The 57,671-nt window shown below is 40.4% G+C and carries 53 protein-coding genes (1 of these 53 running past the window's edge); 17 read left to right on the top strand and 36 right to left on the bottom strand.

The features are described 5' to 3' along the window. A protein-coding gene (locus ACEXOE_RS22595) for an FAD-dependent oxidoreductase (protein WP_394751151.1) crosses the window boundary here: on the bottom strand, positions 1-1,134 show its 5' portion. 216 nt of this gene lie to the left of the window's left edge; the window shows 1,134 of its 1,350 coding nt (coding positions 1-1,134); its start codon is at positions 1,132-1,134; its stop codon lies beyond the left edge, outside the window. Between the two features lie 325 nt (positions 1,135-1,459). Further along, positions 1,460-2,008: a ClpP family protease gene (locus ACEXOE_RS22590; RefSeq protein WP_394751150.1), complete on the bottom strand. Its 549-nt coding sequence runs from the start codon at positions 2,006-2,008 to the stop codon at positions 1,460-1,462. A 498-nt stretch (positions 2,009-2,506) separates the two neighbouring features. Between ACEXOE_RS22590 and ACEXOE_RS22585 the strand changes: the two genes are divergently transcribed. From ACEXOE_RS22585 to ACEXOE_RS22575, 3 genes are all read left to right on the top strand, one after another. Next, positions 2,507-10,252: a Calx-beta domain-containing protein gene (locus tag ACEXOE_RS22585; RefSeq protein WP_394751149.1), complete on the top strand. Its 7,746-nt coding sequence runs from the start codon at positions 2,507-2,509 to the stop codon at positions 10,250-10,252. A gap of 459 nt (positions 10,253-10,711) precedes the next feature. Further along, positions 10,712-11,617 (top strand): PorP/SprF family type IX secretion system membrane protein, encoded by a 906-nt coding sequence (locus ACEXOE_RS22580; RefSeq protein WP_394751148.1) that lies wholly within the window; start codon positions 10,712-10,714, stop codon positions 11,615-11,617. A 37-nt stretch (positions 11,618-11,654) separates the two neighbouring features. Further along, positions 11,655-13,616 carry an OmpA family protein gene (locus tag ACEXOE_RS22575; protein ID WP_394751147.1) on the top strand — a complete coding sequence of 654 codons (1,962 nt, stop codon included), beginning with the start codon at positions 11,655-11,657 and terminating at the stop codon, positions 13,614-13,616. Between the two features lie 53 nt (positions 13,617-13,669). Here the strand turns inward: ACEXOE_RS22575 and ACEXOE_RS22570 are convergent, their stop codons facing one another. From ACEXOE_RS22570 to ACEXOE_RS22560, 3 genes are read right to left on the bottom strand one after another with little or no spacing between them, the layout of a single operon-like run. Continuing rightward, on the bottom strand, positions 13,670-14,488 hold the full coding sequence (locus ACEXOE_RS22570; RefSeq protein ID WP_394751146.1) for a mechanosensitive ion channel family protein: 819 nt from the start codon (positions 14,486-14,488) through the stop codon (positions 13,670-13,672). 15 nt (positions 14,489-14,503) lie between these two features. Next, complete coding sequence (locus ACEXOE_RS22565; RefSeq protein WP_394751145.1) at positions 14,504-14,704, bottom strand: hypothetical protein; 201 nt, start codon at positions 14,702-14,704, stop codon at positions 14,504-14,506. After that, positions 14,705-15,274, bottom strand: coding sequence for an RNA polymerase sigma factor (locus ACEXOE_RS22560; protein ID WP_394751239.1), 570 nt, complete (start codon positions 15,272-15,274; stop codon positions 14,705-14,707). It abuts the gene before it with no gap. A gap of 333 nt (positions 15,275-15,607) precedes the next feature. Between ACEXOE_RS22560 and ACEXOE_RS22555 the strand changes: the two genes are divergently transcribed. Continuing rightward, entirely contained in the window at positions 15,608-16,309 is a 702-nt protein-coding gene (locus ACEXOE_RS22555) for a hypothetical protein (RefSeq protein WP_394751144.1), read from the top strand. A gap of 1 nt (position 16,310) precedes the next feature. Here ACEXOE_RS22555 and ACEXOE_RS22550 read toward each other — a convergent pair whose 3' ends face one another. From ACEXOE_RS22550 to ACEXOE_RS22540, 3 genes are read right to left on the bottom strand one after another with little or no spacing between them, the layout of a single operon-like run. Beyond that, positions 16,311-17,456 carry an MFS transporter gene (locus tag ACEXOE_RS22550; protein WP_394751143.1) on the bottom strand — a complete coding sequence of 382 codons (1,146 nt, stop codon included), beginning with the start codon at positions 17,454-17,456 and terminating at the stop codon, positions 16,311-16,313. Between the two features lie 36 nt (positions 17,457-17,492). Next, positions 17,493-18,767, bottom strand: coding sequence for a kynureninase (gene kynU, locus ACEXOE_RS22545; protein ID WP_394751142.1), 1,275 nt, complete (start codon positions 18,765-18,767; stop codon positions 17,493-17,495). A 54-nt stretch (positions 18,768-18,821) separates the two neighbouring features. Then, positions 18,822-19,295, bottom strand: a complete 474-nt coding sequence (locus ACEXOE_RS22540) for a GNAT family N-acetyltransferase (RefSeq protein WP_394751141.1) — start codon at positions 19,293-19,295, stop codon at positions 18,822-18,824. A gap of 102 nt (positions 19,296-19,397) precedes the next feature. Here ACEXOE_RS22540 and ACEXOE_RS22535 point away from each other — a divergent pair, with 102 nt between their 5' ends. Continuing rightward, positions 19,398-20,039, top strand: a complete 642-nt coding sequence (locus ACEXOE_RS22535; RefSeq protein ID WP_394751140.1) for an O-methyltransferase — start codon at positions 19,398-19,400, stop codon at positions 20,037-20,039. Here ACEXOE_RS22535 and ACEXOE_RS22530 read toward each other — a convergent pair. The 6 genes from ACEXOE_RS22530 to ACEXOE_RS22505 form a co-directional block, all read right to left on the bottom strand. Beyond that, a complete protein-coding gene (locus ACEXOE_RS22530) occupies positions 20,017-20,577 on the bottom strand; it encodes a phosphatase PAP2 family protein (protein ID WP_394751139.1) in 561 nt (186 codons plus the stop codon). The two genes, ACEXOE_RS22535 and ACEXOE_RS22530, sit on opposite strands and share 23 nt — an antisense overlap. Before the next feature lies 1 nt (position 20,578). After that, entirely contained in the window at positions 20,579-20,860 is a 282-nt protein-coding gene (locus ACEXOE_RS22525) for a Sec-independent protein translocase subunit TatA/TatB (protein WP_394751138.1), read from the bottom strand. An 87-nt stretch (positions 20,861-20,947) separates the two neighbouring features. After that, positions 20,948-23,257 (bottom strand): M1 family metallopeptidase, encoded by a 2,310-nt coding sequence (locus ACEXOE_RS22520; protein WP_394751137.1) that lies wholly within the window; start codon positions 23,255-23,257, stop codon positions 20,948-20,950. Between the two features lie 63 nt (positions 23,258-23,320). Further along, positions 23,321-23,827 carry a DUF6702 family protein gene (locus ACEXOE_RS22515; RefSeq protein ID WP_394751136.1) on the bottom strand — a complete coding sequence of 169 codons (507 nt, stop codon included), beginning with the start codon at positions 23,825-23,827 and terminating at the stop codon, positions 23,321-23,323. Between the two features lie 113 nt (positions 23,828-23,940). Then, entirely contained in the window at positions 23,941-24,729 is a 789-nt protein-coding gene (locus ACEXOE_RS22510; protein WP_394751135.1) for a carboxypeptidase-like regulatory domain-containing protein, read from the bottom strand. A gap of 132 nt (positions 24,730-24,861) precedes the next feature. Beyond that, positions 24,862-25,611 (bottom strand): carboxypeptidase-like regulatory domain-containing protein, encoded by a 750-nt coding sequence (locus ACEXOE_RS22505; protein WP_394751134.1) that lies wholly within the window; start codon positions 25,609-25,611, stop codon positions 24,862-24,864. Positions 25,612-25,795: 184 nt separating this feature from the next. On the opposite strand from ACEXOE_RS22505, the gene pepE reads away from it, so the two are divergent. The 6 genes from pepE (at position 25,796) to ACEXOE_RS22475 (ending at position 33,564) form a co-directional block, all read left to right on the top strand. Then, a complete protein-coding gene (gene pepE / locus ACEXOE_RS22500; protein ID WP_394751133.1) occupies positions 25,796-26,488 on the top strand; it encodes a dipeptidase PepE in 693 nt (230 codons plus the stop codon). Positions 26,489-26,614: 126 nt separating this feature from the next. Further along, the gene (locus tag ACEXOE_RS22495; RefSeq protein ID WP_394751132.1) at positions 26,615-30,388 is read left to right on the top strand and encodes a beta strand repeat-containing protein; all 3,774 of its coding nucleotides are present in this window, start codon (positions 26,615-26,617) and stop codon (positions 30,386-30,388) included. A 1-nt stretch (position 30,389) separates the two neighbouring features. Further along, positions 30,390-31,538 carry a gliding motility-associated C-terminal domain-containing protein gene (locus tag ACEXOE_RS22490; protein WP_394751131.1) on the top strand — a complete coding sequence of 383 codons (1,149 nt, stop codon included), beginning with the start codon at positions 30,390-30,392 and terminating at the stop codon, positions 31,536-31,538. A 177-nt stretch (positions 31,539-31,715) separates the two neighbouring features. Beyond that, on the top strand, positions 31,716-32,453 hold the full coding sequence (locus ACEXOE_RS22485) for a M15 family metallopeptidase (RefSeq protein WP_394751130.1): 738 nt from the start codon (positions 31,716-31,718) through the stop codon (positions 32,451-32,453). A gap of 43 nt (positions 32,454-32,496) precedes the next feature. After that, positions 32,497-33,264: a M48 family metalloprotease gene (locus tag ACEXOE_RS22480; RefSeq protein WP_394751129.1), complete on the top strand. Its 768-nt coding sequence runs from the start codon at positions 32,497-32,499 to the stop codon at positions 33,262-33,264. 132 nt (positions 33,265-33,396) lie between these two features. Continuing rightward, positions 33,397-33,564, top strand: a complete 168-nt coding sequence (locus ACEXOE_RS22475; RefSeq protein ID WP_394751128.1) for a DUF6747 family protein — start codon at positions 33,397-33,399, stop codon at positions 33,562-33,564. A gap of 118 nt (positions 33,565-33,682) precedes the next feature. On the opposite strand, the gene ACEXOE_RS22470 is transcribed toward ACEXOE_RS22475, so the two are convergent. Next, the gene (locus tag ACEXOE_RS22470) at positions 33,683-34,072 is read right to left on the bottom strand and encodes an ankyrin repeat domain-containing protein (protein WP_394751127.1); all 390 of its coding nucleotides are present in this window, start codon (positions 34,070-34,072) and stop codon (positions 33,683-33,685) included. A gap of 274 nt (positions 34,073-34,346) precedes the next feature. Here ACEXOE_RS22470 and gpmI point away from each other — a divergent pair, with 274 nt between their 5' ends. The 4 genes from gpmI (at position 34,347) to ACEXOE_RS22450 (ending at position 38,203) form a co-directional block, all read left to right on the top strand. Further along, positions 34,347-35,864: a 2,3-bisphosphoglycerate-independent phosphoglycerate mutase gene (gene gpmI / locus ACEXOE_RS22465; protein ID WP_394751126.1), complete on the top strand. Its 1,518-nt coding sequence runs from the start codon at positions 34,347-34,349 to the stop codon at positions 35,862-35,864. 71 nt (positions 35,865-35,935) lie between these two features. Beyond that, entirely contained in the window at positions 35,936-36,478 is a 543-nt protein-coding gene (locus tag ACEXOE_RS22460) for a DUF4287 domain-containing protein (RefSeq protein WP_394751125.1), read from the top strand. Positions 36,479-36,592: 114 nt separating this feature from the next. Then, entirely contained in the window at positions 36,593-37,411 is an 819-nt protein-coding gene (map, locus tag ACEXOE_RS22455; protein ID WP_394751124.1) for a type I methionyl aminopeptidase, read from the top strand. A 27-nt stretch (positions 37,412-37,438) separates the two neighbouring features. Continuing rightward, entirely contained in the window at positions 37,439-38,203 is a 765-nt protein-coding gene (locus ACEXOE_RS22450) for a class I SAM-dependent methyltransferase (RefSeq protein WP_394751123.1), read from the top strand. A 42-nt stretch (positions 38,204-38,245) separates the two neighbouring features. On the opposite strand, the gene ACEXOE_RS22445 is transcribed toward ACEXOE_RS22450, so the two are convergent. The 7 genes from ACEXOE_RS22445 to ACEXOE_RS22415 all read right to left on the bottom strand — a co-directional run bounded on the left by ACEXOE_RS22445 (position 38,246) and on the right by ACEXOE_RS22415 (position 42,845). Further along, the gene (locus ACEXOE_RS22445; RefSeq protein ID WP_394751122.1) at positions 38,246-38,794 is read right to left on the bottom strand and encodes a DUF1697 domain-containing protein; all 549 of its coding nucleotides are present in this window, start codon (positions 38,792-38,794) and stop codon (positions 38,246-38,248) included. Next, entirely contained in the window at positions 38,791-39,477 is a 687-nt protein-coding gene (locus tag ACEXOE_RS22440) for an acetyltransferase (RefSeq protein ID WP_394751121.1), read from the bottom strand. Before ACEXOE_RS22440 ends, ACEXOE_RS22445 begins: the two co-directional genes overlap by 4 nt. After that, complete coding sequence (locus ACEXOE_RS22435) at positions 39,467-40,288, bottom strand: BKACE family enzyme (protein ID WP_394751120.1); 822 nt, start codon at positions 40,286-40,288, stop codon at positions 39,467-39,469. The genes ACEXOE_RS22440 and ACEXOE_RS22435 overlap by 11 nt, the downstream gene beginning before the upstream one ends. 195 nt (positions 40,289-40,483) lie before the next feature. Next, positions 40,484-41,260, bottom strand: a complete 777-nt coding sequence (locus ACEXOE_RS22430; RefSeq protein ID WP_394751119.1) for a DUF6090 family protein — start codon at positions 41,258-41,260, stop codon at positions 40,484-40,486. A gap of 177 nt (positions 41,261-41,437) precedes the next feature. Further along, positions 41,438-41,881 (bottom strand): SRPBCC family protein, encoded by a 444-nt coding sequence (locus tag ACEXOE_RS22425; RefSeq protein WP_394751118.1) that lies wholly within the window; start codon positions 41,879-41,881, stop codon positions 41,438-41,440. A gap of 96 nt (positions 41,882-41,977) precedes the next feature. After that, on the bottom strand, positions 41,978-42,352 hold the full coding sequence (locus ACEXOE_RS22420) for a nuclear transport factor 2 family protein (RefSeq protein ID WP_394751117.1): 375 nt from the start codon (positions 42,350-42,352) through the stop codon (positions 41,978-41,980). 91 nt (positions 42,353-42,443) lie between these two features. Beyond that, entirely contained in the window at positions 42,444-42,845 is a 402-nt protein-coding gene (locus ACEXOE_RS22415; protein ID WP_394751116.1) for an EthD family reductase, read from the bottom strand. 314 nt (positions 42,846-43,159) lie between these two features. Here ACEXOE_RS22415 and ACEXOE_RS22410 point away from each other — a divergent pair, with 314 nt between their 5' ends. Continuing rightward, positions 43,160-43,960, top strand: a complete 801-nt coding sequence (locus tag ACEXOE_RS22410) for a hypothetical protein (protein WP_394751115.1) — start codon at positions 43,160-43,162, stop codon at positions 43,958-43,960. Between the two features lie 23 nt (positions 43,961-43,983). On the opposite strand, the gene ACEXOE_RS22405 is transcribed toward ACEXOE_RS22410, so the two are convergent. From ACEXOE_RS22405 to ACEXOE_RS22360, 10 genes are all read right to left on the bottom strand, one after another. Next, positions 43,984-45,831 carry a PLP-dependent aminotransferase family protein gene (locus ACEXOE_RS22405; RefSeq protein ID WP_394751114.1) on the bottom strand — a complete coding sequence of 616 codons (1,848 nt, stop codon included), beginning with the start codon at positions 45,829-45,831 and terminating at the stop codon, positions 43,984-43,986. A 168-nt stretch (positions 45,832-45,999) separates the two neighbouring features. Further along, the gene (locus ACEXOE_RS22400; protein ID WP_394751113.1) at positions 46,000-46,629 is read right to left on the bottom strand and encodes a GyrI-like domain-containing protein; all 630 of its coding nucleotides are present in this window, start codon (positions 46,627-46,629) and stop codon (positions 46,000-46,002) included. 131 nt (positions 46,630-46,760) lie between these two features. Further along, on the bottom strand, positions 46,761-47,198 hold the full coding sequence (locus tag ACEXOE_RS22395) for a DUF1801 domain-containing protein (protein ID WP_394751112.1): 438 nt from the start codon (positions 47,196-47,198) through the stop codon (positions 46,761-46,763). A 6-nt stretch (positions 47,199-47,204) separates the two neighbouring features. Next, the gene (locus tag ACEXOE_RS22390; protein WP_394751111.1) at positions 47,205-47,744 is read right to left on the bottom strand and encodes a sugar O-acetyltransferase; all 540 of its coding nucleotides are present in this window, start codon (positions 47,742-47,744) and stop codon (positions 47,205-47,207) included. 104 nt (positions 47,745-47,848) lie between these two features. Continuing rightward, positions 47,849-48,421 (bottom strand): hypothetical protein, encoded by a 573-nt coding sequence (locus ACEXOE_RS22385; RefSeq protein WP_394751110.1) that lies wholly within the window; start codon positions 48,419-48,421, stop codon positions 47,849-47,851. Between the two features lie 182 nt (positions 48,422-48,603). After that, positions 48,604-50,088, bottom strand: coding sequence for a serine hydrolase (locus ACEXOE_RS22380; protein WP_394751109.1), 1,485 nt, complete (start codon positions 50,086-50,088; stop codon positions 48,604-48,606). A gap of 11 nt (positions 50,089-50,099) precedes the next feature. Next, the gene (locus ACEXOE_RS22375) at positions 50,100-50,741 is read right to left on the bottom strand and encodes a GntR family transcriptional regulator (protein ID WP_394751108.1); all 642 of its coding nucleotides are present in this window, start codon (positions 50,739-50,741) and stop codon (positions 50,100-50,102) included. Positions 50,742-50,906: 165 nt separating this feature from the next. Then, positions 50,907-51,374, bottom strand: a complete 468-nt coding sequence (locus ACEXOE_RS22370; RefSeq protein WP_394751107.1) for a GNAT family N-acetyltransferase — start codon at positions 51,372-51,374, stop codon at positions 50,907-50,909. 147 nt (positions 51,375-51,521) lie between these two features. Further along, positions 51,522-52,016 (bottom strand): hypothetical protein, encoded by a 495-nt coding sequence (locus ACEXOE_RS22365; RefSeq protein WP_394751106.1) that lies wholly within the window; start codon positions 52,014-52,016, stop codon positions 51,522-51,524. A 94-nt stretch (positions 52,017-52,110) separates the two neighbouring features. Then, positions 52,111-53,130 carry an alpha/beta fold hydrolase gene (locus ACEXOE_RS22360; RefSeq protein WP_394751105.1) on the bottom strand — a complete coding sequence of 340 codons (1,020 nt, stop codon included), beginning with the start codon at positions 53,128-53,130 and terminating at the stop codon, positions 52,111-52,113. 447 nt (positions 53,131-53,577) lie between these two features. Between ACEXOE_RS22360 and ACEXOE_RS22355 the strand changes: the two genes are divergently transcribed. After that, positions 53,578-54,477: a hypothetical protein gene (locus tag ACEXOE_RS22355; RefSeq protein ID WP_394751104.1), complete on the top strand. Its 900-nt coding sequence runs from the start codon at positions 53,578-53,580 to the stop codon at positions 54,475-54,477. A gap of 78 nt (positions 54,478-54,555) precedes the next feature. On the opposite strand, the gene ACEXOE_RS22350 is transcribed toward ACEXOE_RS22355, so the two are convergent. From ACEXOE_RS22350 to ACEXOE_RS22335, 4 genes are all read right to left on the bottom strand, one after another. Next, positions 54,556-55,758 (bottom strand): alpha/beta hydrolase-fold protein, encoded by a 1,203-nt coding sequence (locus ACEXOE_RS22350; RefSeq protein ID WP_394751103.1) that lies wholly within the window; start codon positions 55,756-55,758, stop codon positions 54,556-54,558. Positions 55,759-55,887: 129 nt separating this feature from the next. Next, the gene (locus ACEXOE_RS22345) at positions 55,888-56,226 is read right to left on the bottom strand and encodes a hypothetical protein (protein ID WP_394751102.1); all 339 of its coding nucleotides are present in this window, start codon (positions 56,224-56,226) and stop codon (positions 55,888-55,890) included. Between the two features lie 180 nt (positions 56,227-56,406). Next, positions 56,407-56,871, bottom strand: a complete 465-nt coding sequence (locus ACEXOE_RS22340) for a hypothetical protein (protein ID WP_394751101.1) — start codon at positions 56,869-56,871, stop codon at positions 56,407-56,409. A gap of 209 nt (positions 56,872-57,080) precedes the next feature. Further along, positions 57,081-57,458 carry a hypothetical protein gene (locus ACEXOE_RS22335; protein ID WP_394751100.1) on the bottom strand — a complete coding sequence of 126 codons (378 nt, stop codon included), beginning with the start codon at positions 57,456-57,458 and terminating at the stop codon, positions 57,081-57,083. Positions 57,459-57,671: the final 213 nt, after the last annotated feature.

The raw sequence follows: 57,671 nt of genomic DNA, 5'->3' as shown, positions 1-57,671 counted from the left end.
TTTCTGTAGCAAAAATTTTGCGTCTGCCGTTTTACTACTCATTTCAACAAAATTCCGGTAACTCAACTCTGCAATTGCATCGGCATTTGGTTTTCTGGATTCTTGATATTTTGAGAAAATCATTTCCCAATCATTTCCGTATTGCTCAAACAACTGATGCAACACATAAATATCTTCAAAACCAGCATTCATCCCCTGTCCATAAAAAGGAACTACGGCATGGGCAGAATCTCCTACTAAGGCAACTTTATCCCAATAGGTCCAGGGATAACATTTCATAGTCACCATGGCACTGGTGGGGTTTTTAAAAAAATCTCCGATGAGATTCTCAATATCCCCCATTACATTGGGAAAATAGGTTTTAAAAAAGGTCTTAGCTTCCTTTTTGGTAGACAGCGACTCAAAAGATACTTCTCCCTCAAAAGGCATAAAAAGCGTACAGGTAAAACTTCCATTTAGGTTGGGCATGGCAATGAGCATAAATTTGCCTCTTGGCCAGATGTGAAAAGAATTTTTATCTAGTTTGTGGGTCCCATCTTCTTTAGGGGAAATGGTCAATTCTTTGTATCCAACGTTGATAAAAGATTGGGAGTAATCAAATCGGCTTCTTCGCTGCATCTTATGACGAACTCTTGAAAAAGCACCATCGCAACCAAAAATAATATCATAGCAGTATTCCTTCCAATTACTTTTTTCTTCTTCTCCCGTATATAATTTGGCTTCTGGCAAATTAATGTCCCAAACTTTTTCTTCAAATCTGAAAATGGCCCCGGCCTCTTCTGCCAAATCAATCATTCTCTTGTTCAAAACTCCCCTCGAAATGGACCAAATAGCCTCGCCTTCCTTTCCATAATGCTGAAAATAAGTAGGGCTGTCCCGCACGTGCATTGCTCTTTTATCTAAAGGAATAGCTATTTTTTTGATCTCATCCTCCAAGTCTACCTGCTTCAAGGCGTTCCATCCCCGATTACTCATTGCCAAATTAATGGAGCGTCCAGAAAATTGAATTCTTCTGATATCTGGCCTTCGATCAAACACCGTTACCGTATGTCCTTCTTTTTTTAAGTAAATCGCTAATAACGACCCTACCAATCCCGAGCCAATAATGGCAATGTTTTTAGGGTCTTGTTTCATAATATGTGCATTGAACAATGTATGGGTAAAACCATAAAAATACTAAAAATAAAGGATTTGAAACCTATGGCAAGGCGTCGGATTGTTATTTGACCCGATCTCGATCACAAAAGGCGATGTAAGGATTTAAACACATTGGAGACTATACTAATAGCATATACAATTTCCTTTTTTAGTAGTTTTTTAACAATCCTACTTGAACCATACAGGAGATATTTAACGTATATATGATAAAATACTATTCCGCGAGAGCGTCTATATATATCCAGAAAGTCCTTTACATTCATAGTGTAAAGGACTTTTTCAATACTGGTATTTTTTCTGATTATTCCAAAATCCCGTCTACAATGCCATAGGCAACGGATTCTTCTGCACTCATCCAGTAGTCACGGTCAAAATCCTTCATTACTTTTTCAAAATCCTGTCCGCAGTTTTCCGCCAGAATTCTAGCACTCAATTCACGGGTCTTGATAATTTCTTTGGCTTGTATCTCAATATTGGAAGCCTGCCCTCTTGCGCCACCACTAGGTTGATGTATCATTACTTGTGCATGAGGCTGTATAAAACGCCGTCCTTTTTCACCTACGGAGAGTAAAATAGACCCCATAGACGCTGCAAGACCCGAACATACGGTTGACACTGGGCTTTTTAAAGATTTTATGGTATCATACATTGCAAAACCAGAAGTAACATATCCTCCCGGACTATTGATAATCAATTGAACTTCATCGTTATTTAGCATATCCAGATACAATAAACGATCTATGACATGTTTTGCAGAATCATCGTCGACCATACCCCATAAAAACACTTTTCTTTCTTCTAGCAATTTTTCGTCGATGGCCTGCTGAACCTTACCTTTTTTAGAACTCATGTTTATATTTTATTTAAAATCAAAATTAATCAATTATTTGCGAAAAAATACCTCGAAAATAAATCTGTCAGATAGAACAGCATCTTTGACGATATCTTACGCTAAAGGTAAAAAGAAGTGGTCATTTAGAAAAAAGAAAAACCGTTCACCGATAGTGTTATTGCATTCAACGGATATCCTAAAAATGTTGTCTTACATATTCATCTACAGAAAATAACACTTTATCGACATATTGGTCTCAGAACGAATATAAAGCCTTATACAACGGGTAAATTCCAGGTAAACAGCCACTTTGCAATTCCTTTGTATCAGAATTTAAGCCCAAAATCTAATTCTGAAAAATACATAAATCTTAACCTATGGAAACTATATCGCAAATTAGCGCGCACTCAAAACTGCTTGATGTCCAATTCCTTACTGGAACTTTCTTCGGACAATCCAAATAAATCAGCAGTATACTAGATCACATTCTTTCATACCTACTTAAAGCACAGTACTATGAGTCTATTCAGAAAGTTATTCTCAATAACCTTATTTCTAAGCATCCTTGGAGTTCATGGACAAGTCCAGAAAACATTTACACCGCGGTATTCAGAAACAATCAACGGTGATGTTACCATGATTGCCAATAATGTCCTGTCCAGAACCAGCACAGGAAATTTCAATGGCAGCTCGGACAATCAAGAAAATTTTAGTGTTTTTGTCGATATCGATTCCGACAATAGCACTTTCAATTCAAGTAATGCCACCTTGGTGAAGCCCTTGGGCGTGCCAAATTCCTGTATCGGGATCAGAAAGGTTTTGCTGTATTGGGCCGCATCCGATAAGGAATACGATCCTAGTGAAAACACTGGGGATGGAGGAACGGTTGAACCCAATTCACGTTTCGACCAAGTAAAGCTGATGTTGCCCGGAGAGACTTCTTATAATACGGTTACGGCGGACGAAGTCATCTACAGAGGTAGGGATTTTCATTTTTTTAATGATCCCTACATTTGTGTTAAGGACATCACTTCCGATGTTTCAGATTTGACAGACCCTTATGGAACCTATCAAATTGCAAACTTGAAAGCTACCGAGGGGACGTTGGTTCCCCATGGCGGAGGAAATTTTGGTGCCGCCGGTGGATGGCAAATTGTTTTTGTCTACGAGTTTCAAAGCTTGACCAGAAAGAATATTACCTTATTTGATGGGTATGCCCATGTAAGGAACAATGCTTCGGTAGATGTTCTTTTTGATGGTTTCACTACTGTTCCAAGTGGACCTGTAAATGCTGATATCGTATTGGGTTCCATAGAAGGAGATCGCGTATTGAACGGGGATACTTTTCAGATTTTAAAATCAGATAATACCTTTGAAAGTATTAGTACTTCACAAAGAGACGCCAATAACTTTTTCAACAGTAAGATTACCTTGAACGGTAGCGATTTTCTGAATAGAAATCCTGCCAGTACCAATACGCTGGGATATGATGCTTCTATTTTTCAATTAAGCAATACCAGTAATCGACTTATTGACAACAATCAAACATCGGCAACTTTTAGAGCTACCTCAGGAAGCGAATCGTATGGGCTTTACTTGATGGGATTCTCTGTAGAAGTTTTTGAGCCTAGTCTAGGGAATTTAGATTTTACAACCACTTCTTCTTCCACTAGTTTTAATCCTGGGGGAGATGTGCAACTAAGTCTTGGTATAGAAAATTCAGGAAATGACAATATTAGAAACTTAGTAATTTCTACCATCATTCCTGCAGAAGTTGATTTCTTGAATACGGAACCTCTTCCAACAGGAGTGACTTCTTCCTATAATGCCAGCACAAGAGAGCTGCTATTCACCATTGCCGATGGATTGACCGATGTTGGCGATGCTCCATTTAACCTAGACTTTAATGTTAGCGTCAAAGAACAATGTTATTTCTTGGAATCGGTTTGTGCTGGAAACTTTGAAATTCAGGCTATAGCCAATTTTACGGGAGAGATCAATACTGCACCACAAACGACCAATAGTTCTGGAACTACAGATGCCTGTTCCAATGGAAACCATGACCCCACGGTTATAGGGATCAATAGGCCCGATCAAGTGAACTTTGCTACGGCAGTCAATGCCTTGGATAGAACCATATCTTGTAGTGATACGGCCGCCCTAAATGCAGCACAAGCTTTAGTTCCCACTACAGAGTTCTGTAATTTTACCTTGAACAAAGTTTCGGGGAACTTTGTTCCCAATCCTGGATGTGATGTGGAAGGAACTTATACCAATACCTGGACTTTTACAGATGCCTGTGGTAGAACAAGTGAAACCTTTACACAAGTAATTACCATTGAAGATACTACGGCTCCAGTATTTGACGGTACTTTGCCCGCAGATATTCCTGCAGCCGCCAATAATATCCCAACAGCAGATATTCTGACTGCCAGTGATACTTGTGATTCCAATCCTTTGGTAGTACTTAACGAAACCTTTGTTGGAGATAATACGAGTGATACCTACACCATCATAAGAACTTGGACCGCATCAGATTGTGCCGGAAACGAAACGATACACGTGCAACGTGTATTTGTTACAGAAAATGGAGATCCATTAGGTCTTACCATTAATGATATTGGTGTAAATGAAGGTGATGGTACGGCAACCTTTGCTGTACGTCTTACTGGAGAGTTTGGTGCGTTTTCTGTGGACTATGCCACAGCAAATGCTACGGCCAGTGCTCCAAACGATTTTAACGAAATAACCACTTCTTCCCTCTCCTTTAATGGAAATCACGGGGAGATTCAAAACATCAGTGTTACCATAGTAGATGACCTTTTAGTGGAAGCTACGGAAACATTTACCGTGGAATTGAGCAATCTAACACCCAATGTTACTGTTATCAATAAAGCTACCGGTACAGGTACTATCAACGATAACGACAATGCTTCAATACGAATAGCAGATGTTACTGTGGATGAAGCCACAGGAAGTTTTAATTTAGAGGTTACTCTTAACGGAAACGTTCAGGAAGCATTTACGATTGATTTTTCTACTGCAGATGCTACGGCTCTTGCCGGAAATGATTATGTGGCTGCAACGGGTCAAGTTTCATTTCCTGCTAACAGTACAGATGGAGATACACAACCTATTGTTTTAAACGTGAATGATGATGATCTTATAGAAGAAACCGAGACCTATCTTTTAGATTTAAACAATCTTGTTAGTGAAGGTGTGGTAACTATTGCCGATAACCAAGGGATTGTAACCATCACCGACAACGATGCCGTGGCAGGGACGGGACTTGATTTTGACAATACCGATGTGACCGTGGACGAGGCCGCCGGGACCGCTACCTTTACCGTAAGGCTTACCGGGAACGTACCTGGTGGATTTACCGTGGACTTCGCCACTGCCGATGGTTCTGCCATCGCGGGGGAAGATTATAGCGCAAACTCCGGGACATTGACCTTCTTGGGGAACAATGACGAAACGCAGAACATCGTTATCGATATTACCGACGATGCCCTTATAGAGAACACCGAGGGATATGTGGTGGACCTTTCGGGACTCTCCACTGCCCTTATCGGGATCAACACCCCACAGGCCAACGGGAACATCACCGACAACGATGCCGTGGCCGGAACGGGACTTGATTTTGACAATACCGACGTGACCGTGGACGAGGCCACCGGGACCGCTACCTTTACCGTAAGATTGACCGGGAACGTACCGGGAGGATTTACCGTGGACTTCGCCACTGCCGATGGTTCCGCCATCGCTGGGGAGGATTATAGCGCAAACTCCGGGACATTGACCTTCTTGGGGAACAATGACGAAACACAGGATATCGTGATCGACATTACCGACGATGCCCTTATAGAGAACACCGAGGGATATGTGGTGGACCTTTCGGGACTATCCACTGCCCTTATCGGGATCAATACCCCTCAGGCCAACGGGAACATCACCGACAACGATGCCGTGGCCGGAACGGGACTTGATTTTGACAATACAAATGTGACCGTGGACGAGGCCACCGGGACCGCTACCTTTACCGTAAGATTGACCGGGAACGTACCTGGTGGATTTACCGTGGACTTCGCCACTGCCGATGGTTCCGCTATCGCGGGGGAAGATTATAGCGCAAACTCCGGGACATTGACCTTCTTGGGGAACAATGACGAAACGCAGAACATCGTTATCGATATTACCGACGATGCCCTTATAGAGAACACCGAGGGATATGTGGTGGACCTTTCGGGGCTATCCACCAGCCTTATCGGGATCAATACCCCTCAGGCCAACGGGAACATCACCGACAACGATGCCGTGGCCGGAACGGGACTTGATTTTGACAATACAAATGTGACCGTGGACGAGGCCGCCGGGACCGCTACCTTTACCGTAAGGCTTACCGGGAACGTTCCGGGCGGGTTCACCGTGGACTTCGCCACTGCCGATGGTTCCGCCATCGCGGGAGAGGACTATAGTGCGAACTCCGGGACATTGACTTTCTTGGGGAACAATAACGAAACACAGGATATCGTTATCGATATTACCGACGATGCCCTTATAGAGAACACCGAGGGATATGTGGTGGACCTTTCGGGACTCTCCACTGCCCTTATCGGGATCAACACCCCACAGGCCAACGGGAACATCACCGACAACGATGCCGTGGCCGGAACGGGACTTGATTTTGATTCCACGGACGTGACCGTGGACGAGGCCGCCGGGACCGCTACCTTTACCGTAAGGCTTACCGGGAACGTACCGGGAGGATTTACCATGGACTTCGCCACTGCCGATGGTTCCGCCATCGCGGGAGAGGACTATAGTGCGAACTCGGGTACGCTGACCTTCTTGGGGAACAATGACGAAACACAGGATATCGTTATCGATATTACCGATGACAACCTTATCGAAACTACAGAGGGATATGTGGTGGACCTTTCAGGACTATCCACCAGCCTTATCGGGATCAATACCCCCCAGGCCAACGGGAACATCACCGATAACGATGCCGTGGCCGGAACGGGGCTCGATTTTGACAATACAAATGTGACCGTGGACGAGGCCGCCGGGACCGCTACCTTTACCGTAAGGCTGACCGGGAACGTTCCGGGAGGCTTTACCATGGACTTCGCCACTGGCGATGGTTCCGCCATCGCTGGGGAGGATTATAGCGCAAACTCCGGGACATTGACCTTCTTGGGGAACAATGACGAAACACAGGATATCGTTATCGACATTACCGACGATGCCCTTATAGAGAACACCGAGGGATATGTGGTGGACCTTTCGGGACTATCCACTGCCCTTATCGGGATCAATACCCCCCAGGCCAACGGGAACATCACCGACAACGATGCCGTGGCCGGAACGGGACTTGATTTTGACAATACCGACGTGACCGTGGACGAGGCCACCGGGACCGCTACCTTTACCGTAAGATTGACCGGGAACGTACCGGGAGGATTTACCGTGGACTTCGCCACTGCCGATGGTACCGCCATCGCTGGGGAGGACTATAGTGCGAACTCCGGGACCTTGACCTTCTTGGGGAACAATGATGAAACACAGGATATCGTGATCGACATTACCGACGATGCCCTTATAGAGAACACCGAGGGATATGTGGTAAACCTTTCGGGACTATCCACTGCCCTTATCGGGATCAATACCCCTCAGGCCAACGGGAACATCACCGACAACGATGCCGTGGCCGGGACGGGACTCGATTTTGACAATACAAATGTGACCGTGGACGAGGCCACCGGGACCGCTACCTTTACCGTAAGATTGACCGGGAACGTACCGGGAGGATTTACCATGGACTTCGCCACTGCCGATGGTTCCGCCATCGCGGGAGAGGACTATAGTGCGAACTCCGGGACATTGACCTTCTTGGGGAACAATGACGAAACGCAGGATATCGTTATCGACATTACCGATGATGCCCTTATCGAAACTACAGAGGGATATGTGGTGGACCTTTCAGGACTCTCCACCAGCCTTATCGGGATCAATACCCCCCAGGCCAACGGGAACATCACCGACAACGATGCCGTGGCCGGAACGGGACTTGATTTTGACAATACCGACGTGACCGTGGACGAGGCCGCCGGGACCGCTACCTTTACCGTAAGGCTTACCGGGAACGTACCGGGAGGATTTACCGTGGACTTCGCCACTGCCGATGGTTCCGCCATCGCTGGGGAGGACTATAGCGCGAACTCGGGTACGCTGACCTTCTTGGGGAACAATGACGAAACACAGGATATCGTTATCGATATTACCGATGACAACCTTATCGAAACTACAGAGGGATATGTGGTGGACCTTTCAGGACTATCCACCAGCCTTATCGGGATCAATACCCCCCAGGCCAACGGGAACATCACCGACAACGATGCCGTGGCCGGAACGGGGCTCGATTTTGACAATACAAATGTGACCGTGGACGAGGCCGCCGGGACCGCTACCTTTACCGTAAGGCTGACCGGGAACGTTCCGGGAGGCTTTACCATGGACTTCGCCACTGGCGATGGTTCCGCCATCGCTGGGGAGGATTATAGCGCGAACTCGGGTACGCTGACCTTCTTGGGGAACAATGACGAAACGCAGGATATCACCGTTAGTATCACGGACGATGCCCTTATCGAGAACACCGAGGGATATGTGGTGGACCTTTCAGGGCTCTCCACTGCCCTTATCGGGATCAACACCCCACAGGCCAACGGAAATATTATAGATAATGATAGTACGGATGGTTATCCTATGGATCTTACCGTAGATTCTTGTGATGATATTCCAGCTACGGATACCATTGTAATAGATAGAGCATGTGATGTTACCTTAACACATCACGATGACATTATCTCTGGAGATACAGACGCTTGTCCTTCTGAGTATACCATTACCAGAACGTGGACTGTAACCAATTGTAATGGGTTCACCACAGAGCATATCCAAACCATCACAGTCTTGGATAGGGATAAGCCTGAATTTGTAGGCAGCTTGCCAACAGATACCACAGCTAGTTGTGATACGATTCCCGTTGCAGAAGTATTAACTGCCACCGATAATTGTAGTGGTATTGCCACTGTTGATTTTAATGAAGAAATCATAAATCAAGATGCTAGTTGTCCAAATAACTATCAGATTATCCGAACTTGGACGGCTACAGATTGTGCTGGTAATACAGCAGTGCATACACAAACTATTCAAGTAGAAGATACCACGGCGCCTACCTTTGTAGAAACTTTGCCGCAAAACATGACGGTTAGTTGTGATAGTATTCCCGATGCAGAAGTACTTACTGCCGTGGATAATTGTGATACTCACGTAGATGTTTCCTTTATTGAAACCATCACCAACGATGCCAATTGTGCAGAAGGGTATACCATTACCAGAGTATGGAGGGCCATGGATTGTTCTGGAAACCCTGTAAATCATACACAGATATTGACTATTGATCCTACCGGACCAATTTCAGTAAATGATTATGAGGAAGAAATAACCATTACTTGTGGGGATGCTATTCCAGAAGTACCAGAGCTTGTCTTTACGGGAGGTTGCGGTGATTATCAAGTAGTGTTCAATGAAGTAGAGGAGTTCTCCGATACCTCAGATGATTATATGATCATAAGATCTTGGGATGTAACGGATGCTTGTGGAAATACAGGACATTTTGAGCAAATTGTATTTGTGCTACAACCAAAATTGGAAGAAATAAGTATTAGCCTATGTGTTGAAGACAATGCTATTGATCTGACATCTTATTTGCCTTCTTCTTTTGATGCCAATGGAACATTTACCATTGACGGAAGCAATATCGATTTGCCACAAGGAAACTTCGATCCTTCCCTTTTTGAACTAGGAACCTATACTATCTTGTATAGTGCCACCCAGGCCAGCTGTAACTATCTTGCGGAATTTACCATAGAAGTACATGCAGACTGTGTACCTTGTGGGGTAGATCAACTGGAGTTCTCCAAAACCATTACGGCTAATGGCGATGGGAAAAATGATTTCTTTGAAATTAAAGGAGCAGAGTTCTGTGACTATATTTTTGAAGTACAGATTTTCAATAGATGGGGGAACATTGTTTACCGATCTGATGATTATCAAAACGATTGGGATGCCGTAGCTCCTAACAGCTCGTTTGGAAGTTCGGGAACAGTTCCATCCGGTACGTATTACTATATTGTAAATATTAAAAACAGTGATATTAAGACCATCAATGGATTCCTTTACATTGGCGCAAACTAATTCACTATAGAACACCCGTAAAAAAAGCCGACTTTTTCAAAGTCGGCTTTTTTTATGTTTTTTTCCTTAGCAAACTTCAATGTTTTTCTACCAGAAAACGGATTTGTACAAGCTTGTCATTTATCGGGTTAAATGAACGCTTATCGAACGTCTATATTTTCCATTTCTCATGAGAATAAGACCTGTAAAACAAATCTCTAGGTCGTTCATCCGATACCAGTTATCAATCATCCGATTTTTGTAAAAAAACACGACAAAATACCTTTTAACTTACTGAAAATGAATTATATCTATAGAAAAATGCCATTCATCGAAGGAAGTTCCCCTTAACGAATTTCAGGGCTTATTCGACGGTTATATTCCCTGCTACCCCCCCTTTATTGTTGCTTTGTAGAAGGAATTAAGACCAAATCTTTAATTCCATTTGGGGAACTAGAACACTACTTAAATTAAAGCGCTATGATACGCACAAAAAAAGTCTTGATCGCTGTGGCGATCTTTTGGGGAATTTGGGGAAATGCACAACAGCTACCACAATTTACACAGTATTTGTACAATACCGTTTCTGTAAATCCAGCCTATGCAGGAAGTAGGGAGAACCTTAATGTTACAGCCCTACATAGAAATCAATGGTCTGGGTTGGACGGAAATCCTACCACTAGCACATTTACTTTACATGCTCCACTTCGAAATGACAGAGTGGGTGTTGGTTTTTCCTATATCAGCGATGATCTTGGTTTTGAACGAACAAACTACATTTATGGGGATTTTTCATATACCGTTCCTGTTCAAGAAGGTGTAAATCTTTCTTTTGGCTTAAAAGCAGGTTTTACAAGTTATTACCTTACTACGCCGGATGCTTCCGACAATTTCTTTAACAATAATGGCACGGTTTGGAATCCTAATTTTGGGGTAGGTGCCTATATCAGCTCTGATCGCTGGTTTGCAGGGATTTCATCTCCCAGAATATTAAATACCGACCTCAACAACGGAGAATTTGAAGCTCTGGAACGAAATAGTTACTACGCCATTGGGGGTGTAGTTATGGATGTTTCTCCCGATCTTAAGTTTAAACCTTCGGTAATCACAAAATTCACGGAAGGAGCTCCTTCCACGTATGATGTATCGGCTAATTTTCTTTTGTACGAGAAATTGTGGATCGGTGCTACCTATAGATTCAATTTTGCCAACAATTTTGGTGCTATTTTAGACTATCAAGTGTTCAAAGATGTACGAATAGGGTATGCCTATGACTTACCAACTTCCGAGTTTAGTCAATTCAGTACAGGTACTCATGAGATTGTATTGATCTATGAGCCTTTTTCCAAAAAGAAAGGCGGAGTCAAATCGCCTCGATACTTCTAAAAAACACAAATCTTAAAAACCTACTAATTCATTTGTCATGAAAATAGTTCTGAAAAAAACCGCTTTTATCATCCTAATATTGTTTTCTCAATTGATGTTTGCCCAATATGGCGCTCAAAAAAGAGGGGATTATTATTTTGGTCAATTCTCCTATGCAAAGGCTATAAAGGAATACGAAAAGATGGTCGTCGGTAATTTCAATACAAATTACGCCCATCAACAATTGGCCGAATGCTATTTACTGATCCGTGATTACAAGAACTCCATTCCTCATTTTGAGGCTGTAATCAATGATGCCAGTATTCCAACAGATTATTACTTTAAATACGGCATGGCCTTATATAGCGATGGCCAACGTAAGAAAGCCGAAAAGTGGCTAAAAAAATACAAGAAATTCAATAAAAATGACTCCCGTGTAAAACGATTTCTAAAAGATGGGACTTTGGCTTCAGTGGTATTCAACAGTAGACAACGCTACGATCTAGAGCCGGTGGCCTTCAATTCCAAAGAAGCCGATTTTGGGGTATTTGCCCATGAAGGAAAACTTTATTTTGCTTCATCACGAAAGGACAAAATCAATGGCGAAGAATATGGGTGGAATGAGGAACCTTGGTTAGATCTATTCATGATCAAAGAAGGAGATCTAGAGGCGGTTCCAGAAAAATTATCTGGGGATGTGAATACCAAATTTCATGAAAGTTCTATAGTATTCAGTACAGATTATAAGAATGATACCATCATCTATTTTACGCGGAACAATTACTATAAAAAGAAAAAAGGTTACGGTGCAGAGGATGAAATTAATTTAAAAATATATAGTGCCATAAAAAAGGATGGAGAATGGATCACCAACAGGAATTTAAGAATCAATAGTGATTACTTTTCTACGGGTCATCCTTTTGTAAGTCCAGAACGTAAAAGAATTTACTATACCTCGGATAGACCTGGAGGTTACGGTGGAACAGATATTTATTATTCAGAGATACATGACAGAGGTGGGATAGGACCTTCCATCAATGCGGGTCCTGTTATCAATACTGAAGGAAACGAAATGTTCCCTTTTATCAATGCCGAAGGAACCCTATTCTTTTCATCGGACGGACATGTTGGATTTGGACAAATGGACGTGTTCTCTACCGTCTCGGACGATCAGGGGAAGCTCATCGATGTTATTAATCTGGGGCGTCCCATTAACAGTAGCAGTGACGATTTTGGTTATTTTGCTTTTGAAGACGGTATCAACGGATACATCAGTTCCAATAGAGAAGGAGGTCAAGGCGGCGATGATATTTATAAATTTGAATTTACCCCTTCTTTATCTGTTGAAGGTATTGTACGGGATGGGGTTAACTATCAACCTTTGGACAGTGTGATGATAACCTTGATCGATCAGGTCACCAACAAAAAAATAGCTGATGTTCTTACCGATAAAGACGGACATTATAAAATGTTTGTCAATCGTAAAGCCAATTATATGATCGAAGCGGTCCGAAAAACACATCCGCACAAATTCATCTACTTTAATACGCATACGATATCAAGGAAAACAAGGATCGTACAACAAGACATTATTTTAGAACCCGTACTGGATCTGAAGATATTGGCCGATCTTAATAAAATCTATTTTGATTTTAATAAAAGTGATATTCGACCCGATGCGGCCCTAGAATTGGACAAAGTGGTAAAATTGATGACACAGACCTATCCAGAAATGATCATTAAATTGGAAGCTCATACGGATCCCGTTGGAAGCCATGCCTATAACGATGCTTTATCTGAACGAAGGGCAAAATCTACCTATGAGTACCTTATTGAGCACGGCGTTCCTGAAAATCACATCCTTTCCTACAAAGGATATGGCAAGCGAAAAACAATCAATACATGTACAGGTAAAAAAGACTGTACTGCTGAGGAACTGGAATTGAATAGAAGAACAGAATTCCCTATCATTCAAATTAAGAACGACCGTCCGAATACCTTGGTCGCTAAGTCAAAATAATAGCCAAACCCAATATAGTGTCTAAGCTAGCATGGCAACGTGCTAGCTTTTTTTTAGCCTATTTTCACCCTACTTTCGGCAACTTCTTTGATAGGAAGTACAATTTTACCTTCTTTGGTATCCAAAGTCATGGTCATATTGTCTATAGACTCAATGGTTCCTTTAATATCGTCAATTTTGATTTTATCGCCTACAGCATAGTTTTTCCTGGCGTAAAAGGACCGTAGTAAATCCCCAACAATCTCTCTAGAGCCTAGGCCAAAGCCTAAAGCCATTGCCAATAAAAACGCCCCTAAAATGATAGTGAAATTACTTGTAATAATAGTGGTATCGATTCCCGCTTGATTCAGGGCCGTAATCGTAACAAAAATAGCAATGATGTAAAAGATGACATTGCCAATAATTTTTGACCCTCCCATTCCCATGGAATCAAAAACACTGACCAAAGCTTTCTTTATCATTCGGGCGGCAAACATCCCGATCATAAAAATGACCATAGCACTGAGCAGTATGGGCAAATAGCGCAATAGATTGGCAATTTCTGTAGAAATAATGGATAAGCCTATGATATCCGCGGCCACAATAATGAATACCAACATGAACAGCCATTTTACAAAAGCCAGAAGAATTTTAGAGATATCTATTTTAATTTTACTATCATCCCCAAAAAGCCCCGCATCATTGATTCTTTGGGATACCTTTTCAATTTTGGCCACTTTAAGGATTTTCTTGAGGATAAAGAGTACAATTTTGATAATAATCCATCCTATAAGCAATGCTACGATCGCCCCTACAATATTGGGCAGAACACCTGCTATTTGGTCAATAATGGTAGTCAGTGATTTGGTTGCCAAGGTTTTCAATTCATCCATAACAGCGTATTTAGGTTAGTTATTTTGTTCTGATCTCTTATTACTTTTAAACATTCCTTCGAGGACCGATTTAAAATTCGTGGTAAACAAAGTCCCCATCTCCATAAAAAATTTGGCAATGGCCACATCGTGCATCACTTTTTTCCTCATGTGTGCAGGAACCTCCTTTAAGGAGCTTTGCATTACTTTAAACGGATTCTCTTTGTTATCTGCCATCTACGGTAGTTTATTGTACATTTCCAATACTCTTGCTTTTGCCCTTTTTAGGCGCATCTTTACAGCACTTGTGCCCACATCCAAAATGGTTTCCAACTCCTTGATCGAAACATCATCTTGGTACTTCAATAACAATATTGATTTATCTTCCGGGGGAATCAAGGACAGAGCTTTTTTCAGTTTAGTTGTTCTCATTTGAAACAGTTCACCATCTTCAACTTCTACAATAATAGTATTCTCTTTATCTTCTATAGGTCTTGCCTTGTCGCTCATTTTCCGTTCTTTGTTTCGATTTACATAATTGACACAAAAATTATAGGTAAACGAATACAACCAGCTAGAGAATTTTGATTTTCCCTTAAAACTGGCCAGTTTTACAAATAATAATAAAAACACATCCTGTGTTAGATCTTCTGCTTCATCGCTAGATTTAGAAAAACCGTAGCACTTATTATAAACCAACTTTGCATATCTATCGTAAAGAATTCCAAACAACAGCGTGTCATTGTTTTGTACGATTTTCTGAACTAGTTCTTCATCGGATAAATTAAAAAAAGGATTGTTCTTCAGCGAAGCTGTCCCCGTAAGGTTTATAAGTACAAGACACAGCTTTTTTAGAAAAGTTACCAATGTTCCGATTTAGTATTGGGGTTCAAAAGTTAAATTTATAACATAAATTGACAACCCATAAGAGAAATTCATATAAAATATCGTACATCTTGCAAAGTACTCTCTTTCAATATGCGATAATCTCCCTTAGTTGATACCCTTAAGACACCATTTTTTATAAAAAGTCACCTATTCCACAACCTATTTATCCAAAATGCCGCATTTATACTATGGAATTTGCGTACGGAGGAGGACTTGGATCAAAAAGATCCTATCTTTGCAAAAAAAATAAAAATGAGACACTTCCTTTTTTTGACCACTACTTTTTTCCTTTTGATTTTATCTGCGTGTAAAACAGAGAAAAAAAATGAGGCCACCGTAGCTGAACCAGAAACTGTAAAAGAACTAAGTATTTTAGAGAAAGTGGCACAGGCCCACGGTTATGATCAGTGGAAAACAGTACAGAAATTGGAGTTCACTTTTAATGTAGATAGAGGAACTGAGGAAACAACCCATTACGAACGTTCCTGGGCCTGGGAAACCAAAGCCAATATTGTAAGCCAGGATACCATTCGTTATCATCGCAATGAACTCACGCCAGACAGTCCGGAATACCGCGTAAATGGCGGATTCGTTAATGATAAATATTGGTTATTGGCCCCTTTCAACCTCATCTGGGACAAAGATAATTTTACCTATGAGCACAGTACCGAAGCTACAGCTCCGATCAGTGCTGAAAGTATGCAAAAGTTGACCATTGTATACAGTAACGAAGGCGGGTATACTCCAGGCGATGCCTATGATTTCTATTTTGGAGACGACTACTTGGTCAAAGAATGGGTCTTTCGAAAAGCAAATCAGGAAGAAGCAAACCTAGCAACTACCTGGGAGGCTTATGAGGATTTTGGTGGTATACCTATGGCTACCATGCACAAAAATGCTGAAGGCACTTTTAAATTATACTTTACCAATATTAAGACCGAAACAAAATCATAAGCTATTTTTTCCGCTGAAGTAAGAGGGTTGCAAGAACTACGAGTATTGTACTTCCCAACAATAGGTAAAAAATTAAATTCAGATCATATTTTTCTGCAATGAATCCCAGTAAAACAGGAGCCAACAAAAATCCTGAATATCCGGTTCCTGCAATAAATGAGACGCCTTTTGAAGATTCTACCCCCTGAATTGTTCCTCCAATACGGAACATTTCAGGGATGATTACAGAAAGGCCAAGTCCAATACAGGCAAAACCGAGAATTGTACTGTACAAAAACGGTTGGAGTACTAATATATACCCTAGCAGGGCCAAAATACTTCCAAACGTAATTAAACGAAAAGATCCAATTTTTGAACTGATCCCATCCGCAAAAAAACGCCCTGTAGTCATCGTAATAGAAAAGCCCAGGAAACCAGCTCCTATTAGGTTTTCTGGTGCTTTGCGTATTTCTTTTAGGTACAAGCTACTCCAATCGACCACAGCTCCTTCACTCCCCATAATGACAAAAGAAATCATGCCCAATACGAATAAGGGTTTAAATACTTTAAAACTAAAAGGTTCTTTTACGATAGGTCCAGCTGTGATATGCCTATAGTTTTTCACTAAAAAAGCATTCACGGATAGCACCAGAAGCATCGCCAAGCACATATGTATTATTGGGCTACCAATTTTAGGAATTAGAAAACTTCCCAAACCGGCCAAAACACCGCCCAAACTAAAAAAACCATGAGCTGCCGACATAAAATTCTCTTGATCTTCTTTTTCCAGTTCCGTAACCAAGGTATTCATCGCAATATCGGTAAAGCCGTTGGCAAAACCGAAAAGAAAAAGACTTCCAATCGACATGTAATAATTCGTAGCCAAAAATGGAAATATGGCTAAGACTACACAGCCTAAAACTCCTACCCAAGTGGCCTTGCCCACGCCTAAACGCCCTATTAAGGCCGAAGCCATGGGAAAAACGGTAAAAACCCCCAAAGACAGAAAAAAAATGGCAATTCCCAACTCAGAATTATCCAAAGCCAGTTTTTCCTTGATCGTTGGAATATAGATGGCCCAGGTACCAAACAAAATATTGAGACTTGCGAATACCCAGGCTGGAGCAAAATAACGTGGATTGGAAAGAATTAGTTTTAAAGACTTCATATACTACTAATGACAGAGTGCAAGCATCAAAATATCTTATTCAAGATCCTTTTGAATACCTTCCTTTAGAATTTGACCAAACTGATACATATCTTCAAAAGAACAATAAAAAGGGGCCGGTGCCAGGCGTATGACATTGGGTTCACGCCAATCCGTAATCACGCCCTTCGCCATTAAATAGTCGAACAAAGCTTTACCTTCCCCGTGCAAAAATACAGAAAGCTGACACCCTCTTTCCTCAGGCGTAATAATTTCAAAAGTACTATCGACCTCCCTATCAATTTCTTGCAAAATAAATTCAAGATAGGCCACAATTTTATTTCGCTTAGCAATCAGCTTGTCCATACCCACTTCTTCAAAAAGGCTTAAAGAAGCTAAGTAAGGAGCCATAGACAAAACTGGAGCATTACTTATTTGCCAGGCATCGGCAGTATCCATAGGTTCAAATTCCGGTTTCATCAAAAAACGGGTTTCTTTCTTGGTGCCCCACCAACCTTCAAATCGAGGGATATCTTTGCGTCCCAGATAATTCTCATGCACAAAAATCCCCGAAGCGTTTCCAGGGCCGCTGTTCATATACTTATAACTACACCATGCGGCAAAATCTACGCCCCAATCATGTAATTTCAACGCAACATTGCCAACAGCATGAGCCAAATCCCATCCTACATAGGCGCCTACGGATTTCCCAGCCTTGGTAATCGCCTCCATATCGAACACTTGACCCGTATAATAGTTGACCCCTCCTATCAGGACCAAAGCCAGCTCTTCCCCTACTTCTTTGATTTTAGCCAGAATATCCTCCGTTCTCCAAGAATGTTCCCCCACTCTTCGTTTAAGCGGTACTATAGCCTCCTTAGGATCGAATCCATGATGTTTTACCTGACTCTGGAACATGTATTGATCTGAAGGAAATGCTTTTTCCTCACAAATGATTTTAAATCGTTTGGAACTTGGTCTATAAAAAGAGACCATCAGCAAATGCAGGTTTACGGTAAGCGTGTTCATGACAGATACCTCTTTGGCTTGCCCTCCTACTACTTTTGCCAAAGGAGCTGCCAAACGTTCATGATAGTCCCACCATGGTTTGTCTGCATAAAAATGCCCTTCTACAGCTAAATTCTCCCAATCGGACATAATTTCATCCACATAGGTCTTGGTACGTTTAGGTTGAAGGCCAAGGGAATTTCCCGTGAAATATATCACTTGTTTTCCGTTCACTTTTGGAAAGTGGAACGCCTCGCGGTACGAACGAAGTTCATCTTCCGCATCCAGCTGTTGTGCAAATTGCAGGCTGTTTTTGAATTGCATTTCTTGGTTTTTTTCAAAAATACAACTTCATTATTAATGATAATTGCTTATCCTTTAGGAAAGTTCTCGCCGATCCAATCGCATTTCAACAAGGTGCTTTTGGAAACCTACTTTTTCATAGGCTTTAATGGCAGGGATGTTATCTACATAGACCGTTAAACGGATTTCGTTTATCCCTTTGGTCAGGGCCCAATCTTTTAAATGCGATAGGATGATACGGTTTACTCCCTTTCCCCTATATTGGGGAACTGTGTACATAAACCCACAGTACATATAGGTTTCATGATCCAAATAGGGTTTAGCCGCTTTGATCAAGCCATAGCCCGAACCTACAATCTGATCTTTATACATGATCACAGCTACCTCGGCATTATCTGCCAAAATCAATTGTTCCAGGTCATAATAATGAATATCTCCTTTTCTCAATGTACTGTCAAAGGGTCTTTCGGCAGTAATGATGCCCTGTTCAAATTCCAAAAGAATTTCCAAATCTTCCAAAATGGCGGATCTACATTCAAATTTTTCCATCAGTACTCGGTTAATCGTATATATACACCCAAAGTACTATATATTTCTTTGTCCCTGAACTTTTATTGGGTTGTGTTTTATAATTTTGTCAAAAATACTAGCATGCATTTTCTTTCGGACATTCTGGAAAACTACATTGCCGATCATTCAGAAGAAGAACCGAAGCTCCTACAGGAGTTGACTCGGGAAACGCACCTTAAGGTGATACAACCTCGAATGATCACAGGGCATTTCCAAGGAAGAGTCCTGAGCATGTTATCCAAAATACTGTATCCGGCAACGGTATTGGAAATAGGGACCTATACCGGCTATTCTGCCTTATGTTTGGCCGAAGGCTTGCAAAAAAGTGGGCAGCTCCATACCATAGATATCAATGAAGAATTATATGATATGCAACGCCGATATTTCGATCGAAGTGATTACGGGGAACAAATCATTCAGCATACAGGAAATGCCCTGGATATTATACCCAATATGGATCTTACTTTTGATCTTGTTTTTATCGATGCGGAAAAGACAAGTTATCTGGATTATTTTGACGCCGTACTTCCAAAAACAAGACCTGGAACCATTATCCTTTCCGACAATGTGCTTTGGTCAGGAAAGGTAGTAGAGCCCTTATCTCCCAAAGACAAAGCAACAAAGGTACTTTTGGAGTATAATAAGCAGCTTAAAGAAGATCCCCGCTTAGAAACGGTTTTACTCCCAATAAGAGACGGACTTACCGTAAGTAGAGTACGCTGACTTTTTGATAAATTCTGTGAAATACATAGGCAAAAAGTGTTCCCACCGTGGCTCCTACAATAATGTCCGTGGGGTAATGGACACCTAAATATATTCTACTAAAACAGAAGAGCAAGGGCCAAATAAGAATAATATAAATCCACTTTACTTTTTTTCTTAAAAAGAAAACGGCGAACATGGCAATACTAAAAGAAGAGGCTGCATGTCCTGAAAAAAAACTATAATCACTAGGGGAAATTACGGCCCGTATTAATCCCTTCATGGCCTCATCATTGCTAGGTCTTAGTCTTTCCACCCCATTCTTGGTTAAAAAAATAGCTAAGGTTACCAACAATAACATACTAATAAGTGCCAAGAATATTCCCAAGATTTCCCTTTTGGAATTTTTTACTAAAATTAATACGCCAAGACCAATGAATAAGGGCAACCAAGTATTGAATTTTGTAACGATAATCCAGAAAGAATCATATTGTTCAGCGCCCAAATTGTTTAAATAGATAAAGAAATCCTTGTCCCACTCCAACAATTTATCCAACATATTACTTTCTTTTAATTACTCCTGTAATATCGTTTACTTCGTCCTTTACTTTATCTATTTCTTGTTTAATATCTTTTGTGAAGTCGGTATCTATCCCCTGTTTTTCGGCACTCTTTTGAATCTCTTGCTTGATATCTTCGGTAGCATCCCTTAATTGACGCATGCCCTTACCCAATCCTTTGGCGATTTCCGGAATTTTATCGGCGCCAAAGACCATGACCACAATAAATAAAATGAACATTACCTCGGGGCCTCCTATAAATAAAAATTGCATAGCGTACATGCTACAAATATAATAAAGTTTGTAATGAAAAAGCCTGTCAGGTTTTCAAAACTTGACAGGCTGATATCTTTTGAAAAAAGGATGTTTTTATTTTCCTTTTATATTTCCTTTGAATTTATCGAAATCGGACTTTTCTTGTTTCTTGGGCCAAGAATTATTCGTAGTATCGATATCCGCGGTCTCCGCTTTTGGATCAACAATAACGCTTACCAATTCCTTTTGGGAAGACAATACGCGTCTCACCTCAGAATCATTTCTTCTCCAGATTTCCGGAGGGTAGGTAACATTTTCCGTAGAACCATCGGCATAGGTATATTCAACGATCAATGGCATGGGTATACCTCCTGGCTTATCAAAAGTAATTTCATAGAAATACTTTGGCTCTTTTATTTTTGCACGTTCAGCCGCTGTAAGATTATCCATCATATACTCTTTTAAAGTAGTGGATGTCGTTGATGGTTCTTGTCCTTTCTGATTCGCTTTAAAATCTTCCGTACCTTCTTCGGCCAAGAATACCATTGGAGGAAAATCGGCCAAAGTTTGATTTCTCGCCGCCAAATTCTCCTGCATTCTTTTTGTAGGCTTGTCGGTAACGTGGAATTTGCGTACCCCTTTTACACCGATATCCACATAGTCCGTAGTATAGAACCAACCTCTCCAGTACCAATCCAAGTCAACCGCAGAAGCATCTTCCATGGTACGGAAGAAATCTTCCGGTGTAGGGTGCTTAAACTTCCAACGATTGGCATAGGTTTTAAACGCATGGTCAAACAACTCTTTACCCATTACGGTTTCTCTAAGGATATTTAAGGCCGTTGCTGGTTTTCCATAGGCATTTGGTCCTAAACGGTACACATTTTCAGGGTTGGACATGATAGGTGCCATGGTATTCTGACCTCCTGCCATATAAGGTACTATTTTTGAAGGTTCTCCTCTTCGAGAAGGATATTTATCCAATCCGCCCAAGGCTTCGGGATAAGCCTCTCCAAATTCCTGTTCGGCCAAGTACTGCATAAAGGTATCGAGACCTTCATCCATCCATCCCCATTGACGCTCATCGGAATTCACGATCATAGGGAAGAAGTTGTGACCTACTTCATGAATGATAACGCTGATCATGCCATACTTCACACGTTCGCTATATTTTCCTTCTTCATTTGGTCGTCCGTAATTCCAACAGATCATTGGATATTCCATTCCTTGATTCTTGGCATGAACAGAAATTGCCTTGTGATAGGGATAATCAAAAGTATGCGCAGAATACGAAACCAATGTTTGGGCTACTGCCTTTGTGGAATATTCTTCCCAAAGTGGGTTTCCTTCTTTAGGATACATGGAAACTGCCATGACATCTCTGTTCCCCAATTTAACCGCTTGCATGTCCCAGATGAATTTACGGGAAGTAGCAAAACCAAAATCACGTACATTTTCTGCTTTCAGACGCCATGTTTTCTTTTTATTGGAAAAACCTTTTTCTGCCTTTTCCGCTTCTTCTTGTGTAACAATGATTACAGGCTTATCATAGGATTTTTTAGCCTTCTGATAGCGCTTCATCATTTCCTTTGTATACACCTCTTTTCTATTTTGAAGTACTCCAGTACCATCTAAAATATGATCCGCAGGTACCGTAATATTCACCTCGTAATCGCCAAAAGGCAAGGCAAATTCCCCGCTTCCCCAAAATTGGTGGTTTTGCCAACCTTCAACATCGCTATATACTGCCATTCTAGGGAAGAATTGTGCAATTACATAAGCTCTGTTGCCATCCTTTGGAAAATACTCATATCCAGACCTTGCTCTATTGACTGTATGATCGGGAATATTATAGTTCCATTTAATGGAAAAAGAAAGTTGCTCCTTACTTTTTAAAGGCTGTGGAATATTGATCCGCATCATGGTTTGATTAATGGTATAGGACAAGGCCTTGCCATTGGCATCCTTTACCGATAGAATATTAAAACCACCATCAAAAGGTTCGGACATATAGTTCTTCACAAAACCCTGAGCAGTTTGTGCCGTACCCAATCGCTGAGGGTTTCTCAAAGGGGATTTGGAATCTTTAGCTCTTACGTTCTGATCCAATTGCACCCATAGAAATTCCAGATCATCCGGCGAATTATTGGTGTACGTGATGGTTTCTTCTCCAGCGATGGTTGCATTCTTATCGTCCAATTCAATATTCATTTTGTAATCGGCACGTTGTTGATAATAATCCGGACCTGGGGCTCCGGAAGCAGACCTGAAAGTGTTTGGGGTAGAAAATTCCTCATAAAGTTGTTTAAACTTACTTTGATTCAAATGCCCCGGTTCTTTCTCTTTCTTCATCTGATCCTGTGCAATCGCCGTACTGGCGATCAAGAACAAAAATGAAGCAAAATAATACCTAATTTTATTCATTTTCCTATTTAATTTATTAGTCTCGCGAAAAGTAAAGTTTTTTTAAATAATTGTTAAGGAATGTCAGAGATTTAACATTCCTTTATTATTCTCTTTGATCAAAACAAAACTTTTCTTTTTGTCATTTAATTTAAAATGAACCACGTTTTGTTGTTCTTCAAAAAGATCGGTAAGAATTTCGTTCTGTACCTCGATGCTTTTAATGTTGGGAAAGTCAATTTTGGGGATTTCCAAATAGCAGACAATGACATCTTTGTCATATTCCCACCCCAGGAAATCATATTTTTTTTGGTTACCATCTATTTTGAGGGCAAACTTTGCGTTTAGGTACTTTTCGATATACTGCTTTGCATCGGGATTTTCTTCATCGGTAGCGAGTTCCCCATTGATGCCATAGCGCTCTTCCAACAACATCTCCATATCATCAATAAAAATACGGGTAATGACCTGAAGCGCATCATCTTTTTCCGAATAAGAGATGTTGGTAACACTCACATAGAATTTGTGTGCTGTAGTAAAAGCTACTAAAGGCAACAACAAGAGCAATGCTCCTTTTTTTAAAATTCTCATAACAACGATTTTGAAAGGTGCACCCACCCTGAACGCTAAATCCCTTAAAGAAGGGGATCGATTTTATATCAACATCCAAAAATACGCAATCCTTGTGCCAAAAACATAAGGAATTAATCCAAATTGTTGTTCTTTCGATAAATCACACTCTTCCTGCGCATATATTCCCATATTCTAATTCGATCTTCGATATCGGCCAAAGCTTGAAAATTAGGGTCTACTTCACAGTAAAACATGAAGTCGGGAATTTTAGCTTTTGGAATTTTAAGCTCTTTCATAAAAAGGGAATCAGGATAAAAATTGCGCACCCTACTCGTTTGTGCTGCCTTTTTTTCACGGGCCACTCGCTTCTTCAATTTCTTTGTTCTGCCCGAAATGGCATTAATAATGGGGTTCAGGGGTACCGCAGTGAGCAAGCCAACAGAAAACTTCCCAAAGGAGGCTTCCCGCAACAAGCGTTCACTCTGAGTAAGCCTTTTTGCATGGGCATTGGGCAAGCCCAAACTAAAGGCAGTAATCTGGGCAGGAACCTCATCAATATCCTTTTTTAGATCCCCCGTGAGCTTATGTGGCCCCACGACCACTTCGTCCAATTCGGTCAGGATATCTTCCATAGGAACCTGAATTTGAGTGCTCTCCAAGATAGATTTTGTAACTACGAGTTCTTTTTTCTTAAACTGTACCGCCGAAAAGAGTAAGGTATCATTCAATTGTACTTCAATGGAAAAAAAGCCTCTTGCATCAGAAATTGTGGCCCTCTTGGTGGTCGTATTTAAAATATGTACTCCAGAAACCTCATTGGTATCATTCAAAATTCTTCCATCGAGATTGACCTGGGAAAAACCCAAAAAACCGAAGAGGGAAAAAAGGATAAAAACAATATGTGTTTGTTTCTTGATCAAAAGCGTAAAAGGAGCATTAGGTTTGGTTTATGCTATATGCAGTACAGGATGTTGAGACCAATGTACTTTGTATACCTACGGCAAAACATAGTTTTTTAAAAAACTTCCGTAAAATAGGTCTAGGGCAAAATTTTAATTCCTTGCATTCAATTCTTTCAAATAGGTCTTACTATGCGTAACTAAGAAATCCAAGAGTTGAAATTCGTTTTCTTTCTTCAGCAACGTACTTTCCGGTATTCTATTGTCACAATACACCAAGAAATCATCAATGCTTTCTTGCGGCAATTTTAAATCGATTACAAAAAATTCATCATCGTATACTTGCCGTAATACCTCGCTCATTTTCAATTTAGGTTTGTCTTCCCCCTTATCCTTATTTTTTGACTTGAATATGGCTTTAAAAATATTCACAAAATTAAGATCGTCCTGACGTCCTCGTTCTATTTGGGATTGGGCGACATTCTTTACCCCGGTGGAACGATCAATTTCATATTCGTATTCTTTGAGTTCTTCGTTCTTGAGCTCAATGAATTTCTCCTGATTTTCCGGTCCCACAACAACTTCATCCAATTCGGTCACTTTTTCTTTGACCTCTACAACAAGTCGATTCTTCTCCAGGATATCCTCCGTGATCTTTATCACTTTAAGTTTGTAGTTCACTGCCGTAAATACCAATTGATCCCCTAATTTTACCGCTATAACAAATTCCCCATTTTTATCTGTAATCGTAGCCAGTTCTGCGGTACTATTAATCACATTTTCGTTGATCACATTGCTTCCCCTGTACAAAACTTTCCCTCGTAAAAGGCTCCGCTCATTATCTTGTGACCACACAAAGACACTGCACAACATAAAAACAAAAACAAGAAATTGACTTTTCATACAAACTGTTTGAGATTCATCTACGTAAATAGCATACCAGATCTTGCATCAATACCAAGGAGTATTCTATTTTTGTCTGAAATATACTAAATAGTAGCAATAAAGAAAATGTAAGTTCTGGTCAAAAAAAATTTGACAGCATTAAACTTTTGTTAATTTGTATCATCCCACTAAAACAGGATTTGTGAAAAAATTACTTTTAGCCAGTACCTCCACTCTTTTTGGAGAGTCTTATTTGAAATATCTCTTGGAAGATTTAGCGGTTTTTTTCAAGGATATCAACACCATAACATTTATCCCTTATGCGCGGCCAAGCGGTATTTCCCATGACGATTATACGGCATTGGTAGCTCTTGCCCTGTCTAAAATTAACAAAAAAGTTATTGGATTACATTCCTATGAAGACGGCTTGGAAGGTATTGCCAAGGCGGAGGCCATTTTTGCCGGGGGAGGAAACTCTTTTGTTTTGGTCGATCAATTGCATCGGCTGAACCTTATGGAGGCCTTGAAGAAAAAAATACTTGAAGGCATGCCCTATTTGGGTACAAGTGCTGGTTCCAATATTGCAGGACCAAGTATAAAAACTTCCAATGACATGCCCATTGTATACCCGCCAAGTTTTGACAGTTTGGGATTGGTAAATTTTAACATTAATCCCCATTACATGGATCCCGATCCAAAAAGCACACACAACGGGGAAACTCGGGAAACCCGAATTGCGGAATTCCATTGTTATAATACCATTCCGGTAATTGGACTTCGTGAAGGTGATTTCATTCTGGTAAATGACCAGCAATGTATTTTAAAAGGTCCGCATACCGCACGTGTATTTGAAGCGGGAAAAGCAGCCTATGAAACCTCAAAATTAGACCTTTAACAACCTTTCAACGTATAAAATTGCGCTTTGTCCCATTAGGTATGAATTTAGGATTATATCCTTAATTTTATAAGGATATAATTATATTTTTGCTCCCCTATTGAAACTGAAAAAGATACATTTATTATGGCTTCCATTCTCCAAAAAATAGCCCCCCTATTTCTTCTCATTTTTTCTTGCACGACCCTTTTGGGGCAAGTAAAAATTGGGGATAACCCTCAGAATATCGATCCCAGTTCGGTCTTAGAATTGGAAAGCACCTCCAGAGTGCTGGTCATTACTAGGGTCAATACGGTTCAAATGGACGCCATTACCCCTTCACGGGGTGCTCTGGTATACAATACGGATACCGAGTGTATTCACTATTACGATGGAACCCAATGGATCAACATTTGTGATTCCATTGGAGGGCTCACCACCATCACCAATGTTCCCTCCTTAACCAGAAATCCAACGGTTTTGGTGACCGAAACCACAAATGGGAATACGGTAAACTACAATTTGGAAGTGGGCGAAATTACAGGTAGTAATATTGTGGATTCTACCATTGGGGGAGCCGATTTAAGTCCGCGCTCTGTGGGAAGCAATAATTTAGCGGAGAATTCTGTTGGAAATTTTCAGTTGGCAGAAAATGCCGTGGAAGACGATGAAATCAATTTTGCCGTGGTCACCCTCAGTGATTTTACGAATGACGCGGGTTATATTACTACGGCCAATATTGTAAGTGGTGATGCGGATAACTCCATTTTAGTAGGGAGTGACAATGCCGCTTTTCTAAATCTGAATCCCTTGCAGAATAGCGTTGCTGCCAATACTGCTGCCATTGCCGCAGATCAGGATGGCAATGCCAATAACGAAAGTTTAACCGCTGCCACCCTAGATGGTACGGAATTGGTGCTTACCGAATCTGGTAATGAGACCCGTGTAAATCTAGGCGCCTTTAGCAATTCGGGAACAGATGATCAAAATCTGGAAAGCGCCATCTTAACAGGAACCAATTTGGCCATTAACATTGAAGGAGGGAATGATGTGGTGGCCGATCTTAGTGCCTTGGGAACCGACTTGAGTACGACCAATGAAATACAAGCACTCTCTATTTCCGGAAATACCTTGACGCTGAATAACGGCGGAGGCTCGGTTACCCTTCCTACTACCGACGGAGGATCTCTGGATATTGGCGATCAGTTTGATGGTATTACGATTATTGGTGATGGTTCTGCAGCCGACCGATTCCGAGTAGCCAATATTGGATCTGTACAAATCATAGATGGCACCATTAGTGTCAATGATATTGGAGTCAATGCCATACAGACCACCAGCATCATTGATAATAATGTAACCACCACAAAAATTGCCGATGGAAATGTAACTCCAATTAAAATAGAACCTTCAACCGTAAATGGTCAATTTTTAAGTACGGATGGCGCTGGTAATGTGGCTTGGGCAAATTTACCGGCTACAGGCTCTCCAGACGTATTTGATCCCACTACCATTTCCGGAGCTGGTACCGCGGGCGACCCTAGAACGGTGGCCGATAACGGGATTACCACCATAAAGATATTGGACGAGAATGTTACTCCAGCTAAAATTGAGGCTTCTGCTACCGCAGGACAAGTCCTGACCACGGATGCCGTGGGCGATGTGGTATGGGCCGACTTACCTCCTGGATCCGGAGGAGGTTCCGATGTATTTGATGCCACTACCATTTCCGGGGCCGGTACTGCGGGCGACCCTAGAACGGTGGCCGATAACGGGATTACCACCATAAAGATATTGGACGAGAACGTCACTCCCGCTAAAATTGAGGCTTCCGCTACTGCCGGACAGGTCCTGACCACAGATGCCGTGGGCGATGTGGTTTGGGCCGATTTACCTCCTGGATCCGGAGGAGGTTCCGATGTATTTGATGCCACTACCATTTCCGGGGCCGGTACAGCAGGCGACCCTAGAACGGTAGCTGATAATGGGATCACTACCATAAAGATATTGGACGAGAACGTTACTCCCGCTAAAATTGAGGCTTCCGCTACCGCGGGGCAGTTCCTCAGTACCGATGCCGTAGGTGATGTGGTATGGGCCAACGCCCCCCTTCCCATAGTGGATGCCACCACCATTTCAGGTACCGGTGTTGTAGCGACTCCTTTTACCGTGGCCGATAATGGGATCACTACCATAAAGATATTGGACGAAAACGTTACTCCCGCTAAAATTGAGGCTTCCGCTACCGCGGGGCAGTTCCTCAGTACCGATGCCGTAGGTGATGTGGTATGGGCCAACGCCCCCCTTCCCATAGTGGATGCCACCACCATTTCAGGTACCGGTGTCGTAGCCACACCATTTACCGTAGCCGATAATGGGATCACTACCATAAAGTTATTGGACGAGAACGTTACTCCCGCTAAAATTGAGGCTTCCGCTACCGCGGGGCAGTTCCTCAGTACCGATGCCGTAGGTGATGTGGTCTGGGCCGATGCTCCCGTCCCTGTCGTGGATGCCACCACCATTTCAGGTACCGGTGTTGTAGCGACTCCTTTTACCGTGGCCGATAATGGGATCACTACCATAAAGCTATTGGACGAGAACGTTACTCCCGCTAAAATTGAAGCTTCCGCTACCGCGGGGCAGTTCCTCAGTACCGATGCCGTAGGTGATGTGGTTTGGGCCGATGCCCCCGTCCCCGTCGTGGATGCCACTACCATTTCAGGTACCGGTGTTGTAGCGACTCCTTTTACCGTGGCCGATAATGGGATCACTACCATAAAAATATTGGACGAGAACGTTACTCCCGCTAAAATTGAAGCTTCCGCTACCGCGGGGCAATTCCTCAGTACCGATGCCGTGGGCGATGTGGTTTGGGCCAACGCCCCCGTCCCCGTAGTGGATGCCGCTACCATTTCAGGTACCGGTGTTGTAGCGACTCCTTTTACCGTAGCCGATAATGGGATCACTACCATAAAAATATTGGACGAGAACGTTACCCCGGCCAAAATTGAGGCTTCTGCTACTGCAGGACAAGTCTTGACTACGGATGCCGTGGGTGATGTGATATGGGCCGATACAGCACTTCCCATAGTAAATCCTGCTACCATTTCCGGTACCGGTGTCGTAGCCACTCCTTTTACCGTAGCGGACAATGGGATCACTACCATAAAGATATTGGACGAGAACGTTACCCCGGCCAAAATTGAGGCCTCAGCTACTGCTGGGCAGTTCCTCAGTACCGATGCCGTGGGCGATGTGGTTTGGGCAGATGCCCCCGTCCCCGTCGTGGATGCCACCACCATTTCTGGTACCGGTGTTGTAGCGACTCCTTTTACCGTAGCCGATAATGGGATCACTACCATAAAGCTATTGGATGAGAACGTTACTCCCGCTAAAATTGAGGCCTCCGCTACCGCGGGACAAGTCTTGACTACGGATGCCGTAGGCGATGTGGTCTGGGCCGATACAGCACTTCCCGCAGTGAATCCTGCTACCATTTCGGGCACTGGTATCGCTGCCACTCCTTTTACTGTGGCCGACGACGGGATCACCGCCGACAAGATAGGAGCTAATGTTGCAGGGGCAGGGCTTCAACAAAATGCCATTACAGGGGCCTTGGAGGTAGACCCTGCATTTTCTGCCAGTTCTTTTTCGGCAAATATTAGAACAGATCCTGCTGCAGCTGTTACTATTGCTGACGCCGATTATACGGTCATCATTACTAATGCAGCGGCAAATGTGACTCTTCCAGCTGCGGCAGCGGCCAATACGGGACGAATTTATATTTTAAAGAACACCTCTGGGGTAGATGTCACTATAGATAACTATTTGGATGCTGTTGGGGCAGGGTCTACTACATTGGGAATGGGAATCACACAACTACAGAGCGATGGTGCAACTTGGCAACAAATCAATTGATATGAAGAAGTTTCTCCTACTTATTCCTGTTTTTATGTGTCTTGGGCTCCAGGCCCAAACAGCACTCTATAATACCGGAAATTTCAGGGTGCATGAAAATGGGCAACTGGGTTTTCATACCAGTTTTATCAATGATGCCGCTTTTGATGAAAATCTTGGGTTGATCGGCTTTTATGGCAGTTCCGCCATTAGTATTTCCGGCGCCTTTGCCCCTATATTTTTTGATACGGAAATCGTCCATGATAGCGAAGTTTTTTTAGAAACTTCCGTAAATGTCGCTAATAGTACCAATTTCATTGCCGGGGATTTTAGCACCTCCCGCAATCAATCCAGTGTTTTTTTCAATTTTTTGGAAGATGCCTTTGCCGTTGTGGCCACCAATGACAGTAAAATTAATGGCTATGCCCGTATTACGGACAAAGCTGTTTTTACTTTCCCTATTGGTGATGCTGAAGAATTGCGTCCGTTGACCTTAATTTCCGAATCCAACAACACAGAAGCTCGCTGTGCATATTTCTTTGAGGATCCAAATGCTCCGATCAGTCTTAATGCAACCTTTAGTACCAATAGGATTCCTTCTCGAATTAGAGCAGTCAGCAATCTGGAGTTCTGGAGATTGGAAGGTTCCGTCCCTTCCACCATTACAACCAGTTGGACTGCCCGCAGCAATGTTTCCGCCCTTACCGATGATGTCAACAGCATAGTAGTTATGGGCTGGAGCAAAACAGGAAATCAGTGGGTCAGTTTAGGGAGTACCGATCTGGCCGGAGATCTTTCATCGGGCTTTATCACTTCAGAAACCTTTACTCCTGACGATTTTGAAATCCTCTCTCTTGGTGCTTTAAATACACCCACGGAAATCCTTACATTAGACAATTACTATCTTTCTCCCAATGGAGATGGTTTAAATGATGTTCTCATTATCCCGGAACTGGAACTTTCTCCCAATAATACCGTTCGCATCTTTGATCGCTTTGGTCTAAAAGTTTTTGAGCAAAAAAACTACACCAATGAATTCAATGGAACGGCAGATGATAGCAGTATCAGCATATCTAGGGAAAAAGGGTTACCCGCTGGCGTGTATTTCTATTTGGCTTCGTTGGATGACCTCGGTCTTAATTACCAGGGGTTCCTTTATCTGGCCCGATAATCATTTCCATATTTCTTAAATTATTTGGTTACTTTTAAATGACAAAACCAAGTTGTCCTATTCCATACTTATGGACAACGGTATGGATATTGCAATAGGAGACAATACAAATCCGTTTCCCAGCGTTCTTTACTTGGATAGGAAATAGATTATTTTTCAAAGGTTTAAATAAAATAGATGCAAAGAAGATCTTTTATCAAAAAAAGCACCGCCTCAGGATTGGCATTGACCATGGTTCCCAACCTCATCATGGCCAAGACACAGGACTACTATACTTCCATGGAACTAATGGGAAAAGGAGACATTGAACTCTTTGGGAAGGACATCAATTTAAGAAAAGAAGCCCATGATGCGTATTTGGCCATGAAAAAGGCTGCTTTTGCAGATGGAGTCTTTATTGAAATCGTATCGAGCTTTAGAAGTTTTGATCGCCAAGAAGCTATTTGGGAGGGTAAATATTTGCGCTATACCGATGAGGATGGTATGTCTCCCCTAAATGCCATCGATAAAATCATTGAGTATTCTACGATTCCCGGAACAAGCAGGCATCACTGGGGAACGGATATTGATATCACCGATGGGAGCAAGAAGGTTTCAGGGGATATTTTAGTTCCTGAAAAATTTGGAGAAGGCGGCCCTTTTGAGGACTTAAAAAAATGGATGGACAAGAACGCGAACTCCCATGGGTTTTATATGGTGTATACCGATAACCCCAAGCGAAAAGGCTTTAAATATGAACCTTGGCATTACAGTTATGCCCCACTCTCCAAACCCATGTTAAAACAATTCCGAAAGAAAAACATCCTTCGTTTATTGCAGTTGGAAGATTTTATGGGCTGTGAACATTTCACCACCGGATTCGTAAGAACCTATATTCAAAATAATATTCTGGATATTAACCCTCAACTTTTATAAACGTTTTTTTTGTACATTGGGGAATAACCATTGACAAACGAACATGAGAAGAGGTAGTTGGAAAATCCGGATATTTATCGGTCTGGCCATTGTGGCTTTTGCATTTATTCAACGGTGCAACAATAGTGAAGAGAACCCCTATACCAAACGCGTACAGAATATTAATATGACTTCGGAGCAGGAAATTGCTATTGGAATCCAAAGTGCTCCGGAAATAGCCCAACAACACGGCGGACTATACCCAGACAAGCGATTACAATCCTTTGTAGATGCCGTAGGCAATAAATTGGTGCAAAATAGTATCGCCAGAGAAACACCTTACCAATATGATTTTCATTTATTGGCCGATGATCGCACCATCAATGCCTTTGCACTTCCCGGAGGGCAAATATTTATTACGTATGCCTTGTTTTCTCAATTGAACGAAGCGCAACTTGCCGGGGTCCTAGGGCATGAAATAGGTCATGTTATTGGGCGACATTCTGCAGAGCGAATTGCAGATAGTAGTTTTTGGCAAACCTTATCCACAGCAGCTTCTGTTGGGGCCGATGCCGGGGGCATAGTAGGCAGTATTGGCCAAAATACCCTATTAAAGAACGGAAGGGGCGATGAATTGGAAAGCGACGACCTGGGCGTACTCTTTATGATACAATCGGGCTATGATCCCTATGAAATGATTGAGGTGATGAAGATTCTTAAAACAGCGGCCGGCCCTAATAGGGTACCTGAATTTCAAAGCAGTCATCCGGATCCGGAAAATAGGATAGAAAAGATAAAAGAATCCATTACAAAGTACGTAGGTCGAGTTTAATGTTAATTTCCTCGTAAAAATAAGGTGGCAACAAGCTTTGTTAGTATCTTTGAACACAGATAGTCCCAATATCTTATCTTTCAGATTTAACCCTTATAGCTTTGATTATTTATTAATCTAATACAAAACTATATGGGAACGCTATCGCATTTTAAGAACCTATATTTCGATGCATTTGAAAACTGCAAACCGGAATTCGTAGTTGTACTACTAAAAATATATTCAGTTATTTGTGTCACATTGCTCACTATGGCAATCTATGCTTTTGCCTATAGAGCTGTGACAGGATTTGAATTTTAATTCGTCAAAGTTTATGTACTCTTTTACTTGAACACTATATGAAGTACATTTAAATGAAAGATAAAACCCCATCGGAAATCCGATGGGGTTTTTTAATTGATGAATAAACTTCGGTATGTTACATTTTTTTATTTAAAATTGCCAGAGCCTCTTTGGCATTGGAAAGCTCTGCATATTTTTTTATAGTATATCCTTTATCACAGCGAATTTTAAGATCAGCTCCCTCTTTGATCAATAATTTCAGAATTTCGGTCTTGTTGTATCTAGCTGCGAACATAGCCGGGGTCATTCCTAACGATTTTCTATTGATATTTTCACCCAATTCAATTAGGCTTCTTACAGTATCAATATCTCCCTTGACAATAGCTTTGCAAAAAGAACTGATTTCTGGAGCTACCACATTTGTTTCCATTACGGCTGCATCTGTATGCTCCGCGTTGTTGTTGGCACTAATGCCTGTAACCGCCAGCATACATGCCGCGGTCAGCGTTACGATTGTTTTTTTCATGATGAATGAATTTTATGTATTAATAAGTTTTGATTATACAATAATAGACTATAACTATAGATAAATGTTTCACCGTTAACAGTTAAATAACTCAACTTTAACAATAATCCCCCAATTATTGTTAATTCCATGATATAATCACGATAAAATGATATAAATTTTAATAATAATTAACTAAAATTACAGATTCAATGATTTTTCAAAAAAGACAAAGCAATTATAGTTAATCCAATGAAATCGTTCTATTTTTGATCTCTGAAAATCTTTTTTACCCATGAACAAGAAAGTAATATTGATGATTTTAGATGGTTGGGGAAAATCTCCAAATCCTAAAATCTCCGCTATAGACAATGCGAATACTCCTTTTATAGATTCCCTATATCCAAAATATGCCGATGCCAATCTTTTGACTGATGGAATGAACGTTGGACTTCCCGATGGGCAAATGGGGAATAGTGAAGTGGGTCATATGAATTTGGGGGCAGGAAGAATTGTGTATCAAGATTTAGCCAAAATAAACCTGGCCCTCAAAGAAAATACTTTTATGCACGAAGCTGCATTAAAAGCTGCTTTTACACATGCCAAAGAAAATAACAAGGCAGTTCATTTTTTAGGTTTGGTCAGTGATGGCGGAGTTCACAGTCATATCACTCATCTAAAAGGACTAATAGATGCGGCCGAATTTTACGGTGTAGAAGCTGCGTATCTCCATGCGTTTACCGATGGGCGGGATGTAGATCCAAAAAGTGGCAAAGCCTTTTTGGAAGATTTAACCCATTATTGTAAAAACAAAACAACAAAGCTTGCATCGGTCATTGGACGCTATTATGCCATGGATCGTGATAAACGTTGGGAGCGGGTAAAATTGGCTTATGATCTCTTGGTACGGGGTAAAGGAAAGGAAACTGCATCCATTTCGGAAGCCATGCAACAAAATTATGACAACGGAATTACAGACGAATTTATAGACCCGTTGGTTTTAACGGATGACAACAATGTGCCCAGAGCTAGAATCCAAGAAGATGATGTCCTGATATTTTTTAATTTTAGAACAGACCGAGGCCGGGAACTTACACAAATGCTTCACCAAGAGGATTTTGTAGAACAAGACACCAAGAAATTGCCTCTTTATTATGTTACCATGACCAATTATGACGATTCCTTTAAAGGCGTACATGTGGTTTATGATAAAGATAATATTTCAGATACTCTGGGAGAAGTAATTTCTAAAGCAGGAAAAAAGCAGATTCGAATTGCGGAAACTGAAAAATATCCACATGTTACTTTTTTCTTTAACGGTGGACGGGAAATCCCATTTGAGGGAGAAGAACGCATTTTATGCCCCTCTCCAAAGGTGGCCACTTATGATTTAAAGCCCGAAATGAGCGCTTATGAAATTCGAGATGCCATTATTCCCGAATTACAGAAAGGCGAGGTAGATTTTGTATGTTTAAATTTTGCCAATCCAGATATGGTAGGTCATACCGGAGACATGAATGCAGCCATAAAAGCTTGTGAAGTAGTAGATAGTTGTGCAGAAGCCGTGATTAGCACAGGTTTGGAAAATGATTATACCACCCTGGTTATTGCAGATCACGGGAATTGTGATACGATGTTAAATCCAGATGGCACGCCCAATACGGCACATACCACCAACCCTGTTCCCTTAATTCTAGTTGATCCCGATCTAGAAAGCATTGAAGATGGTGTGTTGGGTGATATTGCGCCTACGATTCTAAAATTAATGGGCATTCCACAACCCAAATCCATGACGCAAAAGGCATTGGTATAGCAGTTTTTAAGTGCTTACAGAATAAAATATTAAATTCGTAATACAGAACTATTTCAATAATTTAAGGTATTATGGACAAGGCCTTGGAAACAATGATCAACAATATGCCCGAAAAAACGGGAAAATCATTGGAAGAATGGATAACTCTTTTAAAAGCGCAATCCTTTAACAAGCATTCGGAAGCTGTAAATTTTCTAAAAAAAGAACATGGAGTCACGCATGGCTTTGCCAATACCATAGTACATTTATCCAAAGACAAGCAAGAGGATGAGGAAGACTTGGTCACTGCCCAATACAAAGGAAAGGAAGCTTTACTCCCCATTTATGAAAAACTCATTGCCGTAGTGGATACCTTTGGGGAAGATGTGGTAAAGACTCCAAAAAAGACAAGCGTGAGCATCATTCGGAAAAGGCAATTTGCCCTGATCAAACCTGCTACGAAAACTAGAATTGATCTTGGTCTAAAATTAAAAGATGTTCCCACTGCAGGTCGACTCGGAAATTCTGGACCTTTTGGAAGCATGTGTACACATCGGGTACAATTAACCGATGTTTCGGATATCGACGCGGAATTGACGCAATGGTTAAGAGATGCCTATGACAAGTCTCAATAATTCCCTTTCTATTTTTTTCCAAACCACTCGAATACTGCAAATGATGCCCTAACAGCACATACAATTGTATTCTTCCCCATTTAAATTCCCGCGAATGTTTTACTTTTGCAACTTATGGTAAAAATCAAAACATTAGAGGAAATAGAATTAATGCGCGAAAGTGCATTGGTAGTTTCCAAAACCCTTGGTATGCTGGCTGCAGAGATTAAACCAGGCGTCAATGCCCTATATCTGGATAAGTTGGCGGAAGAGTTTATCAGAGACCAAAAAGCAGAGCCTGGCTTTTTAGGCATGTACGGTTTTCCCAACACCTTAAATATGAGCCCAAACGCTCAGGTTGTCCATGGAATTCCCAATGACGAACCCCTGAAAGATGGAGATATTATATCTGTGGATTGCGGAGCGGTAAAACATGGTTTTTACGGGGATCACGCCTATACTTTTGAAGTCGGCGAAGTAGCTCCAGCCACCAAAAAATTGTTACAGGTAACCAAAGAGTCCTTATACATTGGTATTCGTGAATTTAAATTGGGAAATCGTGTAGGCGATGTGGGCTATGCCATTCAAAATTATTGCGAAAATCACGGTTATGGCGTTGTCCGGGAATTGGTAGGGCACGGACTTGGAAAAAAACTGCATGAAAAACCCGAAATGCCCAATTACGGAAAAAGAGGAAGAGGGAAGAAATTCGCAAATGGTATGGTGGTAGCCATAGAACCTATGATCAATATGGGAACGCGTCGCATTAAACAATTGAGCGATGGATGGACAATTCTCACCGCAGATAATCAGCCTAGCGCCCACTTTGAACATGATGTAGCCTTGGTTAACGGAAAACCGGAATTACTTTCTACTTTCAAATATATTTACGATGCCCTGGGCGTGGAAAGTAACGAAGAAGATGAGTTTCGCCAGCAAAAGTTAAGTTCTTGATTCCAATCAATGTCCTAAAACAGCGCTATGAAGCGTATTTTTAAATTCATTCTCAATAGTGTACCTAGGCCCATACTTATTCAACTAAGTTATTTGGCGCGACCCCTACTTGCACTTTTCCTATATGGAAAAAAACATACGGATCCCATTGATGGAAGGCGATTTAAGCGTTTTTTACCCTATGGCTATGAAAATCCTAGAGAAAATGTATTATCGCCCTCTACCCTTTCTTTAGAGCGCCATAGACTCTTGTGGTTGTATTTAAAAAATGAGACCGACTTCTTTTCCAAAAGGCATCGCGTATTGCATTTTGCACCGGAACAAGCATTTTATAAGCGATTTCGAAAATTAAAACATCTCTCGTATACGACCACCGACCTCAACTCTCCCCTTGCCGATGTTAAGGCCGATATCTGTGCACTTCCCTTTGAAGATAATGCCTTTGATATTATCTTTTGCAATCACGTCTTGGAACATATCCCTGATGACATTAAGGCGATGCAGGAACTTCATCGAATTCTAAAACCTGGAGGATGGGGTATTTTTCAAATCCCCCAAGATTTAAATCGGGAGATTACTTTCACCGATGATAGCATTACAGATCCCAAAGAACGGGCGAAAATATTTGGCCAATACGATCATGTCCGTATTTATGGTAGGGATTATTTTGACAAATTACGATCTATAGGTTTTCGGGTAGAGGCCATAGATTACACGGCTACCATGAGCGAAGAAACCATTGAAGAATACCGTCTGGCAAAAGGGGAAATTATTCCTTTAGTACGAAAGTAGTATCGTATTCTTTGGCCCTTGTGGATATAGGCTCCCTAGGTTTTATGGCAATTTTGCCAGAATGCGCTTAAGGGTGTTCCAATTCCTCGTCGTGGTATTTTTTCCAAAAAGGCGTTCCAAGGCTTCCATGCCTTTTGGTGTTTTGGAAATTCCCAGATCTAATACGCTATACACGCTATTCTCCCGAATCTCTAGAATCTGATATCCTTTATCTTCTGAAATCCAAGGAAGGGAAAGTTCAATTTCCGGGGGGTCCATTAAAAAGGAAACATAGAGTCGCGTTTCTTTAGTTACCGCAATAGCTTCAAAAGGATGCTGTTCAAAAAGTGTTGCAATAGTACTAGCCGTTCGCACTAAAACAGGTATCGCAAATCCAAATACCGCTTCTAAATGCTTCTTAAGCTTTTGCTGTATTTTTTCAATAGGTTCGGGAGTTGCGCTAAAAATAATGTTTCCGGTATTCAATATCGTAACAACATCTTCACAAGAAATTTTTTCCATTTCATCTCGAAGCTGTCCCATCGGTACTTTATGGTGCCCCCCTACATTGATTCCTCGGAGTAGGGCAACATATCTTGTCTTTTCACTCATTTTAATGTATTTCTTAAATTCTCTCTATGTACGATACAAGGGTTGCCATAGGCAATAACATTATCAGGGATGTCTTTTACCACCACACTTCCTACCCCTATAATCGTGTTTTTTCCGATACGTACATGGTCTTTTATGGAAGTTCCCGACCCTATCATGGTATTGTTTCCAACCTGGACAAAGCTACTTAGGGTTACCCCTGGATTGATCGTCACAAAATCGCCAAGGCTACAGTGGTGCCCTATATTACAATTTCTTTTTACATTCACACAAAAGCCTATGCTTGTACAAGCTGCAATTGTAGATAGGGGTTCCAATTGTAAACCATTGTTCAATGCCACAGATTTGGACACATAGGATGTAGGGTGAATTAGGTTGATGAATTGATGGTCTTCTATTTGAAATTGTTTTTTATAATTCTTAAAAACCAATTCCTTAGACTGGGTACCCACCACGGACAGGGCATAAAAAGCATGGGCATCCGGTACTAAAGAGATCCTATCTTCCCCAAAAAATTCAACGTTCCAGTTTTTAGCCGGCACAAAATCACCTCCCATTTCCACAGGAATGTTTTTGTAAACCTTGAAGGATTGTATTCCTTTGGCTTCCTCCGCCAACTCTAACAATATATTGAGCAAAGAAGGCACACATCCTAAGATGTTTAAGGTGTTATTATTTCCCATGGTATGTATTATAAAGTCCCAATTCTTCACTGCTCATTAATTCTGTCTCATGAAGCTCCATAAGACGATGTATACGGTTCAATAAATCAATATTGGAGGCTTTTTGGGTACGTCCACGATCATACCATATATTATCTTCCAAGCCAACCCGTACCCCTAGCCCTTCGGCAATCGCAAACCCATTGGTTTTCAATTGGGACCCGCCAATACCACCAAGCGCAATAAAATGCCCTTCGGAGACTTCTTGAACAGCAGTTCCAATTTGGCTAAAAGTAGGCTGAAAACCTGCGATATTGCCGAAAATTAAATTCCAATAACAAGGGCCATCGATTTTCTTTTTCTTTAGCAAATATTTTCCATAGTTTATCATTCCCAAATCAAAACATTCCAATTCCGGATGTACCCCAAACGCCAACATTTTATCCAATAACCCCATGATGGTATCGGGTGCATTTAAGGAGGCTGTTTTCTGGAAATTTAAGGATGATAATGTTAAAGAACACATATCGGGATACAATTCGATTACTTCCGATCGATGTTCCAACAAAGGAAAATTTCTGCCGGAAGTACTACAACAAACCAAGAGGCCGGGGCAATTTTTCCGAACTCCTTCTACGATTTCACGATATACGGATTTTTTATAGGTAGGTTGTTCATCATCCGTCCTGGCATGCAAATGAACAATGGTGATTCCCAATTCATAGGCTTCATGGGTTTGCTCTATAATTTCATTGGGGGTAATGGGGACATATTGGTTTAGGGATTTGGTTGGAATCATGCCGGTTGGGCAAAAATTAATAATCGTTTTCATTACTTCATCATTCAGAACAGTGGTTTGGTTTTGCTTTTGCACATATACTAAAAGTTATCACTTCAGGTATGCGGCTTTACATTAGGGGAGTATTCAAAGATAAGGAAATCCAAAGCACTTTTTAAAGGAAGGTTTCGCCTAAAGTCACCATATCCCATTACTTTTAGCTGCACATCATCCTATTTTTAGTTCTCCCTAGGAAGTTGCTTCTTTTTGCTTTTCTATTTCCTGATGGATCAAACTGATAATTTCTACGATCTCTCCCCGTAAAGGGAAGTAATACGAATACACTGCAGCTTCCTGTACCAAGCCGTAAAAAATGATGGTATTTAAAAAGTATGTAGATTCAAATACTTTTTTATTGGTTTGTATTCCCTCAAAATTCTCTCCTATATTTTTAGAAATATTTACGAATACTAAGGGTGCTACATTGCCATTTTTTCGTACAAAAACGCTCATTTCGTTGCGAAGCTTCAGGACCTCTTGTTCTTGCACCTGCATTCTTTCCACTCTTTTTTCAAAACTCGCCAAGTGCTGTTTGAGTACTTCATTTTCTAAAATCTTTAGATTTCCCGAGCTGATGATTTCGGATAGCACTCCATTGCTCGGACTGTACACGGCCTCGCTATTTAAATCTTTAAATGCAAGTCCAATCTCCCTTTCCGATACCGTATCCAATACTTGGGGATTGAAAAATTGACGCATGTTCACAGCGCCTTGCGATAATTCTTTGGCGGTGGCAATGGTTTTATCGAGCAAGGCCAGGTTAAATTCAAACTCTTCATTCAACGAGTTTAAGTAAGCCCTTGCTACTTCTTTTGTTTTTCGAGTTTCATTGTTATTATTAATAGCTAAGGCAATTAAGATTCCAATAACAACCAACACTATTTCTCCAGTAGCATATAGCAGGTATTTGCTGAATTTGTTTTCAGTAAGTGCTTTTTGTCTAATTTTTCGAAAAAATTTTATCATTACTTCTAAACGATTAATATAACAATTATGACCTTGACAGTACATTAAAGGCACAGGTGCCGAGGTATTTTATACTTCTTAATCAAAGTCTCTTTGGAATAGGTATTGGTTTATTTGCGGCCTACCCCATAATAACCTTGTTCTTCCCCATAAGAAGCTAAGTGACTCCAACCACTTTTATGCCATCCTTTCGGCGAATGCCTTAAATTGATCCATCCATTTTTGACTTTGTTTCCTGAACATTCCTGGAAATAATTTCGCCATGAGTTTAGGGATCAAAGCTCGAAATTCAGTGTATTCCACTTCCGAAACATAACGTGTTTTGTTTTCGGATAAAGACTCAAATCTGCTGGTTTGAAAATTGGTCATATGGCTATGTTCATAGAAGGCTTTTTTTTGCTCAGGAAGGGCATTTACCACTATAGTTTCAAGCAGTTCTAATTTCCGTTTTCCCTGTTGAAACAAAATTCTGGATGTTGTGCCGACTGCTCCTGGTTCCCCTTCGAGATTTTCGATCGCCTGAAAACCATCCTGCCATTGATCAAAATACCGTTCATCTGTCCATAGGCTCACTACTTTTGCAATTCCCACATCAATATCTACTGTACAGCTATATTTCATATTGCATTGTTTTAGATTGTTATTTGGTTATTCATCCCAAATTTCCCTAGGCGCACTTCGGCAACAACATATCCCCTATCCGTTATCCATTCTTAACTATAATTGCTCCACCAATTTCCGAGCAACCACAGTATCGTATATAATTTTTAGTGTCATTATCTTATTCTGATCGTCAAACTCTATAATATCCACCACATTGAACTCCACAATCTCTTTGCTTTTTAAGGTCCACTTATACGTAAAATAAAGGGCTAGTTCCCCGGTATCACTTTCTTCAAAGATTCCCTTCACCGAGAGTTCGGAGTTGGAAGTATCATTACTCAATTCGCGGTAAAAATCCTCGGCTTCTTTAATTCCATATAAAGGGGAATCTACCATTCCATTTGGATGAAACAATCCTATCACCCCGGCAATATCTCCCTTTTCCAATAGGGCGATATACGCTTCTGCTACTTCTTTTTTGTTCTTCATGGGTTTGTAGTATGTTTTAGGGTATGGGGGATTTGCATTTTAGGCATCTCCTAAGGGCAAAAGTCATTTTGGGCATTCAAAGAGATGACGCTCATTGAAATACCTCACTGATTTGAACAATAGGCTGAATATTGGTATAGTTTGGGATATCCCCGACAATTTTTTCTGCATTTGGCCCAAATGCGTTTTCATAAGCCGAAAGCTCATCAAAATACAAATATCCGATTGCCAAATACGGTATGGGTTCATCAGCAGTCCTACCCGCTATCCCTTTATCAATGACCATATGTTTTAAGGCATCGCCCATAAGTTCAGCAACCATAGGCATATGCTTATTGGAATAATAATTCATATCAAAAGTTTTCCCTTCTGCATTGGGATAGAGTATGGTTACCTTGACCATACCTTTTTTATCTTTTGTTGTTGTGGTGTCCTGACAACTATTTAGGAAGGTAAAGATTCCAAGGATGAGGATGGTAATTTTGGTTTTCATGTTGCTCTGTTTAATGATTTTCAGAAAGTTAGTATTTTTTCATGGTTTTCGCTAGGCGAACGGCATGAGATTTAGCACGATTTTAAATACCTATTAATTTTTGTCTAGACAAGGTTTTGTTTTTACACTTTCCATATTCTTTCATAATTTGCGCCCTATTTGGCACCTATCCCTTTTTTTAGGATAAGCGGTCAAAATACCATTGCACCTCCAATTCAAGGAACAAAATATACAGGAATCCTTGCCGGAAATTGCAATATATTAAAAATGAAATTTAAGCGTTGTTATAGCATATCACTTTACCTGTAAAACTCATGAGCGATTTTATAAAGAAATATGAAATTTGGATATTTTTAGTCCTTGCCCCCATTATCAATGCCTTATTTGTTTACGCGAGAACCAAAGGGCTTGTTCCCGGTTTTGTCTATACGCACGGCCGTTTTTATATTCTTTTATTCTTATTGGTTTGTATCGTAAAATACACTAGGGGTACTTCGGGCATAAAAGACATGTTTCGCCCCATGTTAAAGTGGAATATTAATCCATTGTGGTATCTATTCGGTTTTCTGTTTGCTATGACCATGGGTACGCTCACCCTACTACTAAAAGGCTTATACCTGGATATTGAATATTCATCGCTCCTGAAATTAAATTTTGCAGCGACTTCACCCCGCGGCAGTTTGGTGATTTTAATCTGGGCTTTTCTAGGAGAAGTGGTTTGGGTAAGTTATTGTCTTCGCGAATTGTCAAAAATCATGAAGCCATTTTATGCCAGTCAGGTTGTTGGCTTTTTTTGGACCTTATGGTGGATTCCCATTGTCATTCTTGGAGAAGGCGTTATTCCAGACTTTCCTATTTGGGCTCTTTTAATTGGTATGTTGGGAACAGCGGGCATGTGTGCTGTGGTATACGGGCAGACTAAAAGCGGACTTTGCGTATGGATTTTGCAATTTATGTTGAACATGTCCCTGATACTACTTCCGGTTTCGCCCAGAGTGGGAGGCGTACCTACCTACATCACTTTTGCCATTATCTATTTTATAACCATGTTGGCCTTTATGTATTTTATGAATCCCATTAAGAAAATGAAAGTTGTGGAATCTAATTTATCCTAAATTATTACTGATTCTTTTCCACATCAAATACTTTCCACAAATTCTAAAAAGACTTTTTTGTGAAGTTCAAAATCCAAATCGGCCGATAGGGCTACCCGAACAATATAGTCCTTATCTCCTTCTTTGGTCGTTCCCTGAGTGGAGGTTGCTGGAATGGTCCAATAACATCCTCGCAACTGTCCATAGCTTACACAGAATTTACTTTCATCCGGAATCCGATCGATCATTAACTGAATCAACTTAAGATTTAGTGCTCTCTTATACATTTCTTTTTCCTCATTCGTAGCTCCCTTGGTGGGAAGATCCAATGAAAATACGGATGGCGTAAAACCTTTTTGGGCCAATGCTTCAGAAACAAAATTAATTTTTGCCTCCGGTAAGCTTGCTTCTATAAAGGCTACAAATTTTCGCGTATACCCATAGGCATCGTGTATTCTTTGATTCATGGAAGGCAGCTGCTCGGCCAATATTTCCATTTGAAGATTGGTAGCCTCATTATCACAAAGTCTTAGGTGCAAGGCTATTTTTTCCATCAAAGCTTCGGATTTTCGATTCGCCACGCAATATCCAGCCGTACATTTACCGCCACTCGGAAATTTTGATCCACTGACATAAGCAATGGCTCTCACTGAGGAAAGTATTTCGTTTTCCCCTAAGAAATGAACATTGGGACAAAATGTTTGATCCAAAATAAAGACTGGGGCAATGGCCTTGGTTTGCTTTGGCGTTTTACGCTCTTTACGTAGTACTTCCTCCAATGCCACAAGGTCTGGAACCTCCACCCTTGGATTTGTGGGGATTTCTGCAATGATATACGGAACAGCATCCTCTAGAGCAATTTTATCCAAAACAGCATCGATTCCCGCTACCATATCTTTACCACCATCCACAGGTAGATCTACTACTTCAATGGCATCATGGCAAGCAGCAACACGTCTTGCCTGATCATTTGTTCCCCCATAACAGTTTGGGGGGACTATAATTTTTATTGGCTTTCCACGATGTTGTTCAAGAGCATCATGAATAAGTCCCATGACTATAGCATATTGCATAGATAACCCACTAGATCCTACCAGCGCTTTACCCGTTGTACCCGTAATTTCTCGTATCGTCTCCAAGACCAGTGCTTTCTGGGACTCCAAGGCTTCTGTATCCATACTTTTAATGTATTGCCCTTCTACAAGACTTTTTAATGCAATTAGGGTATTCGCAGGAGTCATGGCTATGGTTTCCCTTCTTCGCACATGCTGGATTTCCGAAACATAATCGCTATTTTTCGCTCCATGTACGACCAACACGCTCCCCAAGTTTTGATCCATATTTACTAAAAAATCAATATTAGGGCTAAGATCCACATGGCACACATGCTCTTGCTGTGCAATGAAAAGCGTACTTCCTTCATGGGCCGAAATCGCTTCTATATTTTCAACCTTCTCTAATTCAAAGGCGTACCCATAAACCCGTGCAATTAGATCGGGATCAAAAAAGTTAGGTAACTCTCCGATATATGCAATACGTGTCTTTTTATGACGAAGTAGGTTTGCTCTCAAAACTGCTAAAATTGGAACTGTCCTTGAAGAAAAACTAATGACTTGTTCCGCAGGAAGCTTGTTTAAACGCGCCATAGCCCATTCCAATACGCAGGACAAGGGGTGTCCCAATCTAATATAGTCATAAGCCGTTGGCAACTGGCGTAATGCCGACTCTTCGGCATTATTGGCCTTAAACAAGGCTTGGAACTGTTCTAAAAATTGCGTTTTCGCCAATTCTTCTTCATAAATATCCAGTCGATGGGTGGTCAGGTTCAACCAATCAGTCGGCATATTTTCCAGTACGCGTTGAAGATAGCTTAGGACCCTATTGTTTTGCATATTTTTTTCCATTGAATAGGCCAGCAAGATACGCCAATTAGATTTTTTTTAAAGTATTTCAACAGGTTTTGTTCGTATCTTTTATGTGGTATTAATCCCGTGTAAGCGCTATCAGTACAAATCTAAACCTAATAAGTCCGTATTGTCTGAAGGTGCTTCCAAGCAACTTCAATCCACCACCTGAAAACGCAAAACCGTCTTTAGTTTTTCTTCGGGTACCTTCCTAAAATCGTTTAGGTAAATTTCCCTGTGCATTTTGGATTTCCGGGCAAGCCCATTACTTTTTGCAAATTCTTCCATGATTTGAAAGCTTGTGGCTTCCTGATCGTAACTACCCACATGCAACATTTGAATGCATTTTCCTTCCGTTATTTTCCTAAACTGTAGCTTTTCCAAAAGTCGATTTGGCTTTTTCTTTTTTGTAAATTCCAACATCTCATCAAAGAAGTGATCTTCCACAAAATTTGGTTGCCGTATCATGATATCAAAAACAAAATCATCCTTGTTGACCTGACCGTTAAAGTTCTTTTTTGCTTTTTCGGTAATATCCCAAACCCCTTCTAGGGGATATACGGTCCAATCGTAATAATTCAGAGGAGGTTTTTCTACTTTTTTAAGGTTCATTTTTATGGCATAGGCCACACTAAACAATGCCTCGACACTTTCCGAAAAAAAAGTGCTATTTGGATTTCCTTCCCCACTGATCGTCATAAAACGGTACTCCGGAATAACGATTACTTCAGGTTTTTCCTGGGGTATATAAATTGCCTTTTCCCTTTTTCGCCATTCGTGTTTCATACTATATTTGTTTGCGTTATGAAACTAAATTAAAAAGCAAGACTGACAACCTTATGTCAGCCCTGCTTGTTATTTTTTCTTAAAACCACATTGCATTCCCTATTGGGTTTCACTGGATCAAAAGAAAGACGTCAATAATTTCTACAGGCGCATTCATGATGTTCATTGAGATAGCTCATGGTTTCCCTGCATAGTTTTTCTAAAACCGTGAGGTCTATATCGGCCAACTTTTTAATATAAATACAGGCTTTCCCCATTTTAAACTTGCCCAAATTGTTCAATAACTCATCGCTCTTCGCCGTTTTGGAATAGACGTAAAGGGAAAACTGGGCTTTTCTAGGAGAAAACCCGAGCATAGGAGCATCTCCTTCATGCCCACTGGCATATTTATAGTGGTAACTTCCAAAACCGATGATGGTTGGCCCCCACATTTTAGGCTCAAAGTCCGACCACTCTTGCATTAACGCCATTAATTCAAGGCTATCTTCTTTCTTTTGCTCTTTGTCAACATAGGCATTGATAAAATCAATGACATTGACTTCGGTCTGTGTAGTTTTGTTCTTTGCCATACTCCTTTATGTTTTGATGTCCTTTATTTTCTTTGCCGGATTTCCTGCATAGACGGTATTTTTGGGAACGTCTTTGATGACCACAGATCCCGCAGCAATAATGGAGTTATCCCCAATCGCTACACCACCGAGTATTGCACTATGCCCGCCGATCCACACATTATTTCCAATAGTTATTGGTTTTCCAATTCCCGTTTTGTTTCGATCTACGGGGTTAATATAGTGCCCCGCCGTATAAAGGCCAACATTGGGGGCAATAAGACAATTATCCCCTATTCTTACCTCGGCAATATCTAAAATAGTACAATTATTCCCAGCATAAAAATTTTCTCCAAGGTGAATATTATACCCCAAATCACAATGAAAATTTTGTTCAATTTGTACCCCTTGCCCAACAGTTCCCAATAATTCTGTTAGCACTTTGGTTTTTAGCGAGCGATTTTCATAATCAATTGCATTAAATTTTTGAACAAGTTTTCCTGCTCTGATGACTTGTTCTTTTAATTCTGGATCGGCTCTTCTATACTCAAACTTTTCTGCATGCATCTAATTTCAATTTAATAACACCACATCAATTCCTTTGCTCCTCTTGCATATCAGCACGTTTAGAAGGCTCTTTTGTGCTTTCCCATTTATATAGGGAATACAAGTCACTTTATCTTTAATTCTTTTACCAAGGAGGTAAATGGTATGGCATAGACACTTTCATTTTCCCATAAGAAAAGAACATCTTTTGTTTTTCCAATGAATTTACCCGACTTTACTTCATTGTCTTCCATCCGTATGGAAATATCCCCTTGTTCCATGACTTTTTCCTTGGCATATTTCCCATAATAATCGGCCGACACATAGATATACACCGTAAAACTCACCATAATCAAAGCCGTTCTATAGATATTAAACCAAGGTTTTTTGTCTATCCCAAAGCTCGCTTTGGAGTACGATTTTGGTCTTTTATTTTTCCACAAGGCGTCCAGTTTAAATATTATCCATACGCATGAAATGGATATTGCCGCAAAAAGCAGAATGTAAAAATCGGCAAAGGGAGCAATCAGGAAATCGAAGACATCCGCATAGTGGAATATGTTTATTTCGAATTCCGAGAACTTCTGAAAATTAAATAGCATTCCAATAGCTACTGTAACAAGGTAGGAAATGGTTATGACCGTCTGTATTTCCTTTATGATCAATTCATATGCATCTTTGATTAAGCCTTCTTTCATGTATATGCTGTACTTACTTTTAGGTTATCTATCTCTATTATGATAGTACTACCGCCATTCTAGCAGCTTGTTTTATTAGATTTAATAGTATTGGTCTCTTTTACCCCCACATCCATCTAATCCCTCTAAATTGTTTCTAATTTAAGAAGAATTCATTTGTTATCTCAAGCTATTGCCTTAGTCTATTTTTTCAACACCCTATCAATCTCGTTGATATACTTTTTCGCATTGTTATTATTCGGATTCAATGCAACGGACTTCGCATAATTTAAACGTGCGTTTTCATAATCCTTGGCCACAAAATACGCTTCCCCCAAGCTATCGTATAAATTGGCATTATCAGGAGCTTCTTCAATGGCAAATTGAAACAAGGCTATGGCCTCCTGCGGTTTTTTTTCAATATAGAGCAAATCATACCCCACACTGTTCAGCGCCGTGGTCAAATCGGTATTGAAATATATGGAATCCTGTTCTTTTAGCCTATTGAACTTTTCCTTACCGCTCACTTTATCTTTTATAAAATCGTCTTTAAGCAAAGATTTTAAGTTGATTTTTGGGTACTTAATCAAGTCTTTTTCAATTTTATAATATAAGGACACCCAGTCATTTGTAGCGGCCTCTGTTTGATTGTTCGCTATGATGATTTGTGCATAATTACTATCCGGACAAATTAAGAGAATGCTTTGTACACCGTTGGAGTCGCCTGATTTGGAATAAAAAAACCCCTCTTCCTCCCCAAAGCCTAAATCTTGCCAAAGATATCCCATGACATTATCGTCATCATCCTCATACAATTTTTTGGTAGCTTCCTTGATAAGCGGGTCATCGCTTTCAAGCTGAAATTGCATAAATTTCGTCAAATCGGGCAAGGTAGTAATAATTCCAGCGCTGCCTCCCAACAACGGATTTCTGCTCAAGGGTGCTATTTTATTATTTTCATCATAACTCACTGCCAAATAGTCCCGATGTTGGTCAAAATCCAGCAAATAACTATTTTTCATTCCCAGATCATCAAAGAAATCCTGCAAGAGCGCCTTATACGGTTTGTCATAAACTTGTTCCAATACATAAGCCGCCAATTCACAGCCAACACTACTGTAATCGTAAAAAGTCCCTGGTTCATGTATTAATTGTACTGCTTTGAGTTCTTCAAACAAATCGTCCATGGAATACTGGATCGGGTTGCTTTCGAAATAGCCGGTGGACATTTTTCTAAAAATGGCCAATAACTTAGGAGGTGTGTCGAACCCAATCGTATGCGTCACCAAATTTTTAACGCTAATTGGTGTTCCGTTAAACTCCAAATTTGGATAGTCGCCCTTCAGGTATTTTCTAATATCGTCGTCTAAATTGATTCTCTCTTCAAGAACAGCTTTGGCAACCAATGACCCCAAAAACACCTTGCTTACTGAGGCGATTTCAAAAAGAGTGCTGTCGTTAGGGGTATTTCCCTTATTTTTTTCGAGTTCCCCGTAATAGTTGTAATAGGTTTTTCCATCGCGATAAACAGAAACAGCAAGCGCGTCTAAATTTCCCTTTTTTATGGCATCATTGCCATATTGATCGATAAAAACCCTTACCTGATCAAAAGGTGTTTTCGTATTGTTTTCTGAGGATTGACAGCCTAAAAGAATTAGGCAGCAAAGTGCTAAAATACTATGTTTCATTGGTAGTTGTTTTAGTTGTTGTTGTATTGTAACCATTGTCTAAGTGCATCAAGGCCACTTAGGTTGTTTTGCGCAAATAGCTCGGTTGCTTTTTGCAAGCGCCCCGCTTTTAAATGATCAATAATAGCCTGATGTTGTTCCGTTGAATTTTCAATAGTTCTGCCCATCGCCATATAGGCGTACTCATAACGTTGCGATTGTCGATGTAGGGTCTTTATCATTTTTAATAAACGATGGTTAGGGCAATTGGAAATCAACAATAAATGCCATTGTTCATCGAGTTCCACGACTTTTTTGGGTGACTTTGCAGTATGCATTTTGGTATTAATCGCGATGAGCTCACCAATCACTTTCTGCGATGGAATGCCAGACAATTCTAAGGCATAGCTTTCCAATTTTGCTCGCAAAGGATAAATTTCAAGTAAATCGGATTCGGTGAATTTCGACAGCCGAAACCCTTTTCGAGGCTCCGAAATCACTATCCCCTCCCATTCCAGTTGCTGCAGGGCCTCTCGTAAAGGAGTGCGACTGATATTCAACACTTTGGTCAAATGGATTTCGCGAAGGGGTTCGTTGGGCAGGATTTCCCCATCAATAATCAACTGCCAGAGGGCTTTAATAATTTGACTTTTTAGAGATTCTTGATTGATCATAAATTGCACATTGTATACAATATACAATAATAAGTATTTTCCCTGAACTACAAAAATTTTTCCCTTATGTTTAGAATATTTGATACTACGGCCTCTTATCTATGGTAAACCGCGCATCGTGGACGTAACTTTACCAAGGCATCGTATTTCATACAATTTCCAGTTCTACAATTGAATTTCAAAGCATTTTGCCCCTTCAATAGGGTTAAATCTATAGGCCTGTATTTCATAGAAGCCTACTTTTTTATATAATGCTATTGCCGATTCCATGGTAGATAGTGTATCCAAGCGCATTTTTTGATAATTCAAGGCTTTTCCCACTTCCATTGCCCGAACAAGTAACTCCTTTCCTATACCCTTTCCCCTTGCCGCTTTCCTTACGTACATTCTTTTTAATTCGCAAATGGAATCGGAAAACTTCCGAACTCCAAAACATCCGATCGGGTTTTCGGTAGCATCATAGGCTAGGATCAATTGTCCAGTAGGTTTGGAATACTGTTTCTCAATGTCAAGGATTTCCCTATCGAAGTTTTGGAAAGACAGATCAATACCAATTTGCACCGCATATTCCTTAAATAGTTGTATTGCAATTTTATAATCTTTATCCGATTTTGCCTCTACCAAATGTACCATAGCCTACACTTTCCTGTTTATGCCAAATATGTAATATTCATCACCTTTTTTTCACAACAACATAAGATGGGGATTTAGTGCTTTTCACGATCTTCTTCAACGCATAAAAAATCCATATTAGGTATCATCTGCACTTACCTTATCGGCTTATTTCCCTTTACGTTTGAATTCCGTTTCAAGAAACTTTTGTTGCCATTTCCCATCATCGTAAACCCCTACGATAAATCCATAAGTTTTGTCATTTTTATACACCCACATTTCTGTGACAAATGTCCCTCCATAATCATAGCGATACACTAGATTTTTTCCTTGACCTTCAACTGTTCCTTCCGTCAAATTTCCGAATACATCAAACTCCCAAAATCGTATTTTCTTTGATTTTTCGTCATATTGTCGAATACCATGATTTCTTAAACCGACTTCCGTTTGTTCTGCATTGATGAACCCTATAGATTCTACTGTGACCAGTTTATCGTTTAAGGAAAATTCAATTTGTATTTCTTGTTTGAATGCGCTTCCATCTCCCCATTTTCCTTCAGCACTCCAAACATAGTCTTCCAAGGGTTTAAAAATATCCAAAGGACGATCTTGTGCTTTCAAAGCCATGGGAATTAAAAGCATGAATAGAAGTATTTTTTTCATCACTTGATTCATTTATTTGTTTTTGAGTTTTTCACCATTCCATATCACCATGCAATAGGTTCACTGCTTCACAAGCTTTTTTTGGTTTCAAAAATCATTGTTCCATTTCCCGAATGAGTTGAATGATCTCTTTGTTTATCTTGTGGGCATTCTCTTTTTTTGTGAAAATTGATTGATGGTTTCCATCGATTAAAAATTGCTTCCCGTTGGAAGATAGTTTCGTAAATTCTTTTTGAGCAGCAATCGTCTCTTTCAGAAAAGCATCTGGATCAATACCATTTTCAGTATAGGCTTTTTTGTTCATTGCTATAGCCGTAAAAACACGAATAGGTAAGGCGCCAAACTCCTTGGCCTCATCTGCTCTTCTCAAAGTGGCGTGATAGCTCTCAATTTCTTTTTTATAGGCCCTTGTTCGTTTTCCATTCAACAAAAAATCTTTTGTGCGTTGGTTGATATCATCGGGCAGTCCCTCCCCTGCCAATAAAGGGTCGGTAAAATTTTCGAAAAGGCCTAAAACGCCCAAATCGGCCAATAAGCCACTTGCGCCCAACAAAAACAATGTGGTTTTAAATCGAAAGGAGGATTCGGCTGCAGCGTTCAATCGTTCCACTTGCTGTGGGTGGGTGGAATCTATAAAAACCAGGGCCTCCACTTCCTCAGGATACAATTCCGCAAAAACACGAATATAGGGTCCCCCCATGGAGTGTCCAACCAATACATAAGGCGGGGATTCGCCTGATTTTTCCAATAATTCATGTAATTCTTCTGCTATGGTCTCTGCGTCGCGTTCAGCAGTACTCGATGCGCTATATCCATTTCCTGCACGGTCATAGCGAACAACCCTCAGGCTATCTTTTAGACCTTCACTTAGCCAGTGATAATAATCTGATGATGCACTTGCACCACCTTCAATGATTACGGTGGGTTGGTCACTTTTCTCTCCAGTAGCATGAATATGCATATCAAGGCCATTGACTTGTACAATTTCCCCTAAAGGCCTATGCGAACTAGGACCGAAGGCTCTAAACATTAACCCGGCAACAATAATCAGCATCAATACGATACCTATAGCTTGAAAAATCCTTTTAAAGATTTTCTTTATCTTTTTTATCATGCAAGTTGGTTTTGGTTACTGGTATCTAAGTTATTATCTGCGCCCCAATATACGCCTTTTATCCATTTACCTATAGGGTACTATTGCAAACTAATGCTAAAAAAAGCAGTTAGAAACTTAGTGGAATATCTGATGACAAATATTGTTCATTCCTCAGGGATAAACAATAATTCAGGGGCTTTTCTCCTACCCTCTTGGACAATTCCTAAATTATCCAGAACATATAGGCTTCGGTACAAGTTTCGGCAATAAAGGGGATGCCCATACTGGCCCATTTGTTTTCAATTTTCCGATTCATTTTTGGACATAAACGTCCCTTTGGTCAAAACCCCACAGGCATTATTTTTTATAATTACAAAAATTTGCTTAATATTGGTTAACCAAACTGGTTAACCTATTTTTTAAACATCAAAAAAAGGACAAAGTACTGTCCAACGCTCTACGATTATGAAACGCCCATCATTCCTTTCCCTCTTATTGTTAACATTCTACTTAAGTGTATTAAGTAGTTGCTCCAGCGACAGCACCGCAATGGAGGATATTATGGTTAGTGAAGACACTAGCGATCCTGAGGCGGAAGATGATCCTGCTGCTGAAGATAATAGCGGCGGCAATACCGATGATGGAACCACAAGTTTAACAACGCGCTTTGTTTTCGACGAAAACATTGTTATTGAAAATAGTTATAATACGGGAGGCTGCGATAGTCCGCCATGTGACACCAACGATGAAACGTTGGTAGGAATTTTTGATAATGCGGTCCCTGATGACAATTATTTTTATTTATCCGAAGATCAATCGGAACTGAATTTAGAATGTCAATTGGACAAGGGCAGAAGAATTGAGTTTAAACAAATTTCTGAAGGGCCACTTAACTCCTTCTCCAGAATTGAACTTGAAGGGGTGTACTACGATATTCCCAATAATGGGGTTACCATTGCGCAAGTACATAATAGAGGTGGCAATGGCAATAAACCTTTTTTTAGATTGGTCCTACACCCGGATGGTTTGGAAACGGTGATTAGAAAAGATCCGGAAGTACCCTCTCGTGAAACGGATTTTGACAAAAATGACTTTCTTTTTTCGGATGGGGGAAATTATGATCTCTCCCCCTTAAAAATTACTTTAGAGAAAAGTAATGATGCCGTACACATAGGTGTTGAACAACATGGAGTTATGATTCTAGACCAATCTTTTGCCCCGGACCCAAGTACGCGATGGGTAAGTAATACCGGAATCTCAAATGGTTTTTATCTTAAAGCGGGGCTGTACAATGATGATGGACCACATACCAAAAATCTGGTTGTAGGTTATACCACCGTTGCATTTGAATCTAACGACCAGTAAAAGTCTTTTTCCCTCATCTTGAGGTCTTAAAAATAGTGCTAATCCAATACGGCCTTCGCAAAGTACGGGCTTCATTGCTCACTGATTCGTATGGGCCTCAGCTATTTCTTTTGCTTTTTTATAATAACGGGAAGCCTTTTTTTGTTTTTTCAATGCTGTATACACATCTCCCAATCCTTTCAGGGGTCTTTCCGCATCAGGATGTTTTTCTGTCAAAACCAAGAACAAGTCAATTGCCTTATCATATTCCTTATGTTCTGCGTAAAATTCTGCAATTAAACAGGCCCTGGACACTCGTAATCTATGGATAAACTTAGTCGCCTCAAATTCACTTATGAACCTTTTAAATTGCTCGATGTCATTTGCCCGTATGGCATTTCTCATTAGACTGAACATGGTCCAATCAGACAAAGTAGCCGGAAACCCAAATTGAGCTGCCCTTTTTTGATAATAATCATATACATAGGATAATCCACCTGCCGCTGTAAACTCTGCAAGATTGTTGAATTGCAATTCGGGATAGTACTGATAGAAGCTGGTCAATCCTTCATAGATGGTGGAATAAGGTGTTGAACGATGTTCTTCATTTAACAGTTCCCTATACGACCAATTAAAGGTTTTCGGCGCCTTTAACCTTAGAATACTATCTAGCTTTTTAACTCCCTTAGTCACATCGTTTTCATTGGGACTTACCGAAAAATACAATGCTTTATCAAAATTGGTATTGCTATCCAGAAAATCACTTATCTGATCTATTTTTTGGTCCAATGGGAAAGGACTTGCCGCAAGATAGGCGCTAAACAAATCGGGTTTATCCAACATGGTCTGAATGACAAAACTTCCCCCATATTCCCAGCCAAATAGGAGGCGCTCTTTAGAGGTACGGAAGTTATTATCTACAAAGGAAATCACCTCATCTTCCATAAAGGTCAAAAACTTTTTTTCCCGATCAATGAAATGTCCAAACCTATTGGGGTACCTATTGGTAATCCCAACAACAATAAATTCTGGAGTTTGCCGAAACTGCGTAAAGGATTTTAACAAGCTTACTCCAAAAGGAAATAAGCGCTGACCATCCAGCAGGTATAAAACCGGGTATTTCTTATTGGTTTCCGTATAACTTTCCGGGGTAAGTATTTGAATTTGCCTGTCTTCGTTTAGAATATCGGATGTAATCGTATAATTCTGCCCCATAGCATTCACAGAAGATGGGTCTTGGGCGGTCATAGTGGCATTACAACACAAAATACCAAGTACTAGAAATACTTTTTTGATGTCCATTTTACCAAAAACTAGGGATGAGTTATCAAAGCTATCGTTTTGATTAAGTTTTACCTCTTAAAGGAGGGTTAAAGTTTTTATTTGTTTGAAGAATTCTAATGCGGGTTGATTCCCAGTGTTTTCATATCTTTAAAATTCTTCATTGAATAGTTTTTCACATCTCCAGTGGGCAACTTTTCTAATTCTAATCATTCTGTCTGCCAATTCAGGATTGTAAGAGCATCTGGACGCATCAAACCCGATCCAATTTGGGAAATATTTTTTAGCCATTTCAAAAATCTTTTGATCAAATTTTTTGGAACGTAAAACTTCCTCATCTTCATCTAGCCTAGCAACCATTCTCATTCTATGATGGATCACATATTTAAAAGCATTGCTTAGATGACGGTTTCTAACTTCCCATAATCCCTCATCTTCCCAAATGAACGCTCCGGACATTCCCTCATATTCCATTTTTGGATTAACCATATTTGAGGTTTTAGGCAACGAGTCTTTATTTCTTAAGAACGTTATCCAAATCCATATTTTTAATATCAAATCCATTATCATTGAACAATAGGTTATAAGTGACAGGATTTAGTGTAAAATGTATAGCACTGGGTTGATTAGTTAAGTCGTGATTTTTTTCACATTATCAACTATAGTTTTTTAATACTTAATCCATTGCTTAGATTGCAAATCAAAGGTCCATCCTGAGTCGTGACGTTGTATATATAGAGGAAGGCTTAAGGATAGGGATGATTTATCCAGGCATTCCGAGAACCAGTTCACGACCGTGTCAATATACGTTCTATCTGTTTCTTCACCATGATTTTCATACATCCAATCAAGTTTTTCATAAGAAGGACAAAATGCTATATCTTCTACTATTTCAATGCTACCATCAACAAAATTTTGATTATTTGAATTAAAAACTTCATTCATATCATCGTCCATTAAAAAAGCGCGGATTGTAATGGTGGTATTCCCTTGGAAAACTTCACAATCGATTCTTTTGATCTCTGGATGAAAGTTCATTGAATCGAACTCTTTTAGTTTTAAAATCAGATTCTCTGTGCATGCAGAAAGTGATTTCTTAATAGATGATCCGAATTCTTTGATTTCCTTTTCCATTATAAGTCCATGGTAGTCAAGGTCCCGACAATGATTTCGGTGCATCTTTGGTAGCTTGGTGAGCTAAAAACGTTGTCCGAAGCGATTCTCTAGCAAACCATATCCCGTGACAAAATCATTCTTTTTGAGCCTGACTTTTATTAAAAGTAGTAAATATTCTTTTGGGAAGGAAGCTAGCACTGAATTATAGACATTGTTTTATAATGTTCTTATTCAGGTTTTCTATTTTTCAGCATTTCCCAGTTGATAGTTTTTATTTTTTCAGATTCCTTTTTAATAGTATTCATCCCAATTTTATTCAACCAGACTTCGATTTCTTCATAAAGATCTAAAAATTCGGGTATTTCCCTTAAATCTTTCGGGTTATCTGAGTAAAACCCTATTACTGGATATGGTTCTCCAAATGGATTCCCTAATGCTATGAGCTCGTATTTTATGCTTTCCGGAAATTCTGTAAACAGTTCTGGTAATTTAGTTCGGATAATTTCAAGACACGATACGATAGAATCCATATTCCAATTTAATTCATCATAAATTGGAGGTTCTATAATTCCGTAACCTCGTGGTTTTTTTTCTTCAGTACTCAATTTCTCAAATGTTTTACAGCCGTCTTGACTATAAGTAGCAGCAGATTCTTGGCAACTACTTTTCCAACTACAATATACTCCTATAAAATAAAAAACGGTTGAAGTTTACACTTAAACCGTTATTGATTATACACAACTTAAGTTTGATTCTCATTAAATTGATGTAATAATCAGAAAGAACAAAAGAGAGAATTAAGGTTAGTATACACAGTG

The sequence above is a fragment of the Spongiimicrobium salis genome (assembly GCF_043678055.1).
GTDB classification, from domain to species: domain Bacteria; phylum Bacteroidota; class Bacteroidia; order Flavobacteriales; family Flavobacteriaceae; genus Spongiimicrobium; species Spongiimicrobium salis.
This window is presented reverse-complemented; position numbering and strand designations above follow the sequence as displayed.

Coding starts and splice junctions, on each gene's coding strand:
- ACEXOE_RS22590 (WP_394751150.1), bottom strand. CDS start 2,008: ATGAGTTCTAAAAAAGGTAAGGTTCAGCAGGCCATCGACGAAAAATTG.
- ACEXOE_RS22585 (WP_394751149.1), top strand. CDS start 2,507: ATGAGTCTATTCAGAAAGTTATTCTCAATAACCTTATTTCTAAGCATC.
- ACEXOE_RS22580 (WP_394751148.1), top strand. CDS start 10,712: ATGATACGCACAAAAAAAGTCTTGATCGCTGTGGCGATCTTTTGGGGA.
- ACEXOE_RS22575 (WP_394751147.1), top strand. CDS start 11,655: ATGAAAATAGTTCTGAAAAAAACCGCTTTTATCATCCTAATATTGTTT.
- ACEXOE_RS22570 (WP_394751146.1), bottom strand. CDS start 14,488: ATGGATGAATTGAAAACCTTGGCAACCAAATCACTGACTACCATTATT.
- ACEXOE_RS22565 (WP_394751145.1), bottom strand. CDS start 14,704: ATGGCAGATAACAAAGAGAATCCGTTTAAAGTAATGCAAAGCTCCTTA.
- ACEXOE_RS22555 (WP_394751144.1), top strand. CDS start 15,608: ATGAGACACTTCCTTTTTTTGACCACTACTTTTTTCCTTTTGATTTTA.
- ACEXOE_RS22550 (WP_394751143.1), bottom strand. CDS start 17,456: ATGAAGTCTTTAAAACTAATTCTTTCCAATCCACGTTATTTTGCTCCA.
- kynU (WP_394751142.1), bottom strand. CDS start 18,767: ATGCAATTCAAAAACAGCCTGCAATTTGCACAACAGCTGGATGCGGAA.
- ACEXOE_RS22540 (WP_394751141.1), bottom strand. CDS start 19,295: ATGGAAAAATTTGAATGTAGATCCGCCATTTTGGAAGATTTGGAAATT.
- ACEXOE_RS22535 (WP_394751140.1), top strand. CDS start 19,398: ATGCATTTTCTTTCGGACATTCTGGAAAACTACATTGCCGATCATTCA.
- ACEXOE_RS22530 (WP_394751139.1), bottom strand. CDS start 20,577: ATGTTGGATAAATTGTTGGAGTGGGACAAGGATTTCTTTATCTATTTA.
- ACEXOE_RS22525 (WP_394751138.1), bottom strand. CDS start 20,860: ATGTACGCTATGCAATTTTTATTTATAGGAGGCCCCGAGGTAATGTTC.
- ACEXOE_RS22520 (WP_394751137.1), bottom strand. CDS start 23,257: ATGAATAAAATTAGGTATTATTTTGCTTCATTTTTGTTCTTGATCGCC.
- ACEXOE_RS22515 (WP_394751136.1), bottom strand. CDS start 23,827: ATGAGAATTTTAAAAAAAGGAGCATTGCTCTTGTTGTTGCCTTTAGTA.
- ACEXOE_RS22505 (WP_394751134.1), bottom strand. CDS start 25,611: ATGAAAAGTCAATTTCTTGTTTTTGTTTTTATGTTGTGCAGTGTCTTT.
- ACEXOE_RS22495 (WP_394751132.1), top strand. CDS start 26,615: ATGGCTTCCATTCTCCAAAAAATAGCCCCCCTATTTCTTCTCATTTTT.
- ACEXOE_RS22490 (WP_394751131.1), top strand. CDS start 30,390: ATGAAGAAGTTTCTCCTACTTATTCCTGTTTTTATGTGTCTTGGGCTC.
- ACEXOE_RS22485 (WP_394751130.1), top strand. CDS start 31,716: ATGCAAAGAAGATCTTTTATCAAAAAAAGCACCGCCTCAGGATTGGCA.
- ACEXOE_RS22480 (WP_394751129.1), top strand. CDS start 32,497: ATGAGAAGAGGTAGTTGGAAAATCCGGATATTTATCGGTCTGGCCATT.
- ACEXOE_RS22475 (WP_394751128.1), top strand. CDS start 33,397: ATGGGAACGCTATCGCATTTTAAGAACCTATATTTCGATGCATTTGAA.
- ACEXOE_RS22470 (WP_394751127.1), bottom strand. CDS start 34,072: ATGAAAAAAACAATCGTAACGCTGACCGCGGCATGTATGCTGGCGGTT.
- gpmI (WP_394751126.1), top strand. CDS start 34,347: ATGAACAAGAAAGTAATATTGATGATTTTAGATGGTTGGGGAAAATCT.
- ACEXOE_RS22460 (WP_394751125.1), top strand. CDS start 35,936: ATGGACAAGGCCTTGGAAACAATGATCAACAATATGCCCGAAAAAACG.
- map (WP_394751124.1), top strand. CDS start 36,593: ATGGTAAAAATCAAAACATTAGAGGAAATAGAATTAATGCGCGAAAGT.
- ACEXOE_RS22450 (WP_394751123.1), top strand. CDS start 37,439: ATGAAGCGTATTTTTAAATTCATTCTCAATAGTGTACCTAGGCCCATA.
- ACEXOE_RS22445 (WP_394751122.1), bottom strand. CDS start 38,794: ATGAGTGAAAAGACAAGATATGTTGCCCTACTCCGAGGAATCAATGTA.
- ACEXOE_RS22440 (WP_394751121.1), bottom strand. CDS start 39,477: ATGGGAAATAATAACACCTTAAACATCTTAGGATGTGTGCCTTCTTTG.
- ACEXOE_RS22435 (WP_394751120.1), bottom strand. CDS start 40,288: ATGAAAACGATTATTAATTTTTGCCCAACCGGCATGATTCCAACCAAA.
- ACEXOE_RS22430 (WP_394751119.1), bottom strand. CDS start 41,260: ATGATAAAATTTTTTCGAAAAATTAGACAAAAAGCACTTACTGAAAAC.
- ACEXOE_RS22425 (WP_394751118.1), bottom strand. CDS start 41,881: ATGAAATATAGCTGTACAGTAGATATTGATGTGGGAATTGCAAAAGTA.
- ACEXOE_RS22420 (WP_394751117.1), bottom strand. CDS start 42,352: ATGAAGAACAAAAAAGAAGTAGCAGAAGCGTATATCGCCCTATTGGAA.
- ACEXOE_RS22415 (WP_394751116.1), bottom strand. CDS start 42,845: ATGAAAACCAAAATTACCATCCTCATCCTTGGAATCTTTACCTTCCTA.
- ACEXOE_RS22410 (WP_394751115.1), top strand. CDS start 43,160: ATGAGCGATTTTATAAAGAAATATGAAATTTGGATATTTTTAGTCCTT.
- ACEXOE_RS22405 (WP_394751114.1), bottom strand. CDS start 45,831: ATGCAAAACAATAGGGTCCTAAGCTATCTTCAACGCGTACTGGAAAAT.
- ACEXOE_RS22400 (WP_394751113.1), bottom strand. CDS start 46,629: ATGAAACACGAATGGCGAAAAAGGGAAAAGGCAATTTATATACCCCAG.
- ACEXOE_RS22395 (WP_394751112.1), bottom strand. CDS start 47,198: ATGGCAAAGAACAAAACTACACAGACCGAAGTCAATGTCATTGATTTT.
- ACEXOE_RS22390 (WP_394751111.1), bottom strand. CDS start 47,744: ATGCATGCAGAAAAGTTTGAGTATAGAAGAGCCGATCCAGAATTAAAA.
- ACEXOE_RS22385 (WP_394751110.1), bottom strand. CDS start 48,421: ATGAAAGAAGGCTTAATCAAAGATGCATATGAATTGATCATAAAGGAA.
- ACEXOE_RS22380 (WP_394751109.1), bottom strand. CDS start 50,088: ATGAAACATAGTATTTTAGCACTTTGCTGCCTAATTCTTTTAGGCTGT.
- ACEXOE_RS22375 (WP_394751108.1), bottom strand. CDS start 50,741: ATGATCAATCAAGAATCTCTAAAAAGTCAAATTATTAAAGCCCTCTGG.
- ACEXOE_RS22370 (WP_394751107.1), bottom strand. CDS start 51,374: ATGGTACATTTGGTAGAGGCAAAATCGGATAAAGATTATAAAATTGCA.
- ACEXOE_RS22365 (WP_394751106.1), bottom strand. CDS start 52,016: ATGAAAAAAATACTTCTATTCATGCTTTTAATTCCCATGGCTTTGAAA.
- ACEXOE_RS22360 (WP_394751105.1), bottom strand. CDS start 53,130: ATGATAAAAAAGATAAAGAAAATCTTTAAAAGGATTTTTCAAGCTATA.
- ACEXOE_RS22355 (WP_394751104.1), top strand. CDS start 53,578: ATGAAACGCCCATCATTCCTTTCCCTCTTATTGTTAACATTCTACTTA.
- ACEXOE_RS22350 (WP_394751103.1), bottom strand. CDS start 55,758: ATGGACATCAAAAAAGTATTTCTAGTACTTGGTATTTTGTGTTGTAAT.
- ACEXOE_RS22345 (WP_394751102.1), bottom strand. CDS start 56,226: ATGGTTAATCCAAAAATGGAATATGAGGGAATGTCCGGAGCGTTCATT.
- ACEXOE_RS22340 (WP_394751101.1), bottom strand. CDS start 56,871: ATGGAAAAGGAAATCAAAGAATTCGGATCATCTATTAAGAAATCACTT.